48 protein-coding genes and 1 riboswitch (2 of these 49 cut by a window edge) are annotated in these 57,671 nt (G+C 70.5%); of the genes, 27 read left to right on the top strand and 21 right to left on the bottom strand.

The genetic code is table 11. The features are described 5' to 3' along the window. The 3 genes from H9658_RS19175 to H9658_RS19165 all read left to right on the top strand — a co-directional run. Positions 1 to 377 carry the 3' portion of a DNA-3-methyladenine glycosylase I gene (locus H9658_RS19175; RefSeq protein WP_179566270.1) on the top strand. Its footprint begins 163 nt before the window's first position, so only the last 377 of its 540 coding nucleotides appear in the window; its start codon lies beyond the left edge, outside the window; it ends in the stop codon at positions 375 to 377. Next, entirely contained in the window at positions 359 to 1,597 is a 1,239-nt protein-coding gene (locus H9658_RS19170; RefSeq protein ID WP_406848146.1) for a hypothetical protein, read from the top strand. Before H9658_RS19175 ends, H9658_RS19170 begins: the two co-directional genes overlap by 19 nt. A 104-nt stretch (positions 1,598 to 1,701) precedes the next feature. Then, entirely contained in the window at positions 1,702 to 2,604 is a 903-nt protein-coding gene (locus H9658_RS19165) for a DUF72 domain-containing protein (RefSeq protein WP_191826577.1), read from the top strand. 79 nt (positions 2,605 to 2,683) lie between these two features. On the opposite strand, the gene H9658_RS19160 is transcribed toward H9658_RS19165, so the two are convergent. The 9 genes from H9658_RS19160 to H9658_RS19120 form a co-directional block, all read right to left on the bottom strand. Next, positions 2,684 to 3,799 carry an FAD-dependent oxidoreductase gene (locus H9658_RS19160; protein WP_225210114.1) on the bottom strand — a complete coding sequence of 372 codons (1,116 nt, stop codon included), beginning with the start codon at positions 3,797 to 3,799 and terminating at the stop codon, positions 2,684 to 2,686. A 13-nt stretch (positions 3,800 to 3,812) separates the two neighbouring features. Continuing rightward, a complete protein-coding gene (locus H9658_RS19155; RefSeq protein WP_191826576.1) occupies positions 3,813 to 5,921 on the bottom strand; it encodes a LodA/GoxA family CTQ-dependent oxidase in 2,109 nt (702 codons plus the stop codon). Positions 5,922 to 5,957: 36 nt separating this feature from the next. Continuing rightward, a complete protein-coding gene (locus tag H9658_RS19150) occupies positions 5,958 to 7,331 on the bottom strand; it encodes a hypothetical protein (RefSeq protein WP_318241440.1) in 1,374 nt (457 codons plus the stop codon). Between the two features lie 588 nt (positions 7,332 to 7,919). Beyond that, positions 7,920 to 8,594 carry a YitT family protein gene (locus tag H9658_RS19145; RefSeq protein ID WP_218848197.1) on the bottom strand — a complete coding sequence of 225 codons (675 nt, stop codon included), beginning with the start codon at positions 8,592 to 8,594 and terminating at the stop codon, positions 7,920 to 7,922. A gap of 170 nt (positions 8,595 to 8,764) precedes the next feature. Then, positions 8,765 to 9,364, bottom strand: a complete 600-nt coding sequence (locus H9658_RS19140; RefSeq protein WP_191826575.1) for an MFS transporter permease — start codon at positions 9,362 to 9,364, stop codon at positions 8,765 to 8,767. Positions 9,365 to 9,414: 50 nt separating this feature from the next. Further along, complete coding sequence (locus H9658_RS19135) at positions 9,415 to 10,911, bottom strand: GGDEF domain-containing protein (protein WP_191826574.1); 1,497 nt, start codon at positions 10,909 to 10,911, stop codon at positions 9,415 to 9,417. Then, positions 10,908 to 12,173: a WD40 repeat domain-containing protein gene (locus tag H9658_RS23215; protein WP_191826573.1), complete on the bottom strand. Its 1,266-nt coding sequence runs from the start codon at positions 12,171 to 12,173 to the stop codon at positions 10,908 to 10,910. Before H9658_RS23215 ends, H9658_RS19135 begins: the two co-directional genes overlap by 4 nt. A gap of 161 nt (positions 12,174 to 12,334) precedes the next feature. Further along, a complete protein-coding gene (locus H9658_RS19125) occupies positions 12,335 to 13,465 on the bottom strand; it encodes a PilT/PilU family type 4a pilus ATPase (protein WP_179566286.1) in 1,131 nt (376 codons plus the stop codon). Between the two features lie 99 nt (positions 13,466 to 13,564). After that, entirely contained in the window at positions 13,565 to 14,602 is a 1,038-nt protein-coding gene (locus H9658_RS19120) for a type IV pilus twitching motility protein PilT (protein WP_104557606.1), read from the bottom strand. An 88-nt stretch (positions 14,603 to 14,690) separates the two neighbouring features. Between H9658_RS19120 and H9658_RS19115 the strand changes: the two genes are divergently transcribed. The 4 genes from H9658_RS19115 (at position 14,691) to H9658_RS19100 (ending at position 18,154) form a co-directional block, all read left to right on the top strand. After that, on the top strand, positions 14,691 to 15,377 hold the full coding sequence (locus tag H9658_RS19115) for a YggS family pyridoxal phosphate-dependent enzyme (protein WP_191826572.1): 687 nt from the start codon (positions 14,691 to 14,693) through the stop codon (positions 15,375 to 15,377). A 278-nt stretch (positions 15,378 to 15,655) separates the two neighbouring features. Further along, positions 15,656 to 16,702: a hypothetical protein gene (locus tag H9658_RS19110; protein ID WP_191826571.1), complete on the top strand. Its 1,047-nt coding sequence runs from the start codon at positions 15,656 to 15,658 to the stop codon at positions 16,700 to 16,702. A 150-nt stretch (positions 16,703 to 16,852) separates the two neighbouring features. Next, positions 16,853 to 17,686 (top strand): pyrroline-5-carboxylate reductase, encoded by an 834-nt coding sequence (proC, locus tag H9658_RS19105; protein ID WP_179566292.1) that lies wholly within the window; start codon positions 16,853 to 16,855, stop codon positions 17,684 to 17,686. Between the two features lie 12 nt (positions 17,687 to 17,698). Then, positions 17,699 to 18,154, top strand: coding sequence for a DUF4426 domain-containing protein (locus H9658_RS19100; RefSeq protein ID WP_191826570.1), 456 nt, complete (start codon positions 17,699 to 17,701; stop codon positions 18,152 to 18,154). A gap of 12 nt (positions 18,155 to 18,166) precedes the next feature. Here H9658_RS19100 and H9658_RS19095 read toward each other — a convergent pair whose 3' ends face one another. Together H9658_RS19095 and soxR are read right to left on the bottom strand one after the other, a co-directional pair. Continuing rightward, a complete protein-coding gene (locus H9658_RS19095) occupies positions 18,167 to 19,192 on the bottom strand; it encodes a 2-hydroxyacid dehydrogenase (protein WP_191826569.1) in 1,026 nt (341 codons plus the stop codon). 43 nt (positions 19,193 to 19,235) lie between these two features. Continuing rightward, entirely contained in the window at positions 19,236 to 19,673 is a 438-nt protein-coding gene (gene soxR / locus H9658_RS19090) for a redox-sensitive transcriptional activator SoxR (RefSeq protein WP_179566298.1), read from the bottom strand. A gap of 99 nt (positions 19,674 to 19,772) precedes the next feature. Between soxR and H9658_RS19085 the strand changes: the two genes are divergently transcribed. Next, positions 19,773 to 21,197, top strand: coding sequence for an MFS transporter (locus H9658_RS19085; RefSeq protein WP_191826568.1), 1,425 nt, complete (start codon positions 19,773 to 19,775; stop codon positions 21,195 to 21,197). A gap of 16 nt (positions 21,198 to 21,213) precedes the next feature. Here the strand turns inward: H9658_RS19085 and H9658_RS19080 are convergent, their stop codons facing one another. The 3 genes from H9658_RS19080 to pdxH are packed head-to-tail and all read right to left on the bottom strand — an operon-like array spanning position 21,214 to position 23,055. After that, the gene (locus H9658_RS19080) at positions 21,214 to 22,005 is read right to left on the bottom strand and encodes a cobalamin-binding protein (protein WP_191826567.1); all 792 of its coding nucleotides are present in this window, start codon (positions 22,003 to 22,005) and stop codon (positions 21,214 to 21,216) included. Position 22,006: 1 nt separating this feature from the next. Further along, positions 22,007 to 22,459, bottom strand: a complete 453-nt coding sequence (gene aac(6') / locus H9658_RS19075; protein WP_179566304.1) for an aminoglycoside 6'-N-acetyltransferase — start codon at positions 22,457 to 22,459, stop codon at positions 22,007 to 22,009. Then, on the bottom strand, positions 22,456 to 23,055 hold the full coding sequence (pdxH, locus tag H9658_RS19070; protein ID WP_179566305.1) for a pyridoxamine 5'-phosphate oxidase: 600 nt from the start codon (positions 23,053 to 23,055) through the stop codon (positions 22,456 to 22,458). The genes aac(6') and pdxH overlap by 4 nt, the downstream gene beginning before the upstream one ends. Before the next feature lie 374 nt (positions 23,056 to 23,429). Between pdxH and H9658_RS19065 the strand changes: the two genes are divergently transcribed. The 5 genes from H9658_RS19065 to mdtD all read left to right on the top strand — a co-directional run bounded on the left by H9658_RS19065 (position 23,430) and on the right by mdtD (position 28,725). Then, positions 23,430 to 23,972: a shikimate kinase gene (locus H9658_RS19065; RefSeq protein ID WP_179566306.1), complete on the top strand. Its 543-nt coding sequence runs from the start codon at positions 23,430 to 23,432 to the stop codon at positions 23,970 to 23,972. Then, entirely contained in the window at positions 23,969 to 25,093 is a 1,125-nt protein-coding gene (gene aroB, locus H9658_RS19060; protein WP_191826566.1) for a 3-dehydroquinate synthase, read from the top strand. The genes H9658_RS19065 and aroB overlap by 4 nt, the downstream gene beginning before the upstream one ends. A 392-nt stretch (positions 25,094 to 25,485) precedes the next feature. Further along, positions 25,486 to 25,740 (top strand): WGR domain-containing protein, encoded by a 255-nt coding sequence (locus H9658_RS19055; protein ID WP_179566308.1) that lies wholly within the window; start codon positions 25,486 to 25,488, stop codon positions 25,738 to 25,740. Positions 25,741 to 25,750: 10 nt separating this feature from the next. Further along, complete coding sequence (gene hemE / locus H9658_RS19050; RefSeq protein WP_191826565.1) at positions 25,751 to 26,821, top strand: uroporphyrinogen decarboxylase; 1,071 nt, start codon at positions 25,751 to 25,753, stop codon at positions 26,819 to 26,821. Between the two features lie 473 nt (positions 26,822 to 27,294). After that, complete coding sequence (mdtD, locus tag H9658_RS19045; protein ID WP_191826564.1) at positions 27,295 to 28,725, top strand: multidrug transporter subunit MdtD; 1,431 nt, start codon at positions 27,295 to 27,297, stop codon at positions 28,723 to 28,725. A 91-nt stretch (positions 28,726 to 28,816) separates the two neighbouring features. Here the strand turns inward: mdtD and H9658_RS19040 are convergent, their stop codons facing one another. Then, the gene (locus tag H9658_RS19040) at positions 28,817 to 32,350 is read right to left on the bottom strand and encodes a hybrid sensor histidine kinase/response regulator (RefSeq protein ID WP_406848145.1); all 3,534 of its coding nucleotides are present in this window, start codon (positions 32,348 to 32,350) and stop codon (positions 28,817 to 28,819) included. 190 nt (positions 32,351 to 32,540) lie between these two features. After that, a complete protein-coding gene (locus tag H9658_RS19035; protein ID WP_191826562.1) occupies positions 32,541 to 36,143 on the bottom strand; it encodes an ATP-binding protein in 3,603 nt (1,200 codons plus the stop codon). Between the two features lie 238 nt (positions 36,144 to 36,381). On the opposite strand from H9658_RS19035, the gene H9658_RS19030 reads away from it, so the two are divergent. The 4 genes from H9658_RS19030 (at position 36,382) to H9658_RS19015 (ending at position 38,962) form a co-directional block, all read left to right on the top strand. Further along, on the top strand, positions 36,382 to 37,041 hold the full coding sequence (locus tag H9658_RS19030; RefSeq protein ID WP_191826561.1) for a YceI family protein: 660 nt from the start codon (positions 36,382 to 36,384) through the stop codon (positions 37,039 to 37,041). Beyond that, a complete protein-coding gene (locus H9658_RS19025) occupies positions 37,038 to 37,604 on the top strand; it encodes a cytochrome b (RefSeq protein ID WP_179566315.1) in 567 nt (188 codons plus the stop codon). Before H9658_RS19030 ends, H9658_RS19025 begins: the two co-directional genes overlap by 4 nt. Positions 37,605 to 37,615: 11 nt before the next feature. Further along, positions 37,616 to 38,182 carry a YceI family protein gene (locus H9658_RS19020; protein WP_191826560.1) on the top strand — a complete coding sequence of 189 codons (567 nt, stop codon included), beginning with the start codon at positions 37,616 to 37,618 and terminating at the stop codon, positions 38,180 to 38,182. 207 nt (positions 38,183 to 38,389) lie between these two features. Beyond that, entirely contained in the window at positions 38,390 to 38,962 is a 573-nt protein-coding gene (locus H9658_RS19015) for a GNAT family N-acetyltransferase (protein WP_191826559.1), read from the top strand. A gap of 75 nt (positions 38,963 to 39,037) precedes the next feature. On the opposite strand, the gene H9658_RS19010 is transcribed toward H9658_RS19015, so the two are convergent. Further along, a complete protein-coding gene (locus tag H9658_RS19010) occupies positions 39,038 to 40,642 on the bottom strand; it encodes an amidase (protein WP_191826558.1) in 1,605 nt (534 codons plus the stop codon). 82 nt (positions 40,643 to 40,724) lie between these two features. Continuing rightward, positions 40,725 to 40,955 carry a glutaredoxin family protein gene (locus H9658_RS19005; RefSeq protein ID WP_191826557.1) on the bottom strand — a complete coding sequence of 77 codons (231 nt, stop codon included), beginning with the start codon at positions 40,953 to 40,955 and terminating at the stop codon, positions 40,725 to 40,727. A 90-nt stretch (positions 40,956 to 41,045) separates the two neighbouring features. Here H9658_RS19005 and H9658_RS19000 point away from each other — a divergent pair, with 90 nt between their 5' ends. The 3 genes from H9658_RS19000 (at position 41,046) to H9658_RS18990 (ending at position 46,880) form a co-directional block, all read left to right on the top strand. Next, positions 41,046 to 42,428 carry an L-serine ammonia-lyase gene (locus H9658_RS19000; RefSeq protein ID WP_179566321.1) on the top strand — a complete coding sequence of 461 codons (1,383 nt, stop codon included), beginning with the start codon at positions 41,046 to 41,048 and terminating at the stop codon, positions 42,426 to 42,428. 360 nt (positions 42,429 to 42,788) lie between these two features. Further along, positions 42,789 to 45,776 carry a ligand-binding sensor domain-containing diguanylate cyclase gene (locus tag H9658_RS18995; protein ID WP_318241435.1) on the top strand — a complete coding sequence of 996 codons (2,988 nt, stop codon included), beginning with the start codon at positions 42,789 to 42,791 and terminating at the stop codon, positions 45,774 to 45,776. Positions 45,777 to 45,845: 69 nt separating this feature from the next. Continuing rightward, positions 45,846 to 46,880 (top strand): alpha/beta fold hydrolase, encoded by a 1,035-nt coding sequence (locus H9658_RS18990; RefSeq protein ID WP_191826555.1) that lies wholly within the window; start codon positions 45,846 to 45,848, stop codon positions 46,878 to 46,880. Between the two features lie 22 nt (positions 46,881 to 46,902). On the opposite strand, the gene H9658_RS18985 is transcribed toward H9658_RS18990, so the two are convergent. From H9658_RS18985 to metX, 3 genes are read right to left on the bottom strand one after another with little or no spacing between them, the layout of a single operon-like run. Next, entirely contained in the window at positions 46,903 to 47,967 is a 1,065-nt protein-coding gene (locus tag H9658_RS18985) for a homoserine dehydrogenase (protein ID WP_191826586.1), read from the bottom strand. Between the two features lie 20 nt (positions 47,968 to 47,987). Then, the gene (locus tag H9658_RS18980; RefSeq protein ID WP_191826554.1) at positions 47,988 to 49,205 is read right to left on the bottom strand and encodes an O-succinylhomoserine (thiol)-lyase; all 1,218 of its coding nucleotides are present in this window, start codon (positions 49,203 to 49,205) and stop codon (positions 47,988 to 47,990) included. Further along, positions 49,202 to 50,251 carry a homoserine O-succinyltransferase MetX gene (metX, locus tag H9658_RS18975; RefSeq protein ID WP_191826553.1) on the bottom strand — a complete coding sequence of 350 codons (1,050 nt, stop codon included), beginning with the start codon at positions 50,249 to 50,251 and terminating at the stop codon, positions 49,202 to 49,204. The genes H9658_RS18980 and metX overlap by 4 nt, the downstream gene beginning before the upstream one ends. 70 nt (positions 50,252 to 50,321) lie before the next feature. Then, positions 50,322 to 50,440: riboswitch (SAM riboswitch) on the bottom strand. Between the two features lie 173 nt (positions 50,441 to 50,613). Here metX and H9658_RS18970 point away from each other — a divergent pair. From H9658_RS18970 to H9658_RS18940, 7 genes are all read left to right on the top strand, one after another. Further along, a complete protein-coding gene (locus tag H9658_RS18970; RefSeq protein WP_191826585.1) occupies positions 50,614 to 51,408 on the top strand; it encodes a M23 family metallopeptidase in 795 nt (264 codons plus the stop codon). Positions 51,409 to 51,477: 69 nt separating this feature from the next. Beyond that, entirely contained in the window at positions 51,478 to 51,867 is a 390-nt protein-coding gene (locus H9658_RS18965; protein WP_191826552.1) for a GntR family transcriptional regulator, read from the top strand. A 7-nt stretch (positions 51,868 to 51,874) separates the two neighbouring features. Then, complete coding sequence (locus H9658_RS18960; protein ID WP_406848147.1) at positions 51,875 to 52,771, top strand: ABC transporter ATP-binding protein; 897 nt, start codon at positions 51,875 to 51,877, stop codon at positions 52,769 to 52,771. Next, the gene (locus H9658_RS18955) at positions 52,768 to 54,156 is read left to right on the top strand and encodes a hypothetical protein (RefSeq protein ID WP_191826551.1); all 1,389 of its coding nucleotides are present in this window, start codon (positions 52,768 to 52,770) and stop codon (positions 54,154 to 54,156) included. Before H9658_RS18960 ends, H9658_RS18955 begins: the two co-directional genes overlap by 4 nt. Positions 54,157 to 54,231: 75 nt before the next feature. Continuing rightward, positions 54,232 to 55,836 (top strand): peptide chain release factor 3, encoded by a 1,605-nt coding sequence (locus H9658_RS18950; protein WP_191826550.1) that lies wholly within the window; start codon positions 54,232 to 54,234, stop codon positions 55,834 to 55,836. Between the two features lie 127 nt (positions 55,837 to 55,963). Further along, positions 55,964 to 56,608, top strand: coding sequence for a PAQR family membrane homeostasis protein TrhA (gene trhA, locus H9658_RS18945; RefSeq protein ID WP_179566327.1), 645 nt, complete (start codon positions 55,964 to 55,966; stop codon positions 56,606 to 56,608). A 61-nt stretch (positions 56,609 to 56,669) separates the two neighbouring features. Then, positions 56,670 to 57,671, top strand: partial view of an AsmA family protein gene (locus H9658_RS18940; protein WP_191826549.1) — the 5' portion only. The gene runs 978 nt beyond the window's last position; the window shows 1,002 of its 1,980 coding nt (coding positions 1-1,002); the start codon lies at positions 56,670 to 56,672; the stop codon falls past the right edge of the window.

The raw sequence follows: 57,671 nt of genomic DNA, 5'->3' as shown, positions 1-57,671 counted from the left end.
CCGGCTTCCGTGCCGCCTATGCCGGGTTCGATGTGGACACGGTCGCCGGCTACGGTGAGGCCGACGTACTGCGCCTGCTCGCCGACCCCGGCATCGTCCGCAACCGGCTCAAGGTGCACGCGGCGATCCACAACGCGCAGGTGATCCAGGGCCTGCGCGCCTCGCACGGCGGTTTCGCCGCCTGGCTGGACGCGCACCATCCGCGCGCCAAGGCCGAGTGGATCAAGCTGTTCAAGCGCACCTTCCGCTTCACCGGCGGCGAGATCACCGGCGAGTTCCTGATGAGCCTCGGCTACCTGCGCGGCGCGCACCGCGAAGACTGCCCAGCCTTCGCGCGCATCGCGCGGCTGGATCCGGCGTGGATGCGCAGCGCGTGAACCGTGCCGCGCCTGCGTGCGTCGCCGGCGCCGCCTCGCAGCGGATACCACGGACACGGCCGACATCGTGGATTGCGGCAACGTTGCTTGCGCTGGCCGCGTTCGGCGCGGCGCAAGCGCATGCGGCCGATGGCGGGACGACGACGCTGCCGCAGGTGTTGGAACAGCTGCGCCGCGAGATCGAGGCCGAACCGGCCACCGACCCCACCCCGATCGACACGGTGCTGCAGCGCCATGCGGACACCACCGGGCTGAGTTTCGACATCGCCACGGCGGACGCGGACGGCGCCGCGGCGCCGCCGCCCAAGCAACCGGCCGGCGCCAGCGCCGCCGAATGGCAGGCGTTGCGTACATACCTGGGTCCCGCGAGCACCGTGCAGGACGACGTCTCCGAAAACGGCAACCACCACTACACCCTGCTCGACCTGGACGAAGACGGGCAACGCGACCTGCTGGACAGCGCCTACGTCGGCGGCACCGGCCTGTTCACCGAAATCGCGGTGCTGCGCCGCGACGCCGCGCACGGCTTCCTCGCCCCGCCCAACGCCGCATCCGAAGCGGAACCGGCGACGGGGGTATTCAGCATCAATGGCCGCGGCGGCGACCAGGCCCTGTACTGGCTGCGCATCGACGGCCGCAGCTATGCGGCGTATCGCGACGGCGATTACTTCCAGGACATGCTGACCCTGTCGCGCCCGCTGTCGCCGCTGCCCGGCGAGCGCAGCAGCCCGCGCGTGCTGCAGGTGCGCTACCGCTACCGGCACACGCTGGCGCCGCCGCAGGATCCGGCGCAGGCCACGCCCGAGGACCAGGACGCAGCGCGCTGGCTGGCACAGCACCCGCAGTGGCGCGCGGTCGCGGACAAGGAACTGCAGCGCCTCGGCTTCGATGCGCAGGGTCGTCAGCGCAGCCCGGACCCGAACGCGCGCTGCCCGGTTCCGCCCGGGATCGGCGACCCCGAGGAACGCGCGCAATGGCCGTGGCGCGATGCCGGCCACTACACCTTCGACTACGTCGCCGACCTGCGCCTGCGGCACGGATCGGACTGCTACAGCGCCAGCATCGTCGCGTTTCGCAGCAGCTACCTGACCTCCTACGCCGCCTGCTGCGCGCTGTGGCTGTACGCCGCGCCCGGCCAGCAGGCGGTGGCGTTGCCGTTGCGGTCCATTCGCGCGCGCGCCGGCGTCGCAGTGATCGCGGCCACGCCGGCTGGGCAATGAACGCCGCCGGCTGACCGTCTGCGCCACGCCGGCCACGCCACGGCCGACGCGGTCTTGCCATGGCATGCACGGCGCTTGAACGCCGCCGCCGGCATGGTCGGCGCATGAGCCTGCGTATCGGCATCTCCGGCTGGCGCTACCCCCGGTGGCGTGGCGTGTTCTATCCGCCCGACCTGGTGCAGCGGCGCGAACTGGAATACGCCTCGCGCTGCTTCCGCTCGGTCGAGCTCAACGGCTCGTTCTATTCGCTGCAGACACCGAAGAGCTACGCCGCCTGGCACGCGGCGACGCCGCGCGGCTTCGTGTTCGCGGTCAAGGGTCCGCGTTTCGTCACCCACCTGAAACGGCTGCGCGATTGCGAGCAGCTGCTGGCCAACTTCTTCGCTTCCGGCCTGCTCGGGCTGGGGCCGAAGCTGGGACCGTTGCTGTGGCAACTGCCGCCGTCGCTGGCCTTCGACCCTGCATTGCTGGACGAGTTCCTGTCGCTGTTGCCGCGCAGCCACGCAGCGGCGCTGACCCTGGCCAGCAAGCGCGACGCCGCACGCATGCGCGAGCGCAGCCTGCTGCATATCGACCGCAACCGGCGCCTGCGCCACGCGCTGGAGGTGCGCCATCCCAGCTTCGCCACGCCCGCGGCGATCGCGCTGCTGCGCAGGCACCGCGTCGCCCTGGTGCAGGCCGACACCGCCGGCAAATGGCCGTACCTGGAAGACGTGACCGCCGATTTCCTGTACCTGCGCCTGCACGGCGACGCGCAGCTGTATGCCAGCGGCTACAGCGACCAGGCGCTGGACGCCTGGGCCGCACGGATCGACGCCTGGCACCGCGGCGGCGAGCCGGCCGCGGCGCAACGCGCGGGTCCTGCCGCCGCGCGGCGCACGCGCCGCGACGTGTATTGCTACTTCGACAACGACATGAAGGTGCATGCGCCGTTCGACGCGCGGCGCCTGGCGCAACGGCTCGGCATCGCGACGCCGTGCCCGGATCGCGACGAACGCGACGGCTGACGCCGGCACCAGCAGGCGACGGCATGCCCCGACACGGTCGTTGCGCCGCAGCGCACATGCAGCGCCACCGTGCGGCGGATCAAGCCGCCAGCCGCGCCTGCCAGAACGGCGCTTGCGCCCAGCGCCGCGCGCGCGCGTACAACGCCCCGCGCTCGCGCAGATAGGCGCGGAAGCGTGCGAACACCCCGTCCTGGTAGGCCGCCAGCGGTGCCGCGCCGCCGCCCTGCAGCCGCGCCGCCAGAGCGTGCGCCGCCGCCTCGCCGTCCTCCAGAGCCTTGACGATGCCGTGCGCGGTCAGCGGATCGTAGGCGCTGGCCGCGTCGCCCACCGCCAGCCAATCCTCGCCGACCACGCGGCTGAGGATCGCCGACGGCCCGAGTGCGGCGATCAGGGCGTCGGCATCGGGCAACGTCGCACCGCCCTGCGCCAGCCAGCGCGCGACGTGCTGGGTCTGCTGCGCCGCCGCCAGCCAAGCCGCCGTATCCAGGAACTGCCGCTGCCGGCGCGGCTCCAGCGCCAGGGCCAGCATCATGCGCCCACCCGGCAACTTCGCCGCGTACCACCAGCCATCGCGCCAGGCCTCCAGCAAGGCCTGCGACGGAATCGCATCCGCGCGCTCCAGCGCGAAGACGCCGGCGACGAACGCCAGGCAGTCCACTTCGTTGCGCGCCACGCCCAGCCGCCGCACCGCGGCGGCGGCGATGCCGCTGGCATCCACCAGGAATCCGGCACGCACGCGCTGCGCACCGCCGTGCTGGCCATGCAGTTCCAGGACATGGCCGCCTTCCGCATCGCGGCCGATCGCGCCCAGGCGCAGTCCGCGCAACAGCGTGCCGCCCCGCGCCGGAACCGCCGCCGCCAGCATCGCGTCGAAGGCGGCGCGATCCACGTGCCAGCCCTTGCCCTGGCCGGCGACGATGAAGTCGTTGTAGCCCAGATCCGGCGCGCCCCAACTGGCGCAACTGCCGGTCGACGCCAGCGGCCGCTGCGCCAGGAACGCGTCCCACACGCCCAGGCGCTGCAGCGCCGCGCTGGCCGTCGGTGCCAGCGCCTCGCCCAGCCGCCAGCCCGGCGCGCGGTCCATGTCGACCACGACGACATCCTCGATACCGCGCGCGGCCAGCGCCAGTGCGGTGGCGCATCCGGCCGCGCCGCCGCCGACGATCGCCACGGCATGGCGTGCATTCGCGGCCATCGCGTCGATCGGCTCAGCCGAGACCATCGGCGTCGGCGGTCACCGCTGCCGACGGCGGCGGATAGGCCGGAATGTTGGCCATCGGCCAGGGCGCGACGAATTCCTGGCCCACGTCGAACTGGCTCGCGACCTCCAGGAACATGTCCGCCGGATACGGCGGCTGCCCCGCCGGCGGCGCGATCTGCGCACCGCTGACGACGAAGCCGACCTTGGCCCAGTTGGCGACGAAATCCGCGTAGTTCTGGAAGCGCCCGACCTGCGCCGGATAATCGCTGTCGGTGCCGCTGCCGCGCACGGAATACACCTGCGGGCCCGGATACCATGTCTCGTCGTCCGGATCGACCTGGCACAACGCCACCGGATAGACCGCGAAGGGCCGTTCCGCCGGCCACGACCAGAACAAGGTGTTGTTCGGGGTGATGTTCGGGTTGCTGCTGCCGGCTCCCGGATTGGGATCGGGCAGATGGGTGGCGCAGGAGTTGTAGTCGGTATGCCACGGCACCGACATGAACTTGGACAGATCGCCTGGTTCCACCGGGTACGACTGCAGCGGCACGTAGCCGAAGCTCAGGAACGGCTTGCCCTTCTGCGCGGCGCCGTAGTCCAGCGACGCCTGGTTGATGCGGAACGGCCCGCAATCCTGTTGCTGCCATTGCGTCACATACAGGTTGGTGTCGCGGATCGGGAACGACACCTCGATGCCCGGGCTGTAGCGGCCGCCCAGGCAGTTCTGCAGCGTGACCCGGTCCAGCAGCTCGCCGGGCCCCAGCGTCGGTGCGCCGCCTTGCACGTAGTTGTTGCCATGCCACTGGTTGAGCAGGAAGTACTGGGTCGCGCTGACGCTGAGGAAGCTCTTCTGCGCATCGCCGAGCGAGAGCGGCATCATCGGCGAGCCGGTCTGGGTGTCGGCCGCGGAGGCGGGATCGCGGATCAGGGTCTTCAGGTTGGGGATCTTGGCGGTCGGGTCGTCGGTCGGCTGGATCTGCCCGATCATGTCGTGGCCCCTGATCGCGCCCGACGGCAGGTTGGTGTTCCAGCGCTGCAGCATGGCCGCGTGGAAGATCGGCTGGATGTCGTCGCTGAAGGACGGCTGGTAGGTGCCGACGAAGGCGTTGTTGGCGTACAGCGACGGCACCAGCCCCAGTTCGCGCACCCACACGTCGTAGACGTCGTCCCAGGTGGAGACCACATTGCGGGTCTGCGGCGCGTAGCCCGGATCGCCGGTGACGTACCAGGCGCCCTGCACGCTGGCGCTGGAGCCGTCGCTGAAGATCAGCACCGCATTGACCGGGCCGTCGGCGGCATCGTCGTACCACAGGCCGTTCTCGGTCGCATCCGTCAACGGCGGATAGCTTCCGTCGGCCTGCGCGACCGCCGAGGTCCGCGCAAAGCCGCCGGCCACGATCAACGCGCCGTTGGCTTCCACGCGCATGTCGCCCAACGAGTCGAGCGTGCCCAGCGGCTCGTGAAGCGTATGGAACATCGACGGGAAGCTGACCGGATAGTCCGGCGCCGGCTGTATGGTGCCGGCGGCATCGGCGTAGCTGGGAGTGGTCTGCATATCGAAACCGAGCGCCGCCGCACTGCCGGCAGCGACGCTGATCGCGCGCGGACCGGGGTCGATGACCAACTGCTGCAGGCGCACCGGATCGTCGGGATCGCCCGAACTGGTGTAGTCCGGATTGCGCAGTTGCAACAGGCCCGGCGACTCGTACGCGGCGATGCCACGAAACTGCTCGCCCTTGCTCACCGTCGAATAGTTGTTGAGCTTCTTGTTGGCCACATGCACGGTCCAGACGATGTCCTGCACCGTCTTGCCGTCGATCGTGCTGCCCACGTCCACGCGCGTGCCGCCGCCGTTGGGATACGTGCCGGAACTGCCGCTGGGATAGGCGTAGATGTGGAAACGCGCGGCCTGGCGCTTGACGTTGCCGTCGGCATCGCGGAACTGCTCGGCGGTGATCGGCGTGGACTCGGTACCGGGCTGCACCGGCAACCCGCCCATCAGACCGTCGGCGCCGCGCACGCCGGCCGCGGTCACCGGCGCCAGATAGAACGCCTGGCTATCGCCGACGCGGCCGATGCCGATCGCCGGATGCACTCGAAACACGTTGCTGGACATGATGATCTGCTCCTGATCCGGATGAAGGGGCGCGCATCAGCGCTGCGCGGCCGGCCGCGGCGCCGGCGGCGCCTTCTGCGGCAGCTGCGCCTGGAAGTAATCGTTGATCACCACATGGCTGAGATTGACGTTCAGCCCCGGCAACGACTGCGCGCGCGGATCGGGCGAAATCACCTGGGTGGTGTTGTGGCAGGCGAAGCAGTTGTCCTGCGTGCTCTGCACCTGGGTGAAGGTCTCGATGGTGGAATTGGACAGGCGCATCGAGCCGGTGAGCAGCGGCGATTTGTCCGGCGGCACGCACTCCAGCGACGAGCCGGGCTGGAAGGTGCAATTGGGCTGCAGCGCGTCCATCTGGTTGAACCAGATCGCGCCGACCTCGAAGTAGTTCTTCCACACATCGTTCAACTGGCCATCCACCGAGGCGTTCATCGACTTGATGTTGTCGATGTTGCAGTCCTGTCCGCTCGGGCACGGCTTTTCTCCGCCGTAAGGCACCATGCGGCACACCTGGGTGACCGGGCTCAGGGTCTGCGTCTGCGCGTTCAGGGTCAGCGCACCGGAACCGGCCGCGTTGACGTTGCACTGCTTCAGCGGGGTATTGGCCTGATAGAACGTCCAATCCCTGGCGGAGACGATGTCGTTCGGCTGCATCTTCTCCATCGGCTGCGGCAGGTCCGGCGCATTGTCCTGGTGCTCGAAGGTGGCCCAGATCATTTCCGGATGCCCGTTGACCGTGCCGCCGATATGGAAGCCGACCAGCGCCACGGTCTGGGTTTCGGTGTCGGCGGTGGCGACGATCTTGCCCTTGCGCATGCCCAGCTTCGCGATCTGCGCCTGGCGGGTATAGAACGTCGAGACGTCCTCGCCCGGCTGCACCACCTTCCACGCCGCCTTCAGGGTCATGCTGCCCACCGGAAAGGCCGTGTCGGGATTGAATGCGCGCAGTCGCTTGGGGTCCTGCAGGCCGTTGCTGGCGATGAACTGGCCGAAGACGTCGTTGGAGTGGATCGAGTAGTAGACCGCGCGTCCGTTGCGATCCACCAACACCCCGTCCGGCCCGGCCTGATCGATCAGTTCCACGGTGCGCGCCTGCTGCGCGCGGCCGATCAACGGGTCCAGCACGCCGTCGGCGACACCGCCGATGCCGTCGGTGGTCATGGTCAGGAAGCGCGGCTGGCCGCCCACGTCCTGGGTCAGCCACAGGAACGCATTCCACGACCAGATGTGGAAGTCGCAATTGGTGCTGTCGGAACCGAAATCCGTCGAATCCGGCGCCGGGGTGTTTGCGTGCGGAAACCAGTTCGAATTCGGCGACGCGGGCGGCACGCAGGCGCCGGCCACGGATCCCGGCTTGGTCGGCAGCACGCCGCCACTGCCCAGCTGCGGTCCCGGACCGGGACCGGGATTCACGGCCGAACACGCCGCGATCAAGACACAGACAAACGCCGCGAACCCTATCGCACGCTTCATCGCATTCTCCTTCGGTACGCGAAAGACAGCTGAAAACGCCACATTCCATGACGGCGCGCGGCCATGCGGCAGCTCACGATGCCAACCGGCAAGCGCTGGAAAATCTAGTTCGGTTCCCCCATCGCAGGCACGATGACTCCCGTGGATCGCGTCACGTCATTCGCGCGTATTGCCCCTCGCCTGCGCAACCAGCATGCGCCGCCGGCGAACGCGCCGACAAGGCCATTTCGTAGACACGCGGGATCTCCCGTAGACAGTTGCGAACGGGCCATGCCTTCACCCGAGGCATGGCGTCCTGACTCCAACTGTTGCTGCGGTCACGCGCCCGCAGCGCATGGAATGCGCATCATGAAAGTGCGAAAGGTGTATCGGACGCCCACTACCGCAAAGGCGGTTGCACGCACATGGGATCGGCACGGCATCGAGCGCCGCCTGGCGATGGTGTCGGCATTCGCCGCCTGCGTCCAACGCAGACCGACGTGCCGCGCATTGCGCGCGTCGCGCAACGCAGGCGCAGCGGCGTGCCGCTCACACGCCCATGTAGCGCCCGGAGCGGTGATTGAACATCAGCACCAGGCTCAGCACCACCGCGCCGATCGCCGAGTACAGCACCTGCTGCGGCGCCAGCACGAAGAACGCGATCAGCATCAGCGCCCCGTCGAAACTCATCTGCACCTTGCCCGCGCTCCAGCCGCGGCTGCGCTGCAGGTAGACCGCCAGGATGCCGACGCCGCCGAGGCTGGCGCGATGGCGGATGAAGAACAGGATCGCCAGCCCGACCAGCGCGCCGCCGACCAGCGCCGAATAAAGCGGCGTCATCGCCGAGTACTGCGCCCAGCGCGGCAGCAGATCGGTCAGCACCCCACAGGCGGCGACCGCGACGAAGGTCTTCAGGGTGAACTCCCAGCCCATGCGCCGCACCGACAGCCAATAGAACGGCAGGTTCACCAGCACGAACATCAGGCCGAAGTTCCAGCCCAGCGCGTAGTGCAGCAGGAACGCCACCCCGGCCATGCCGCCGATCATCAGTCCGCCCTGGGCGAACACCGCCAGGCCCAGCGAGGCCACCAGCGTCGCCAGCAGCATGCCCTGGATGTCTTCGGCCACGCTGTGCCGCAGCGCCTGCGCATCGCGCGCGGTGCCGGCCGAATCCGCTGGCGGCGTCAGCGGCCCGGAAGTGACGACGGTGCCGTCGTCGGGCAAAGGGTCCAGGTCCGGACGCAGATCGGAATCGGGGAGGCTCACGGGAATAGGCAAGACGCGGGGGTGCGGTATTAGACACCAAGCGTGGCGGTGGTTGCAGATGAAACTTCATCCACGGATCGCGACCGCATGCCGGACCGGCGATGCGTCGGCCCCCCCGCGACGCCGGCTCAGCGGGGTGCGGGCAAGTTCACCTGGATCGGTTGCTGCAGCAGCACGTTCACCACCAGCATGAAGATCGCCAGCGAAAAGAACGGTGCGACGATCGCCAGCCACACCCACGTCCACGCGCTGAATCGCTCCTGCGGGCGTTCGCGCAAGCCGCGCGCCCGCTTGAAGCGGACCAGGCGCCGGTTGATCGCGAGCAGCGGCGTCCAGGACAGCAGCGCCAGGAACGACAGTCGGGTCGGCCACGCCGCCAGCAGGCTCAATCCGACATAGGCCAGGGCCGGTCCCCACCAGCCCAGTACGCTGCGGCGGTGCGCGCCGATCAAGCGATCCAGGGCGCGCAAGCAGGCGAAGATCCAGATCAGCGAGAACACCGAGCGCCACACCGGCGAGATGCGCCGGCGCCCGGAGATCAGACGGATCGCCTGCCAGTTGCGATAGAACCAGTACAGCGCATACCAGCCGAACGTGGTCGTGCACAACAGGGCCAGCTTGATGCCCGACGGCGCGAACAGCGTGGCCAGCGGATCGGTCGGGGCGGCATCGGGGGCGGCGTCCGGCAGCGCGGCGGCAGGGACGGCGTAGGGGTTGTCCATTTGCATGCGTGGCACTCGGCCGATGCGTTTGTCGAATCGCGCCGCGTCGACCGCGGTCAGCGAGCGAAGGCGCGGCGCTGCCGCTTGTCCGCGTACATCTCCGCATCGGCGCGTTCGAGAAGTTCCTCCAGCGCCTCCGCGTCCAGATCCCGCCGGTCGCACAGGGCCAGGCCGAAGCTGGCCGACAGCCCGGTCGCGAAGCCGTCGTCCTCGCCGGGATTGGCAAGCGCCCCGCGCAGCGCATCGGTGAGCCCGCGCGCCTTGTCCGGCGTGGTCAGCGGCAGGTACAGCGCGAACTCGTCGCCCCCGCGGCGCCCGAGCAACTGGCCCGGCCGCAGACAGCTCCGGCAGCGCTTGACGAAGGCGCGCAAGGCCGCATCGCCGGCGGCGTGTCCGAACTGGTCGTTGATCGCCTTGAGGTTGTCCATGTCGGCGACGATCACCGCCAACGGACGCGGCTCCTGCGCGGCCAGTTGCAGATCGTTGAGCACCTGTTCCAGGAATCCGGTCCGCGACAGCGCCCCGGTCACGGGATCGCGCACCAGCGCATGGCGCAGCCGCGTGTTGTCGGCGTAGAGCCCGGGGACGGCCAAACCGAAGTAGCTGTTCGCCGCCAGGCTGATCATGGCGAACTGCAGCGCGAGCGCCTGCGCCTCGAGCCGCAGCAGCGGCGTGGCCAGTGCGATCATCAGGCTGAAGGCGGCGATCGCCACCAGCGCCTGCAGCATTCCGTGGGTATGCACGATCCACAACTGGATCACCACCACCACGAACAACGCGAAGACCACCGCCGGCTGTCGCGGCAACGCGGCGGCGAGCCACATCACCACCAGGGTGATGCCGAGCAGCAGCGCGAGCTTGACCAGATAGCCCGCGGCGCTTCCGCTCGGCGCGATCATCCCCGACAAGCGCGGGATGCCGGGCCGCGGTGCGATCCCCAGGGACTCGGCCAGACGCAGCACCGCGAGGATCGCCAGCGGGCCGAGCGCCAGCAGACCGGCGTAGTCGCCGATCGCCCACGGGATCGACTGGGCGAACATGGCCGGCAGATCGATGGCGCCGGTGACGACCAGTCCCGCGCCGCCCAGGCAGGCGGACAGCAGCGAGGCCACCCCGCCGCCCAGGATGAAGTAGGTGACCGCGCGCGGCAGGCTGGTCGAGGACATCCCCTGCCCGACCCGCCGCAGCAGCCAGGCCAGTCCGCCCCAGATGCAGAACTGTTGCGCGGTGAACAGCAGCGCGTACCACAGGACCGCCCGGCCGGGGACGGCCGGATGCTCGGTCGTGCGATAGAAGCTGAGCAGCGTGGCCAGCACGCAGGCGATGGCGATCGCCGGCGCGCCGCGCCAGCCCAGCACCATGAAGGCGGCCAGCGTCACCGCCACCGGCGGGAACCACAGGCTCGCATGCGTCTGATAGCCCAGCACCCGCGCCAACTCGAAGCCCGCCAACCACGCCACCACCAGCACCACCGACAGCATCAGCAGCGCGCCGGGACGGCGCGGCGCCGCGGCGCGCGTGCGGAACGGCGCCTCGGCGTCCCAGCCTGTCATCCATCCGCCTCCGGCCGGCTCCGGACGGTGGCCGAACCGGGGCCGACGAACGCGGTGACCGAACTGTCGTCGCTGCCGCCCACCACCACCGACGCATCGCCGCTCAGCCGGATCGGCCAGCTCATGTTGCCCGCGGCCCAGTTCCATTGCAGCGCGCCATCGCTCGCATCCCACAGGGTGAACCCGCCAGGCGTACCGTCGGGGTGGCCATCGGCCAGCCCCAACCAGCGCCCGCCAGGATCGAACGCCAGGCAGTTGGGCGAGTACTGGCTGGACGCCGTCCACTGCGGCTGGGCCGCGCTGCCGGTATCGGCGAACACGGCGACGATGCCGCCTTGCGGGACGTTGCCGGCGATCGCGACCTTGTCCCCGGCGGCATCGCAGGCCAGCCCGTAGATGGTCTTCGCGCCACCCGGTGCTGCCACGCTCCAGGCCGGCGCGGGCGTGCGCTGGAACGCGGCCACGTCGAAGGCGTACAGCGTGCCGTCGCCGGCGCCGGCATAGGCCCTGCGCCCATCGCCGGACAGCGCCGCGGTATGGGTGTAGGCGCCATTGGGCAACTGCCAGCGCGCCAGCGCCGTCGGTTGTCCGGAGGCGATCGAGAACAGGATGATCTCGCCGTGATAGCTGGCCACCAGCCCGGTGCTGCCGTCGATGGAGAGGCCCGTGGCGACGACGGTGTCGCCGGCAGCGCTCAGCGCGATGTACACAGGCGCGGGGAAGGCTGCGGCGGCGCCGCGGCAGAACAGATAGCCCTGATCGGCACCGGCCAGCAAGGTCAGCCCGCGCCCATCCAGCGACACCATGTTGCCGCGGCCCCCAGTCAGCGGATACGACAGCAGTTCCTCGCCGCCGGGCACCGACCAGGCCCCGATGAAGCCCGCGTACGGATTCTGGCTCCTCCAGCCGCAGCTGGCGACGGTGCTCCCGTTCGCCGCGACATCGACCCAGTACACGCCCTGCCAGCCGTCGAATTCCTTCGCCAGCAGCGGCTTGCCGGTGCGATCCCAGGCGTAGGTGCCGAAGGTCCCGTCCTGGTTGCCGCGCACATCGCTGCGCGTGGCGGCAGGGTCGATGCGTTCGAAGATCTTGCGCTGGGCGACGGGCACCGCGTCCAGCCCGGCGCTCTGCGACGCGCTGCCGTATTCGTGGAAGAAGGTACCGGCGGCGATGACATTGCCATCGCCGGACACCGCCACCGAATTGATGTAGTAGCCGGCATGCGGCTGTGTCGACCAGAGCACCTCAGGCACGTCGTTCACGCGGATCCCCTCCCTTGGGTTGAAGAGTCCTCAACGGACTCCTGCGAGCATTTGGCTGAAAACACGACACCAGCGGAGGACCTGCATATAACCGGTGTCGTGTCGATTCCCTGTCATCTTGCCTGCGCCTGCCCTCCCGACCGCCTGTCGGACGGACCGGCTCAGCGCACCTCGGCGATCTCCACCCCGTCCATGCCCTGCGCCAGGGTCTTGGCGTCGCCGCCCTGGGCGAGCTTGATGCGCAGGCGCACTTCGTTCTGCGAGTCGGCGTGGCGCAGCGCGTCCTCGTAGCTGATCTCGCCGGCCTGGTACAGCTCGAACAGGCTCTGGTCGAAGGTCTTCATGCCCAGGTTGGTGGATTCCTTCATCACGTCCTTGAGCTTGTGGATCTCGCCCTCGCGGATGTAGTCCTGCACCAGCGGGGTGCCGAGCATGATCTCCATCGCCACGCGCCGGCCCTTGCCGTCGGGGGTCGGGATCAACTGCTGCGCGACCACGCCGCGCAGGTTCAGCGACAGGTCCATCAGCAGCTGGCTGCGGCGGTCCTCGGGGAAGAAGTTGATGATGCGGTCCATCGCCTGGTTGGCGTTGTTGGCATGCAGCGTGCACAGCACCAGGTGGCCGGTTTCGGCGAAGGAAATGGCGTGGTCCATGCCTTCGCGGGTGCGCACCTCGCCGATCATGATCACGTCCGGCGCCTGGCGCAGGGTGTTCTTCAGCGCGTTCTCCCAACTGTCGGTGTCGATGCCGACCTCGCGCTGGGTGATGATGCAGCCTTCGTGCTTGTGCACGAACTCGATCGGGTCTTCGATGGTGATGATGTGCCCGGTGGAATTCTGGTTGCGGTAGCCGATCATCGCCGCCAGCGAGGTCGACTTGCCGGTGCCGGTGGCGCCGACGAAGATGATGATGCCGCGCTTGGTCATCGCCAGGGTCTTGATCACCGGCGGCAGATTCAGTTCGTCGACGGTGGGGATGCGCGTCTCGATCCGGCGCAGCACCATGCCCACCTGGTTGCGCTGGTAGAAGCAGCTGACGCGGAAGCGCCCGACCCCGGCCACGCCGATGGCGAAGTTGCACTCGTGGGTCTTCTCGAACTCCTCGCGCTGCGCCGGGGTCATCACGTTCAGCACCAGGTCGCGGCTCTGCTGCGAGGTCAGCGGCGTCTGCGTGATCGGGGTGATCTTGCCGTGCACCTTGATCGCCGGCGGCATGCCCGAGGTGATGAACAGGTCCGACGCCTTCTGGTGCGCCATCAGTTTCAGGAACGAGGTGAAGTCGATGGTGCTCATGGCTTGAACTCCGGGATTTGGGATTGGGGATTAGGGATTCGCAAGAACCGGGCTGGCGAGTTGCCCTGCCAATCCCGAATCCCGAATTACCAATCCCGGCTACTCGAACACACGCTTGTCCTTGGCGTACTCGCGCGCCTGGTTGCGGGTGATCAGACTGCGCTTGACCAGGTCCTGCAGGTGCTGGTCCAGGGTCTGCATGCCGTTCTGCTGGCCGGTCTGGATCGCCGAGTACATCTGCGCCACCTTGTCCTCGCGGATCAGGTTGCGGATCGCCGGGGTGCCGACCATGATCTCCCACGCCGCGGTGCGGCCGCCGCCGACCTTCTTCAGCAGCGCCTGCGAGATCACCGCGCGCAGCGATTCGGACAGCATCGAACGCACCATCGGCTTCTCGCCGGCGGGGAACACGTCGATGATGCGGTCGATGGTTTTGGCCGCCGAGCTGGTGTGCAGGGTGCCGAACACCAGGTGCCCGGTTTCCGCGGCGGTCAGCGCCAGGCGGATGGTTTCCAGGTCGCGCAACTCGCCGACCAGGATGATGTCCGGGTCTTCGCGCAGCGCCGAGCGCAGCGCCTCGTTGAAGCCGTGCGTGTCGCGGTGCACCTCGCGCTGGTTGATCAGGCACTTCTGCGAGGTGTGCACGAATTCGATCGGATCCTCGACGGTGAGGATGTGGCCGTATTCGTTCTTGTTGATGTAGTCGATCATGCCGGCGAGCGTGGTCGACTTGCCCGAGCCGGTCGGGCCGGTGACCAGGATCAGGCCCTGCGGCTGGTCGATCAGCTGGCGGAAGATCGGCGGGCAGCCCAGGTCTTCCAGGGTCAGCACTTCCGAGGGAATGGTGCGGAACACCGCGCCCGCGCCGCGGTTCTGGTTGAACGCGTTGACGCGGAAGCGCGCCAGGCTGGGAATCTCGAACGAGAAGTCGACTTCGAGGAACTCTTCGTAGTCGCGGCGCTGCTTGTCCGACATGATGTCGTACACCAGCGCGTGCACCTGCTTGTGGTCCAGCGCCGGGATGTTGATGCGGCGCACGTCGCCATCGACCCGGATCATCGGCGGCAGGCCGGCGGACAGGTGCAGGTCGGATGCCTTGTTCTTGACCGAGAACGCCAATAGTTCAGCGATATCCATACGCTGCTTTTCCCCTTGGGCTGCGACTGGAAGGATGATTCCCCGGGCGGCAGTATAGCGCCCTTCCCCATTGCCAGAAGCGCCGCCCGTGCCCCTCTCCCCCTTGCAGCAGATCCGCCTGGACATGGACCGCGCCGCGGCCTGCGCACAGCGCCCGCCGGCGTGCCTGCTGGCCGTGTCCAAGACCCAGCCGGCCGCGGCGATCGCGGCCCTGGCCGCGCAGGGACAACGCGCGTTCGGCGAAAACTACGTGCAGGAAGCGGCCGGCAAGATCGCCGAGCTGGCGGGGCTGGAGCTGGAATGGCATCTGATCGGGCACCTGCAGTCGAACAAGGCCGAACAGGCCGCCGTGCTGTTCGACTGGGTGCAGAGCGTGGACCGGATCAAGCTGGTCGCCGCCCTGGCCAACGGCCGCCCGGCGCAGCGGCCGCCGCTGAACGTGTTGATCCAGGTCAACATCGACGACGAGACCAGCAAGCACGGCTGCGCCCCCGGCGTGGTGGACGCGCTGGCCGCGGCGATCGCCGCGCAACCGAGGCTGCGCCTGCGCGGGCTGATGGCGATCCCGGCGCCGTTCCCGGAGGAGGCGCTGCGGCGCGCGGCGTTCCAACGCATGCGCGCCCTTCTCGACGGCCTGCAAGCGCGGTACCCCGGCGCCGACACGCTGTCGATGGGCATGAGCGGCGACTTCGCCGCGGCGATCGCCGACGGCGCGACCATGGTGCGCATCGGCACCGCGCTGTTCGGCAGCCGCGCGCCACGCGCGGCGCCCTGAAACCGCGCAGCGCGGCCAACGCTGTTGCGATGGCAAGCGCGGACGCGCGCTTGTCTACGAAATATTCAAACGCGATTAAGCGACGTCGGAAAGATGTCGTAGGTCAAACAGTTGAAAAACATCGCGTTTCTTCGTGCGCGAACGTCCGCCCGCAGAGCGGGTCAATAACCGTTAAGTCGGTCAAAGTCCTGCCTCGAAAACCTCCGCTTCCATGGCGCCGGCCGCGGGCTTTCCGCGGCCCATCGCCGAATGAGATCGGCTCGTACGAGGTCAACCAAATGGATGCATCGACCAGATTTCTGCTTGCTTCGTGTGTCATCGGCTTGCTGCAGGTCCCCGCCGCCATGGCCGCGCCAATGGCGACTGCGGCGTCGGCAACCGACGAATCGCTGATGACGCCCGCCGAGGTGCGCGCGCACGGCGCCTGGCGCGACACCATGGCGCACCTGCCGGCGCCGGCCGAAGGCTGCTTCCACGCCACCTACCCCAGCACCGACTGGCAAGCGGACACCTGCAAGACCCTGACCCGGCATGTCCATCCCATCCCGCACCGCGTGCACTGGGGCGCCACCGAAACCACCGGCAACGGCTACGACTACGCGTTGCAGTCCAGCACCCTGATCAGCAAGACCGTGGGCAGCTTTCCGCAGGTCAGCGGGGTCACCTCGGAAACCGGCGTCGGCGTCTCCGCCTTCGGCGGCGGCGGCATTCTCGGCCCCAACGAATACTCGCTGCAGATCAACTCCAACTACGACGGCACCACCAGCGTGTGCAACGGACACTCCGGCTGCACCGTGTGGCAGCAGTTCGTCTACGCCACCGACTACGAGACCCAGGGCGAGGCGGCGGTGTTCATCCAGTACTGGCTGATCGGCTACGGCTCCAGCTGCCCCAGCGGCTGGCTCAGCGACGGCGGCACCGACTGCTACCGCAACAGCAATGCGGTCAGCGCCCCCGACGTGCCGGCGACGCAGCTGGCCAACGTCAAGCTGACCGGCTCGGCGACCGCCAACGGCAACGACAGCATCACCTTCACCAACGGCAGCACCGCCTACAGCATCAGCGCCAAGGACAGCGTGGTGAAACTGGCGACGGTGTGGAAGTCGTCCGAGTTCAATGTGGTGGGCAATGCCGGCGGTTCGCGCGCGAACTTCAATTCCGGTTCGTCGATCACGGTCAAGGTGGCGGCGACCAACGGCTCCACCGCCGCGCCGACCTGCGCCGCCAATGCCGGCACCACCGGCGAGACCAACAATCTGAACCTGGGCAGCTGCACCGCGTCGGGCGGCACCACGCCCTCGATCGCCTTCACCGAGGCCAACTGAGCCACCCCGCGCTGGCGATGCGGCCTGTCGCCAGCGCGGGCCACCGGAACGGCAGCAGCGGCCGCTCGCCGCGCCGGCCAGCGGCCGACAGGCTGTCCGCCGGCATTGCAGCCGCTACCATAGGCGCACTCGCGTCCTCGGTGCCTCGCCATGCCTCCTGCCCATTCCAGCGCCGACATCGCCTTCATCGGCGGCGGCAACATGGCCCGCAGCCTGATCGCCGGACTGGTCCGGCAGGGCATCGCGCCGGACACCATCCGCGTCGCCGAGCCGGTGCCGGCGCTGCGCGAGGCGCTGGCCGCCGACTACGCCGTGCACGCGGTCGCCGAGGCGGCCGAAGCGGCCGACGGCGCGCCGCTGTGGGTGTTCGCAGTCAAGCCGCAGGTGCTGCGCAGCGTCTGCAACGAACTGGCCACGCTGGCCCAGGCGCAGCGGCCGCTGCTGCTGTCCATCGCCGCCGGGATCACCGCACGGCAGATCGACCGCTGGCTGGGCGGCGCGCACGCGGTGGTGCGGGCGATGCCGAACACGCCGGCGCTGCTCGGCGCCGGCGTCACCGGGCTGTTCGCCAACGCGCAGGCCAGCGCCGCGCACAAGCGCCAGGCCGAACAGTTGCTGGCCGCCGCCGGCGTCACCGTCTGGGTCGAGGACGAGGCGCTGATCGATGCGGTCACCGCGGTCTCCGGCAGCGGCCCGGCCTATGTGTTCCTGCTCGCCGAAGCGATGGAAGCGGCCGCCATCGCGCAAGGCCTGCCGGCCGCGGCGGCGCGCACGCTGGTGCTGCAGACCGTGCTCGGCGCGGCGCGCATGCTCACCGAATCCGGCGAGGCGCCGAGCGAACTGCGGCGCCGGGTGACCTCGCCCAACGGCACCACCCAGGCCGCGATCGAGACCTTCCAGGCCGGCGGCTTCGAGGCGCTGACCGCCACCGCCATCGCCGCCGCCGCCGCCCGCGGCCGCGCCTTGTCCGCCGCCAACGACTGACCCGGAGCCGCCATGCGCCGCCTGCCTGCCACCGCGCTGTTGTGCCTGACCCTGGCCGCCTGCTCGGCGCAGGACGCGCCGCGCCCCGCCACGCTGGTCGCGGCCACGCCCGCACAGGCCGACCTGGGTGCGCTGCGGGTGCACTACAACGCGCTGCCGACGCTGGCGATGAGCGACAGCGTGGCGCGCCGCTACGGCATCGTGCGCGCCGCCGACACCGCCCTGGTGATGATCGCGCTGCGCCGCGTGCACGGCAGCGAAGAACTGCCGGCCACGGGCGAGGTGCGTGCCGTGGCCGCCGACCTGAGCGGCCGCCGGCAACCCATCGCCTTGCGCGAAGCGGTCACCGACGCCTACACCGACTATGTCGGCACGGTGCGCACCAGCGAGCACGACCAGCTGAATTTCGTGGTGGACGTGCGCAGCGCCGACGGCGCCGGCACGGTGCGCTTCAGCCGCAGCTTCTAGCGCGTTTTCGGGTCAGGCGCCGCCGCTCGCAGCGCCGGGCGGGAGCGGCAACGGAATCGGGTTCGGCACCGGCGCGCCGCGTTCGAAGGCGCTGATGTTGTCCAGCGTCGCGGCCATGATCTGGCCGATCGCCTCTTCGGTGAAGAACGCCTGGTGGCCGGTGACGATGACGTTCGGGAACGACACCAGGCGCTGGATCACGTCGTCGGTGATGACCGTGGCCGACAGGTCGTGGAAGAACAGGTCCGCTTCCTGCTCGTAGACATCGATCGCCAGGCCGCTCAGCCGTGCCGATTTCAGTGCGGCGATGACCGCTTCGGTATCGACCAGGCCGCCGCGGCTGGTGTTGACCAGCAGCGCGCCGCGCTTGATCCGCTGCAGCGCGGCCGCGTCGATCAGGTGCTGGGTCTGCGGCGTCAGCGGGCAGTGCAGCGAGACCACGTCGCTCTGCGCCAGCAGGGTCGGCAGGTCCGCATAGGTGCCGCCCTGGGCCAGGAACTCGGCATGCGGGAACGGATCGAAGCCGAGGATGCGGCAGCCGAAGCCGGCCATGATGCGGCCGAAGATGCGGCCGATCTTGCCGGTGCCGACCACGCCGACGGTGCGCCCGTGCAGGTCGAAGCCCATCAGCCCGTCCAGCTCGAAGTTGCCGTCGCGGGTGCGCTGGCTGGCGCGGGCGATGCGCCGGTTGACCGCGATCAGCAGCCCCACCGCGAACTCGGCCACCGAGTACGGCGAATAGTCGCTGACCCGCGCGGTGGCGATGCCGTGGCGCTGCGCGGCCAGCGCGTCGACATGGTTGAAGCCGGTGGAGCGGGTGGTGACCAGGCCCACGCCCAGCGTGGCCAGCAGCGCGAGCACGGCATCGTCGACCCGGTCGTTGACGAACACGCAGACCGCGCCGCAGCCGGCCGCCAACGGCACCGTCGCCGAGCTCAGCGCGTCCTGCACGAACACCAGGTCGTGGCCATGCGCGGCATTGGCCTGCGCCAGCAACTTCATGTCGTAGCGTCGCGCGCTGTAGACCACCACTTTCATCGCACCGCTCCGCTGGTTACGCAGCGCCCAGCATCGGCGTGGCTCACGGCGCTGTCCAGCGCTGCGCGCCTTCGCCCTGCGCGCCCAATGCATCGGCGGGGTTGCTCAAGCGGCAGCGGCGCAGCGACAGGCAGCCGCAGCCGATGCAATCGGTGAGCTGGTGGCGCAGTTGGGTCAGCTGCAGGATGCGTGCGTCCAGCTCCTGGCGCCAGGCCGCCGACATCCGCGCCCACTCCGCGCGCGTGGGCGTGCGCGCATCGGGCAGCTGCGCGAACGCGGCCTTGATGCTGTCCAGCGGCACGCCGACGCGCTGCGCGACGCGGATCACCGCCAGCCGGCGCAGCACGTCGCGCGCATAGCGGCGCTGGTTGCCGGCGGTGCGCAGGCTATGGATCAGGCCCTTCTTCTCGTAGAAATGCAGCGCGGACACCGCCACGCCGCTGCGTTCGGCCACCTGCCCCACGCTCAGCTCCTCATGCATCGCTTGACCTCGAGTCCGGTTGAGGTTGCATGCTGCGCGTCCGCTCCCCGCCGCGCAAGCGGCCGCTGCCGGCCCGCTTGCCCCGCACAAGGCTTTTCGATGAACCACGCCACGTCTTCCAGCAACGAATCCCAAGGCGCCGCGCCGGCGCTGCCGGACGTCACCGCACCCGCAGCGCCTGCCGCCGATTCGGTGCTGGCACCGCGCTATCGCGCGACCACGCTGGGCATGGTCGCGCTGGTCTCGCTGATCGCCTTCGAAGCGCTGGCGGTGGCCACCGCGATGCCGACCGTGGCGCGCGAGCTGGACGGCCTGCGGCTGTATGCGCTGGCGTTCGGCGGCACCCTGGCCACCAGCGCGATCGGCATGACCGTGGCCGGGCGCTGGAGCGATCTGCGCGGTCCGGCGGCACCGCTGTGGGCCGGCCTGCTGTGCTTCGTGTGCGGCCTGCTGCTGGCCGGCTTCGCGCTGTCGATGCCGATGCTGCTGGCCGGGCGGCTGGTGCAGGGCGTGGGCGCCGGCGCGATCTCGGTGGCGCTGTACGTCCTGGTCGCACGGCTGTATCCGCAGGCGCTGCGGCCGCGCATCTTCGCCGCGTTCTCCGCCGGCTGGGTGGTGCCGTCGCTGATCGGGCCGAGCATCAGCGGGCTGATCGTCGAACACGTCGGCTGGCGCTGGGTGTTCCTGGCGGTGCCGCTGCTGGCATTGCCCTCGGCGGCGCTGCTGCAGCCGGCATTGCGCAGCCTGCCGCGCGTGGCCGCAACGGCGCGTTCCAGTGCGGCGCCGTTGCTGTGGTCGATCGGCGCTGCGGCCGGGATCTGCCTGCTGTATCTGGGCGGCCAGCAGCGCGGCGCCTGGGCGGCGGCCACGGTGCTGCCGGCGCTGGCGCTGCTGCTGGCCTGCGCGTGGCGGCTGCTGCCGCGCGGCACCCTGCGCGCGGCACGCGGGCTGCCCAGCGTGATCGCGCTGCGCGGCATCGCCGGATCGGCGTTCTTCGGCTGCGAGGCGTTCCTGCCGCTGTTGCTGTCGCGCGAACGCGGCCTGTCGCCGACCTGGGCCGGGGTGGCCTTGAGCGTGGGCGCGCTGGGCTGGTTCGCCGGCTCCTGGTACCAGGGCCACTACGGCCGCGACGGCACCCGCCTGCGCCGGCTGCGCGTGGGCTGCGCACTGATGACGCTGGGCGTGGCGATCACCGCGCTGGCGCTGTGGCCGGCGCTGCCCGCGGCGGTCGCGATCGGCGGCTGGGCCGCCACCGGCCTGGGCATGGGCCTGATCTATCCGACCCTGTCGGTGCTGACCCTCACCCTGTCGCCGCCGGCGCAGCAGGGCGCGAACAGTTCGGCGCTGCAGTTGAGCGAGGCGATCGCGGTGGCGACCACGCTGGCGGTAGGCGGCTCGCTGTTCGCGGCGCTGCTGACCCGGTCGGTGGCCGCCGCGTACCTGTCCACCTTCGCGGTGGCCGCGCTGCTGGCGCTGCTCGGCGTGGGCATCGCCGGCCGCACCCAGGCGGTGCCGGCGCGCTGAGCCCGCGTGGGCGCGGCTACTGGCGCTGCGCCCAGGCCTGCACGATCGCCGCGATCGCGCGCACGCCGTCGGTCAATGCCGCCGGTCCCGGCTGCAGGATCAGCGGCGACTTGATCTCGAACAGCTGGCCGTCGCGCACCGCCGGGATCGCCGCCCAGCCCGGCCGTGCGGCCACGCGCTCGGGGCGGAAGCGCTTGCCACACCACGAGCCGAGGATGATGTCCGGCGCGCGCCACACCACTTCGTCGCCGTTGGCCAGAATCCTCGCCTTGGCCAGCGGTTCCACCGACAGCTCCGGAAACACGTCGTCGCCGCCGGCGATGCGCACCAGTTCGGCGACCCAGCGGATGCCGGTGATGATCGGCTCGTCCCATTCCTCGAAATACACTTTCGGCCGCCGCGGCAGCGCCGCCGCCTGTGCCGCGACCGTGTCCAGCCCGCGCTGCAGCTCGTTGGCGTAGGCCGCGGCACGCGCGCCGACGCCGACCAGCGCGCCGAGCCGGCGGATGTAGTCGAGGATGCCGTCAACGCTGCGGTGGTTGGCGATCCACACCTCCACCCCGTTGCGCACCAGTTCGGCGGCGATCTCGGCCTGGATGTCGGAAAAGCCGATCGCCAGATCCGGCTGCAGCTTGAGGATCTCGCCGATCTTGGCGCTGGTGAAGGCGCTGACCTTGGGCTTGTCGCGGCGCGCCTGCGGCGGACGCACGGTGAAACCGCTGATGCCGACGATGCGCGCCTGTTCGCCGAGCGCGTACAGCGTCTCGGTGGGTTCCTCGGTCAGGCAGACGATGCGCTGCGGACCCACGTCAGTCCTCGACCGGCATGCGGAAATACACCACGCGCTCGGTTTCCTCGAACCCGCAGGCACGGTGCGCGGCCTGCGCCGCGGCGTCGTCGATCAGCGCATCGGAGGCCAGCTCGCTGCAACCCTGCGCGCGGGTCCACTCGCGCACCTCGCGCAGCAGCGCGCGGCCAATGCCGTGGCCGCGCCACGCCGGCGCCACGTACCAGCCTTCCAGAAACCCCACCGGCGAACTGTCGGTGCCATTGACGTAGTCCTGGCGCAGGGTGACGTCGGCGAAGCCGATCGCCTGGCCATCGCCGGCGAAGGCCAGGAAATTGGCCGCGTCCTCGCGCTGCAGCGCTTCGGCCACGCCGCCGAAGGCATCGCGCTCGTCCGGCCACAGCGCCATCCGCAGCGCCGCCCAGGCGCGCAGGTCGGCGGCAGCGGCGGCGCGGATCGAGAACCGCTCGGTCACGGGAACAGCATCCGCTTGGACCAGTGGCCGGCGGCGTCGGCGGCGTAGTGCCAGCGCTCGTGCAGGCGGTACTTGCCGCCGTACCAGAACTCGAAGCTGCGCGGCACCACGCGGAACCCGCCCCACCCGTCCGGGCGCGGCACCTCGCGGCCTTCGAAGCTGGCCTCGGCCTTGGCCACGCGCTGCTCGAACTCCTCGCGCGACTGCAAGGTGCGCGACTGCGCCGACGCCCACGCGCCGATCTGGCTCATGCGCGGACGCGAGGCGAAATACGCATCGGCCTCGGCCGCGGCGACCAGTTGCACCTCGCCATCGATGCGCACCTGCACACCGTCCTCGCGCATGCGCCGCCACAGGAACAGCAGCGAGGCCTGCGGGTTGGCCTGCAGCTCGCGGCCCTTCTGGCTGTCCAGATGGGTGTAGAACACGAAACCGCGCGCGTCGTAGGACTTCAACAGCACCACCCGCGAGGACGGACGCGCCTCCAGCGTGGCCGAGGCGACGACCATGGCGTTGTATTCGGCCTCGTCGCTGGTCCGCGCCTCCGCGAACAGGTCGGCGAACGTGGACAGGGCTTCGGCGTAGAGATCGGGCATGGCGGCAAGGCACTCGGCGGACGATGCCCCATTGTCGCGCCATGCACGGCGCGACGCACGCGGCAGCGCGGGGCTGCCATGGCGCCGGTCCTACCGGCCCGGACCGCGTGCCGCGATCGGCTGCGCGCTCGCCAGCCTTTGCTGCGGCCCGCAGTACCGTGCGCGCCGTGCGCAGGGCCGCGTGGGCACGAGGCACCGCGACCGGCGCGCTGGCCGTCCCAGCTGACTGGCCGCCAACGCCGCGCAACGCGCAGAGGCGCCGGCCAGCGCCGCGCGACGCGCTCGTGCCGCAAGCGCACCGGCACGCGCTCGGCGCAACGCATGCAAGCAGCGCGACCGGCCTGCGCACGCGGCGCGTCTGCTAGCATCGGCGGATGAATCCCGCCCCCAATCTCGTGCTGGTCGGCCCGATGGGAGCCGGCAAGAGCGTCATCGGCCGCCGCCTGGCCGAGCGCTTCAGCCTTGCCTTCGTCGATAGCGACCAGGCCATCGTCGAACGCACCGGCGCGAGCATCGCCTCGCTGTTCGAGCATGCCGGCGAAGCCGGTTTCCGCGAGCACGAGCGCACCGTGTTGGAAAGCGTGCTCAGCACCCCCGGCCACCTCATTTCCACCGGCGGCGGCGCCGTGCTCGACGCCGACAGCCGCCGCGAGATGCGCGAGCACGGCTTCGTGGTCTACCTGCGGGTCAGCGTGGCCTCGCAGCTGCAGCGACTGCAACGCGACCGCAGCCGCCCGCTGCTGCAGCGCGGCGACCGCGAACGGGTGCTGCACGAGCTGCACGCGGTGCGCGAGCCGCTGTACCGCGAAGTCGCCGACCTGATCCTGGACACCGACCACCTCAATCCCGCCGAAGCCACCGCGCAGCTGGTCGTGCGCCTGGCCGCGTCGTGGAAACTTCCGGACCCCATTGCATGACTGTCTCCCAACGCAGCGTCGCGGTCGAAGGCGACCCGGCCTACACCATCCGCATCGGCCCCGGCCTGCTCGACGACGGCGCGCTTGTGGCCGAGCACGTGCGCGGCCGCCATGTGCTGCTGCTCAGCGACAGCAACGTCGCCCCGCTGTACGCGGCGCAGGTCCGCCAGGCCTTGCTGGCCGCGCGCCCGCAGTTGCAGATCGGCGCCTTCACGATCCCCGCCGGCGAGGCCTCCAAGACCCTGGACAATTTCGGCGCGGCGATCGCCGCGCTGGCCGAGCTCGGCGCCACCCGCGACGCCTGCGTGCTGGCGCTGGGCGGCGGCGTAGTCGGCGATCTGGCCGGCTTCGCCGCCGCGTGCTGGATGCGCGGGGTCGACTGCGTGCAGCTGCCGACCACGCTGCTGGCGATGGTCGATTCGTCGGTCGGCGGCAAGACCGCGGTGGACATCGCCCAGGGCAAGAACCTGGTCGGCGCTTTCCATCCGCCGCGCGCGGTGCTGGCCGACACCGCCACCCTGCGCAGCCTGCCGCCGCGCGAACTGCGCGCCGGCCTGGCCGAGGTGATCAAGTACGGCGCGATCCGCGACCCGCTGTTCTTCGAATGGCTGCATGCCGAACGCCACGCGCTGCTGGGCGCCGAGCCCGCCGCGCTGGCGCAGGCGATCGCGCGCAGCTGCGAGCACAAGGCCGAGATCGTGGCCCGCGACCCGCTGGAGAAGGGCGAGCGCGCCCTGCTCAACCTCGGCCACACCTTCGGCCACGCGATCGAGACCGAACAGGGCTACGGCGCGCCCGGCAACGCCAACCTCAACCACGGCGAAGCGGTGGCGGTGGGCATGGTGCTGGCGGCCGAACTGTCGGCGCAGCTGGGCATGGCCACGCCGCAGGACACCGAACGGCTGCGCGCGCTGCTGGCCGACTACGGCCTGCCCACCGCGCTGCCGGCCGGACTGGCGCCGCAGGCGCTGCTGGCGCGGATGCGGCTGGACAAGAAGAACATCGCCGGGCGCCTGCGGCTGGTGCTGTGGCGCGGCATCGGCCGGGCCGAGGTGGTGCCGGACGTGGACGAGGCGGCGGTGCTGGCGGTGCTGGACGCCGCCGTGCGCGCCGCGGCATAGCGCACCCCGCCGCGCCGCGGCATCCATCCGCCCTCGGCGGCGGGCGCGCCGCAAGTCCCTGTGGGAGCGATGTCAGTCGCGACGAGCGAAGTGGTGGGTCTCAGTCTCACCACATCGGACCTCCCACAGCGCCCCCAGCCGGAACCAGCATGCGCGCGTCCCCTGCACGGCGCCCGGGCGCAGGCCCGCGCCAAGACGCGCGCGCCCCGGACGTCGCGCGTCGTCCATGGTTCAGCGCGCCGGCAAATGCGCATATCGCGCCGGCCGCCTGCCGCCGCGGCCGCCCGCCGACCGCGGACCGCGGACCGGACGCCCTGCCGGCTTCCCCACCCGTCCCATAACGCGCGGCCGGCGCCGACGCCGCGGCGACCCGCGATGGGTACAATCGGCCCATGCGCGTCTTCCTACAGCAACGCCCCGGCGGCAACGAGCCGCCCCGCTACATCCAGCTGACCCTGCAACCGGACCTGTTCGGCAGTTGGGAGCTGTTGCGCGAGAGCGGCCAGATCGGCGGCCGCGCGCAGCTCAAGCGCGAGCAATACCTGCTGCAGGACGAGGCCCACGCCGCCTTCGAGAAAGCCCGCGATGCGCAAATCAAGCGCGGCTTCCAGGTCATGTTCACTCGCGGCGCCGACGCCCCGCGCTAAGGAAACCCCCATGCTCAAGAACGACCGTCTGCTGCGCGCCCTGCGCCGCGAGCCCGTGGACCAGACCCCCGTGTGGCTGATGCGCCAGGCCGGGCGCTACCTGCCCGAGTACCGCGCCACCCGTGCCCGCGCCGGCAGCTTCCTGGCGATGGCCAAGACCCCGGAACTGGCCTGCGAAGTGACCCTGCAGCCGCTGGCGCGGTTCCCGCTGGACGCGGCGATCCTGTTCTCCGACATCCTCACCATCCCCGATGCGATGGGCCTGGAGCTGTATTTCGTCGAGGGCGAAGGCCCGAAGTTCAAGCACCCGGTGCGCGACGCGGCGGCGATCGCCCGGCTCGGCGTGCCGGACATGGAGACCGAACTGCGCTACGTGATGGACGCGGTGCGGGTGATCCGCCGCGAGCTGGACGGCAGCGTGCCGCTGATCGGCTTCTCCGGCAGCCCATGGACGCTGGCCTGCTACATGGTCGAGGGCGGCGGCAGCGACAACTACGCGCGGATCAAGGCGCTGGCCTTGAACGAACCAGCGGCGCTGCACCAGTTGCTGTCGGTCAACACCGACGCGGTGATCGCCTACCTGGCGGCGCAGCGCGCGGCCGGCGCGCAGGCGCTGCAGGTATTCGACACCTGGGGCGGCGTGCTCAGCCCGGCGATGTACCGCGAGTTCTCGCTGCCCTACCTGCAGCGCATCGCCCGCGAACTGCCGCGCGGCGACGGCGCCGAGCGCACCCCGCTGATCCTGTTCGGCAAGGGCAACGCGCCGTATCTGGAAGAGCTGGCCGCGTCCGGCGCCGAAGGCCTGGGCGTGGACTGGACCATCGATATGGCCGATGCCGCGCGCCGCACCGGCGGCCGCGTCGCGTTGCAGGGCAACCTGGATCCGGCGACGCTGTACGGCTCGCCGGCGGCGATCGAACGCGAGGTGCAGCGCGTGCTGCGCAGCTATGCCGACGGCAACGGCTCGGCGGAAGGCCATGTGTTCAACCTCGGCCACGGGCTGTCGCCGGACATGCAGCCCGAGCACGTCGGCGCGCTGGTCGCCGCGGTGCAGCGGCACAGCCGCCGCGGAGAGGCATAGCGCCGCGCGCCGAGCCGTCGCATCCGCTGGGCGCCTTGCGTCCCTCGGATGCGGGGAGCGGCGCAACACGCACTTCCAACATCTTGCAGTCGGGACTGAAGTCCCTCCCACAGAACCCAGCCGGCCCGCCGCAAGCTCCCTGTAGGAGCGGCTTCAGCCGCGACGAACGAAGTGGTGAAGCCGACGACTGCGAGCATCTGTCGGGGCTGAAGCCCCTCCTACAGTGCACCCAGCCAACTTGCCGCAAGCTCACTGTAGGAGCGACTCCAGCCGCGACGAACGAAGCGGCGGACCCAACGGCTGCGAACAGCTTCGGCACCGAAGCCCCGCACAGACACGCCGCGCGACGCGCCTCGCTCCGCCGTCGCAGCAGGGCCGCCGTGCTCGCCATGCGCCACAACCGCCCGCTGCTGCACGACGCCGCGACGCGATCTGCGCGATCCTATGCATCCCTCGCGTTGCCGTGCGTGCCGATGTCCGCGCCCTCCCCCGATCCGATCTCCGTTCCGAACTACCGCAGTTTCCGGCCGCTGCTGTGGCTGGTGTCGCTGGCCATCTTCATGCAGATGCTGGACGCGACCATCGTCAACACCGCGCTGCCGGCGATGGCGCGCAGCCTGGGCGAGAGCCCGCTGCAGATGCAGTCGGTGGTGTTCAGCTATGCGCTGGCGGTGGCGATGTTCATCCCCGCCTCGGGCTGGATCGCCGACCGCTACGGCACGCGCCGCACCTTCCTTGCCGCGATCGTGCTGTTCACCCTCGGCTCGCTGCTGTGCGCGGCGGCGCCGCGCCTGCCCTACCTGGTCGCCGCGCGCGTGCTGCAAGGCATCGGCGGGGCGATGCTGCTGCCGGTCGGGCGCCTGGCGGTGATGCGCTCGGTGTCGCGCGAGCAGTTCCTGAGCGCGATGAGCTTCATCGCGATCCCGGCGCTGATCGGGCCGCTGGTCGGGCCGACCCTCGGCGGCTGGCTGGTGCAGGTGGCGTCGTGGCATTGGGTGTTCCTGATCAACCTGCCGATCGGCGCGATCGGCTTCGCCGCGGCGCTGAAGGTGATGCCCGATTTCCACGGCGAGCAGCGCACCCGCTTCGACCTGATCGGCTACGCGATGCTGGCCTTCGGCATGATCGCGCTGTCGCTGGCGCTGGACGGGATTTCCGAACTGGGCCTGCGCCATGCGTTCGTGATGTTGCTGGCCATCGCCGGCCTGGCCGCGCTGATCGGCTACTGGCTGCATGCGGTCAACGCGCCGGCGGCGCTGTTCCCGCTGCACCTGTTCAAGGTGGTCAGCTTCCGCATCGGCATCCTCGGCAATCTGTTCGCGCGCGTGGGCAGCGGCAGCATGCCGTTCCTGATCCCGCTGCTGCTGCAGGTCGGCCTGGGCATGAGTCCGATGCGCGCGGGCCTGATGATGATCCCGGTGGCGCTGGCCGGCATGGCCGCCAAGCGCGCGGCGGTGAAACTGGTGGAGAACTACGGCTATCGCCGGGTGCTGATGAGCAACACGGTGCTGGTCGGCGTCGCGATGGCCAGCTTCATGCTGTTCGACGCCGGCCAGCCGCTGGGCTGGCGGCTGCTGCAGCTGGCGCTGTTCGGCGCGGTCAATTCGTTGCAGTTCACGGTCATGAACACGGTCACGCTGCGCGACCTGGACCGCGACCAGGCCAGCGCCGGCAACAGCCTGCTGTCGATGGTGATGATGCTGGCCACCGGCTTCGGCGCCGCCGCCGCCGGCAGCCTGCTGGCCGCCTTCAACGACCACCTCGGCGACAGCCACGGCGCCACCACCGCGCTGCACGCGACCTTCGTCTGCGTCGGCGCGATCACCCTGACCTCGACCCTGATCTTCTGGCAGCTGCCGGATACGCGGCCGCATCCGGACAAGGTGGAAGAAGTGGCTGAGTAGCTGAGTGGCCGGGATTGGGGATTCGGGATTGGGGATTCGCAAAAGCGAATTGCCACCACTGCCGCTCTTGCGAATCCCCAATCCCGAATCCCTAATCCCGGCCTCCGAGCACTGCCTCGATCGCCTCGGCCAGCATGTCTCCCGTCACCGGCTTGCGCAGGAAGCCGTCGAAGCCGGCCGCGCGGGCCTGTGGTTCGGCGTCGGCGTCGGCGCGGGCGGTGACCGCGATCAGCGGCATCTCGTAACCGAACACGCGCAGTTGCCGCGCCAGCGCCAGGCCGTCCAGGCCGGGCAGGTCCAGGTCCAGCAAGGCCACGTCGAAGCGGTTGCCGGCCGCTTCGGTCAGCGCTGCCAGGGCATGCGCGGCATGGGTGATGTGGTGCCCGCGCGCGCTGAGCAGGCCGCTGACAACTTCGGCGACGGTAGGGTCGTCCTCGACCAGCAGGATGCGCAGCGGCTGCGTCGCCGCCAGGGCCTCGCGCTCGCCGCGCGTCGCGGGATGCAGCGCGTCCGGGGTCCACGGCAACGGCAGGTCGACGATGAAACGGGTGCCGACGCCGAGCTTGCTGTGCAGCTCCACGCGGCCGCCCATCGCCACCGCCAGTTCCTGGCAGATCGCCAGGCCCAGGCCGCTGCCGCCGTAACGGGCGGCGGTGCGCGGGCCGTCGGCCTGTTCGAAGCGCTGGAACAGCCGCGCCTGCTGCTCGGCGTTGATGCCAGGACCGGTGTCGGCGACCTCGAAACGCACGCCTTGGCGCTCGTGCAGCGGCGCCACGCGCAGGGTCACGCCGCCGTGGTCGGTGAACTTGATCGCGTTGTTGAGCAGGTTCAGCAGGATCTGCCGCACCCGGGTCGCATCGCCGCTGGCGGTCACCGCCGCGGGCATCGCGTTGTCCAGGGCGAAGGCCAGGCCGCGGCTGTGCGCCATCGGCGCCATCATCGCCTCCAGTTCGGCGATCAGCTGGATCAGGTCGAACGGCTGCTGGTCCAGCTCCAGGCGGCCGGCCTCGATCCGCGCCAGGTCCAGCGCATCGTTGACCAGACGCAACAGGTGCGCGCCGGCACGGCGGATCGAGTCGGTATAGCCGCGCTGTTTGGGATCCAGGGGCGTGGCCAGCAACAGTTCGCTCATGCCGAGCACGCCGGTCATCGGCGTGCGCACCTCGTGGCCGAGCGTGGCCAGGAAGCGGGTCTTGGCCAGCGAGGCCTGCTCGGCCAGCTCCTGCTTGTGCAGGGCCAGTTGCCAGGCGTTGCGCCGGCGCAGGCGCCGCCGGTACAGGTAGGACGCCAGCCACAGCGCCAGCAGCGCCAGCAAGGCCAGCCCGGCCATGCCCCAGGGGCTGCGCCACCACGGCGGCAGCACGCGGAAGCGCAGCGTGGTGACCTTCGACCACACTTTGTCAGCGGTGCGCGCCTGCATTTCCAGGGTGTAGTGGCCCGACGGCAGGCGCGAGAACAGGCGCTCGCCGCTGGCGCCGACGTCGACCCAGTCCGGGTCGTAGCCGCTGAGCCGGAACCGGTAGGTGTTGGCGTCGGTGTCGGAGAACGACAGCAGGCGCGCGACCACATGCAGGTCGCGGTCGCCTTCCTGCAGCGCGATGCTGCCGGCATGCAGCAGATCCAGCGCGCGCTCGCCGCGGCGCACGCCGATGCGTTCGATCACCAGCGGCGGCTGCCGCCGCGACGGCACCACCTGCGCCGGCTCGAACAGCACCACCCCGTCCGGGGTGCCGCCGAGGATCTGCCCGCTGCGCGCCTGGATCAGGGTCTGGGCGCGGAATTCCTGGTTGGGCAGGCCGTCGTGCACGCTGTAGGAGCGGATCGCCTTGCTCGCCGGGTCGACCCGGATCAGGCCGCGCACGCTGCTCAGCCAGGCCACGCCGCTGGCGTCGACCACGATGCCGTTCGGCGCCAGCGACGGAAACTCTTGCTCGGCGTCGATGCGGTCGAGCAGACTCAGCCGCTCGCCGTCCCACAGATAGCGTTCCAGGCGCCCGAGGCTGGCCAGCCACACCACGTTGCCGTCGGTGAGGGTGAAGGCGCTCAGCGGCCGCGTCGGCGCACCCGGCACCGGCGCGAAGCGCTCGCTGGTCGCATCCCAGGCCAGCACGCCGTGCTGGCCGAGCACCCAGGGTTGGCCCAGCGGGCCGGGCCGGGCATCGTCCACGGTCAGCTCCGCCGGCAGCCCGTCGGCGCCTGGGGCGATGTTGCGCAGCACGTGTCCGTCCAGATCGCGGACCTGCGCACCGCCGACCTCGCCGAACAGCCACAGGCGGCCGTCGCCGCTGAGCATCGCCCGATCGACGTCACCGGGCATCGGCGCATCGGCGCCGTCCTGCTTGCCCCAGCGCCGCACCTCGCCGCTGACCGGGTCGTAGCGCAGCACTCCGGCCAACGCCGACGCCCATACCCGACCCTGGCCGTCCTCGACCAGCGTGCGCGACCAATCGCGCCCGAACAGCGCCATGATGTGGTGGCGCACCGTACCGGTAGCCGGATCCAGCTTGTCCAGCACGCCGCGCGTCCCTGCCAGCCACACCCCGCCATCGCGCGAGGCGGCGGTCGCGATGACGTAGGGATTGCCCATCGAGTCCGGATCGTCCACCCGGTACGACAGCACCGAGAACTGCCGCCAATTGGCCGGCAGGTACCACAGGCCGGCGTTGAAGCTGGCGAACCACAAATCGCCTTCGCGGTCTTCGAACGCCAGCGACCAATTGGGCTTGACCAAGCCGTGCGCGGAGTTGCTGTACAGCGGCACGTTGTGGATCTGCCCGGCTTCGCTCTCGCGGCCCAGGCCGTCCAAGGTGTCGAACCAGCGATTGCCGTGGCGGTCGTGGACCAGCATCCCCAGCACGCTCTCGCTCGGCATGTTGCTCCAGTACGGGGCCACCACGCTGCCGTCGGCGCGCAGCAGGCGCGCACCGCCCTGGCTGGCCACCCACAGCGTGCCGTCGCGCTCGGGGGTCAGGCCCAGCACCTCGGGCCGCGGCAGCGCCGAGGCCGGCAGCCGTTCGAAGTCGTGTCCGGTCCAGCGCGCCACGCCGCCGCGCGTCCCCACCCACAGCGTGCCGTCGGGCGTGGTCGCCAGGGAGATCACCGCCGGCGACGGCAGGCTGCGCTCGTCGCCCGGCATCGGCATGTAGCGATTCAGCGTGCCATCCGCCCGCAGCCGGTCCAGGCCGCCGTTGGCGGTGCCGAACCAGATGCTGCCGTCGGGCGTGGAGGCGATCGCCCAGACCGTGCCGCCGCCGATCTGCGGATAGTTGCTGCGGTCGTAGTAGCGGAACGTGCGCCGGTCCGCCGAGAGCATGCCCATGCCGGCGTTCTGGGTGCCGAACCAGACCCGGTTCTGCGCATCGACGTGCACGGTCCAGATCTTGTTGTCGCGCAGCCCGTCCTCGACCCGCCAGATGCGGTAGCCGCGCCCGTCGAACCGGGCCAGGCCGTCGCTGCTGGCCAGCCACAAATAGCCGAGCTGGTCTTCGGCGAAGCCGTTGATGCTGTTGGACGGCAAACCGTCGGCCACGGTCAGCTGGCGCGGCTGCGGCGTCGGCGGCACCGCCGCGGCGACCGCCGTCGACCACAGCAGCAGTAGCCATCCCAAGATCCGTCTCGACCGCATCCTCGTCCCCTTGTGCATGGGCGCCGTGTCCCCCGATGCCCGCTGCCATCGTCGGCGATAAGCGCCGCCGCTGGCAACAGACGGACGCTGGGCGCGGGACCCGGGACTCGAAGCGTCATGGGCGCGGGACCCGGGACTCGAAGCGTCACAGGCCCCGGCTTGCGACCCCGCGGCGTAATCGAGCGAGACCTTACGCTTTCCGGGTCCCGGGTCCCGCGTCCCGAGTCCCGGCTTCAACCTCCATCACTCCCCCGATCGCCTCGGCCAACATGTCGCCGGTGACTGGCTTACGCACGAAAGAGGCGAAACCGGCCGCCTTGGCTGCGGCCTCGGCCTCGCCGTCGGAACGCGCGGTCACCGCGATCAGCGGGAAGTCGTAGCCGAGCGCGCGCAGTTGCCGCGCCAGCGCCAGGCCGTCGAGCGCCGGCAGGTCCAGGTCCAGCAGGCCCAGGTCGAACGTGCCCTGGGTCACTTCGGTCAACGCTTCCAGGCCATGCGCGGCGCAGGCCACATGATGGCCGCGGCTGCGCAGCAGTTCGGCCATCACCTGGGCCACGGTCGGTTCGTCCTCGACCAGCAGGATCCGCAGCGGCGCCTGTGCCCGCGCCGGCAGCGGCACCACCGTCGCCGTTTCGGCAGGCCGCGCCTGCCAGCGCAGCGGCAGCGTCACCCGGAAGCGCGCGCCGTGCCCGAGCCGGCTGTCGACCTGGATGCGCCCGCCCATCGCCATCGCCAGTTCCTGGCTGATCGCCAGGCCCAGCCCGCTGCCGCCGTAGCGGGCGGCGGTGCGCGGGCCTTCGCCCTGCTCGAAACGCTGGAACAGCCGCGCCTGCTGCTCGGCGCTGATGCCCGGGCCGGTGTCGGCGACCTCCACGCACAGCCCGTGCCCGCTGTGCAGCGGCGACACGTGCAAGGTCACCGAGCCGCTGGCGGTGAACTTGATCGCATTGCCGATCAGATTGAGCAGGATCTGCCGCACCCGCACCGCATCGCCGTTGACGGTCACCGCGCCCGGCAAGGTGTCGTGGCATTCGAAGCGCAAGCCGCGCGCCTGCGCCAGCGGCGCCATCAGGTTCACCACGTCGGCGATCAGCGCCTGCAACGCGAACGGTTGCAGGTCGAGCTGCAGCCGCCCGGCCTCGATCCGCGCCAGGTCCAGCGCATCGTTGACCAGGTGCAGCAGGTGCGTACCGGCGCGGCGGATCGATTCGGTATAGCCGCGCTGCTTGGGATCCAGCGGCGTGGCCAGCAGCAGTTCGCTCATGCCGAGCACGCCGGTCATCGGCGTGCGCACCTCGTGTCCGAGCGTGGCCAGGAAACGGGTCTTGGCCAGCGACGCCTGCTCGGCCACTTCCTGCTTGTGCAGCGCCAGCTGCCAGGCATGCTGGCGGCGCAGGCGGCGGCGGTAGGCGCGCAGCGAGGCCAGCACCAGCAGCGCGGCCGCGGCGAGCAGCCCGGCGATGCCCCAGACGCTGCGCCACCACGGCGGATACACCCGGAACGGCAGCCGCAGCGTCGGCGACCAGGCGCCGTTGCGGGTGCGCGCCTGCACCTCGAGCGCGTGCGCGCCGGCCGGCAACTGCGGCAGCGTGCGCTCGCCGGTGGCGCCGACCGCGACCCAGTCGCGGTCGTAGCCGGCCAGGCGGAAGCGGTAGACGATGCCCTCCGGATCGACGAACGACAGCAGCCGCGCCACCACGCGCAGATCGCGATCGTCCGGCTGCAGGGCGAAGCCGCCGCTCACCGGCAGCGCCAGCAGCCGCTCGCCGCGGCGCACCTGCACGCTCTCCACGCTCAGCGTCAGCGGCACCGGCGGCGGATCCGGCAACCGCGTATCCAGCAGCGCCACGCTGCCATCGGCGGCGGCCGCCACCAGCACCCCGTCGGCCGCCATCAACAGCCCGCGCTTGACCACTTCCTGGCTGCTCAATCCGTTGCGGGTGCCGAACGCGCGCACCGCGGGCGTGTGCCGCGGATCGATCCGGAACAGGCCGCGGCGCGTGCCCAGCCAGGCGCGTCCCTGCTGATCGACGACCAGGCCCTGCGACTCGGTCGCCGGCACGCCCTCGGCCGCCGCATAGCGATGCGCCTGCCGCCAGTGCCCGCCCTCGCGGCGCCACAGCTCGAGCCCGGACAGGCGATGCAGCCACAGGGTCTGCGCATCGGCGAAGGCGAACGACTGCACCCGTTCGCCGGCGAATTCCGGCGGGGCGCGGAACTGGCCGGCGGCGGTGTCCCAATAGTGCAAGCGCTCGGCGGCCAGCCACGGCGTGCCGTCCGGCGCCAGGTCGAACGCGGCGATATCGGCAGCGGCGGCCAGGCCGCGTTGCGGACCGTGGATGTTGTCCAGCACATGGCCGTCGGCGAGCGCGCGCACCTGCACGCCGAACCCGGGCGCGGCCACCCACAAGGTGCCGTCGGCGCGCTGGCGCAACCAGCTGTTGACGCCGATGTCGGGGGTCGCGTCGGCCGCCGACGCACGTCCCCACCCCTTCAGCGCGCCGCCGTGGGCAGGACCGCGCAGCAGCTGGGCGCTGCTGCCCAGCCACAGATCGCCGGCCGTATCTTCCAGCACCGACAGCACGCGCACGCCGGGCAGGCTGGGCGTCCAGCGCGGCTTGCTCAGCTCGCCGCTGGACGGTTGCAGCCGGTACACATTGCCGCCGGTCCCGGCCAGCCATACCCCGCCGTCGCGGGCCGGCGCCAGGCTGGCATACAGGTCCGGCGCCAGGCCGTGCGCCGGCCCCAGCACCGCCAGCCGCCGCCAGCCCGGGCGCAGATAGCCCAGGCCGCGGGTCGGCAACGACACCCAGAGTCCGCCCTCCTTGTCGCGCAGCATGCTCACCACCACGTTGGCGCCGGCCACCGCCGCCTCGCCCTCGGCGATGCGGCGCAACGCGCCGTCGACCGGCTTGTGCCACAGCCCCTGGCCGTTGCCGAGCCAATAGCCGCCGTTGCCGTCCTCGGCCATGCACAGCACCCCGCGCTGCAACGCGCCGGTCCAGTCGGCGCGCTGCCAGCGGCCATCGTGGCCGAGCCGGTACAGCTCGCCGTTGGTGCTGACCCACAGGCCATCGGACAGGGCGATCACCGCCGCGACCTTCTGCGGCGCATCCGTGGGACCGGGCAGGCGGTAGGCGCTGGCGCGCGTGCCGTCGTAGCGCACCATGCCCTTGAAGGTACCGATCCACAGCACCCCGGCCGCGTCGAAGCCCAGGCCGACGATCGCGCCGTCGAGCATCGCGTCGACCTCGCCGTCGCCGGCCTGGATGCGCTGCACGCGTCCATCCGCGGGCACCCGGTACAGGCCGCCGGCATAGGTGCCGAACACCACCTCGTCGCCGCGGCTGGCGATCGCGAACACCTCGTCGCTGCGCATCGCCGGTTGCGTGGCCATGTTGAAGTGGCGGAACCCGCGGCGCGCGGCATCGAGCATGCTCAGGCCGCCGCCTTCGCAGGCGACCCAGACCCGGTTGCGCGCATCGATGTGCAGTTCCTGCACGTAGTTGCAGCGCAGGGATTGCGGATCGTCCGGGTCGTGGCGCCAGATGCGGAACTCGCGCCCGTCGTAGCGGGCCAGGCCGTCGCCGCTGGCGATCCACAGGTAGCCGTCGCGGTCCAGCGCCAGCCGCGAGATCTCGCTGGACGGCAGCCCGTGCTCGGCGCCCAGCACGCGGAACCGCGGCAGCTCCGGCACCGACGCCAGCGCACCGGTGCAGCAACCGGCCAGCAACAGCAGCAGCCAGGCGAGCGTCCAGCCGCGGCGCAGGCGTCGAGGACATGGGATTTGCATCGACATCGGCTCCAGCGGCAGTGAACGATCGGCGGCGGATGAACACCGGCGCACTGCCGGGGCCGGCCGCAGACAGCGCGACCGCTCCGTGCCGCCTTGATGCGGCAGCGTTCTTATACCGCGGAGGGCCGCAAAATCCCACCCGCCGCGCAACGCAACGAACCATTGCGCCACGCGCTGGCGCAAGCGCCGCGGACTGCGCCTAGAATCCCGCCTACCCCTCCTGCCTGGCCCACCCATGCTCCAGCGCTGCCTGATCGCCCTGCTGCTGACCTTGCCGACCGCCGCGCTGGCCGCCCCGGCGCAGTACGCGCTGGATCCGGTGCACACCCGCGTGCTGTTCGCGATCGAGCACGCCGGCTTCTCCAAGGCGCTGGGCACCGTGTCCGGCAGCACCGGCACGCTGTCGTTCGACCCCGACGACTGGCGCAGCGCGCGGCTGGACGCGCGGGTGCCGCTGCAGCGCCTGGACCTGGGCGACGACAAATGGAACCGCGCCGCACTGGCGCACAACCTGGTCGATGGCGAACATTTCCCCGAGGCGCGCTTCGTCTCCACCCGGATCGAACCGGTCGACGCCACCCACGCCAAGGTGTTCGGCACGCTGACCCTGCACGGGGTCAGCCGCGAGATCGCGCTGGACGTGACCCTCAATGCGCTGAAGCGGCATCCGCTGCCGCCGTTCCGCCGCACCGTGGGCTTTTCCGCCACCACCACGTTGCAGCGCGCCGACTTCGGCATCGCCGCCTGGCCGTCGGTGATCGGCGCCACGGTCGAGCTGCGCATCGAGGCCGAGGCCACCCGCGACGGCCGCGCCGACCCCGACCCGCCGCCGGCGGACGCACCCGCCGACACCCCCACTCCCTCGCCCAGCGCCAGCCAGGAATCCACGCCATGACCGCCAAGAACACCGCCGAGCGTTGGGGTGGCGTCAGCCAGACCCTGCATTGGCTCATCGCCGCCTTGATCCTGTTGCTGGGCGTGGTCGGCCTGACCATGGGCGAGCTGCCGAAGACGCCCAAGTACTTCTGGGTCTACACCGCGCACAAGTCGCTCGGCCTGACCGTGCTGGCGCTGGTGATCGCGCGCCTGGGCTGGCGTCTGTACGCCGGCGCGCCAAAGCCGGTGCCGGGCACGCCGAGCTGGCAGGAACGCATCGCCAGCGCCACCCACGCGCTGCTGTACGTGCTGATCTTCGCCATGCCGCTGTCCGGCTGGCTGTACGACTCCAGCAGCGGCCTGCGCCCGTTCCGCTGGTTCGGCCTGGTCGCCGTGCCCAAGCTCAGCGCGCCCGACGCGCACCTGCGCGACCTGTCGCATGCGGTGCACGAATGGGGCTTCTGGATCCTGATCGCGGTGGTGCTGGCGCATGCCGGCGCCGCCTTCTACCACCACCTGTTCCAACGCGATGCCACCCTGGCGCGGATGTTGCCGCGCGGCTGGCTGACCCCCAAGTCCTGAGGAGTTCCATCATGTCGTCCCGTTTCGCCTCCCCCGCCGCCGTTGCCGCCAGCCTGGTGGCGATGCTCGCCGCCGCCCCCGCGTTCGCCGCCGATTACGTGCAGGCGCCGGGCTCGAGCCTGGTGTTCGCCAGCAAGTACGACGGCGAAGTGTTCACCGGCCAGTTCCCCAGCTTCGACACCAAGCTCAGCTTCGACCCGGCCAACCTGGCCAGCGCCAAGCTCGACGTGGCGATCCCGCTGGCCGGCGCCAAGAGCGGCAATGGCGACCGCGACTCCACCTTGCAGGGTCCGGACTTCTTCAACGTGGCCAAGTTCGCCACCGCCCACTACCGCGCCGACAAGTTCCGTTCGCTGGGCAACAACCAGTACGCCGCCGACGGCACCCTGGAACTGCGCGGCGTGTCCAAGCCGGTGACCCTGACCTTCACCTGGACCCCCGGCGCGCAGCCGGTGCTGGCCGGCAAGGCCACCGTCAAGCGCCTGGACTTCGGCGTCGGCGGCGGCGATTGGGCCGACACCAAGACCATCCCCAACGAAACCGCGATCAGCACCAAGGTGGTGTTCAAGGCGAAGTGATTCGCCACAGGCCGCAGCGGCATGCGGCCACTGGGCGGCGGATTCCCTCGTCGGGTCCGCCGCTTTTTTGTGTCTGGACGGGCACGGCAAGGGCATGGCCTGCCGTCTTGGCCAGCGATGCCTGGCTCGCTGGCAGGCCACGCGCTAAGCGCTCGCGTGCCGAGGCCGGCCAACGGCGCGCTTCGCCACGCATGCCACACTTGCGGCATGGAAAAGGACATCTTCAAGACCGCGCGCCTGATCGGCCGCCACCTGCGCCCATCCGACGTCGATGGCTTGTTCGCGGTCTATGGCGATGCCGAGGCCATGCGCTGGGTCGGCGACGGCGAGCCGCTGGATCGCGCGCAGTGCAGGGAATGGGTCGCCGTCTCCGAACGCAACTACCGCACGCGCGGCTACGGCATGTCTGCGTTGGTGGACCGCGCCGATGGCCAGACCATCGGTTTCTGCGGGCTGGTCCACCCGGCCGGCCAGGCGGAGGCCGAACTGAAATACGCGTTCCGGCGCGAACACTGGGGACGCGGACTGGCCACCGAAGCGGCGCAGGCGATGCTGGCGTATGCGCGGGAGGAACTGGGCCTGCAGCACGCGATCGCCACCGCGTATCCGCAGAACCTGGCCTCGCTGCGCGTGCTGCGCAAGGCCGGCATGCATCCGGCGCCGACCCGCACGGACGCCGACGGCACGGTGATCTGCTGTTTTGCATGGCATGCGGACGCGCCGCCGGCGACCGGGCAACCGCACGGCACTGCGCCCGCGGCCGGCCTGGCGGCGGAATAGGCGCACGGCGCTTGCTGTGGCCACACCGGATCGACCTCGCCGCACGAGCGCGATCGCCGCTTGCAGCGCGCCGCTTCAATAGACGAAACGGTCGCCTGCGAGCGGCGGCGTCGCCGCCGGCTGGCGCAGCGCGTGCGTGCGCTGCTCGAAGGCGAAGCCGTAGCCCAACAGCCGCCGCTCGCTGAACTCCGGCCCCAGGAACGACACCCCCACCGGCAGGCCGTCCGCGGTGAAACCCGCCGGTACCGTCAGCTCGGGCCAGCCCGCCACACTCGCCAGACCCGGACCGAAGTTGCCGAACAGACCACGCGCATTGCGCTGCGCGGGTTCTCCGATCCGGTTGATGCGCATGGTCTGGGTCGGATAGACGATCGCATCGAGCCGGTTCCGGGCCAACACCGCTTGCATCGACGCCTTGAGGAACTGGCGGCCCTGTTCGCGGGCCGCGAGATAGACCGCATCGGTCGGCGGCGCCGCCGCGGCCTCCTCGCGGTATCCGTCGCGGCGCCCCGGATTGGGGAAGGCGCCGGCCGGCGTGGCCGCGTTGAGCGCTTCGCTCAGCGCCAGGATGTCGGCGTGGCGCTGCGGATACCGCGGCGGAAAAGCCGCCGGCAGATACGCATCGAGACTGGGGGCGGCTTCGGTGCGCACGAGGATCGCCTGCAGCTCGCCGCTCAGGCGCAGCAGCCACGGCGGCAGTTCGATCTCCACCACCGACGCGCCGCTCGCCCGCAGCGCGTCGAGGGCCGCCTCCATCGCCGCGTCCACCTGCGGATCGTCCCCGGAAAAGTCGCGCCGCGGGAACCCGATGCGCGCCCCGCGCAGCGCATCGGCGCGCAGCCCGAGCATGGAATCGGTGGGAGCGCGGCCGTCCGCGTCGCGCGCCGCCGCTGGCCGCCGGTCCGCATCTTCCAGCACGCTCAGCACCAGCGCCGCATCGGCGACGGAGCGTGCGATCGGGCCCACCGCATCGAGCGTGGGCGCATTCGGCTGGATGCCGGCATAGCCGATCGCGCCGGTGGTCGGACGCAGGCCGACCACGCCGTTGGTTGCCGCGGGCCAGCGCGCCGAGCCGGTGGTGTCGGTGGCGATGCCCACCGGCGCGTAGCCGGCTGCGACGCCCACGGCGGTCCCGCTGGACGAGCCGGCCGGGCTGTAGGCGAGATTGTGCGGATTGCGCGTCTGCCCGCCCAGCGAACTCAGCGCCGGCCCCGACGCCAGCTCGCTCAGGTTGACCTTCGCCAGGATGATGGCGCCCGCCTCGCGCAAGCGCACGACCACCGCGGCGTCCGCATACGGCACCGCGCCGCGGAGGCCGTAGAAGCCGAGCGTGGTGGGGAGATCGCGGGTATCGACGTTGTCCTTCAGCAGCACCGGAATGCCGTGCAGCGGCGAGCGGCGTCCGCTGGCGCGGCGCTCGGCGTCCAGCGCGCGGGCCTGCTCCAGCGCGTGCGGATTGAGACTGATGACCGCATGCAGCTGCGGATCGTAGGCCCGGATCCGGGCCAGCGACAGCGCGACCAGCCGCTCCGAATCCAGGGCGCCGCTGTCGATCGCGCGGTTGATCTCGGCGATGCTCGCGGTCTGCAGATCGAAACGGCGCTGCGCCTGGTCGTGCGCTGCGGCGACGCTCCACAGCAGCGCAAGCACTGCCAGGCCCGCACGATAAGGAACCCTCATGTCGCCGCCTCTGCGTTTGTCGCCATGACTGGGGATGACTTGCATTGTGATGCCGCCGCGCCAGGCGCCGCTACCCGCCAGGCTACTGCGCGGCGGTCAGCCAGCCCGTGACCTGCGCGGAATCGAATGGCCATTGCAGTTCGCGCCCCGCCGCGTCGCGCAGCACCGGCACCCGCTCGCCGTAGCGCGCTTCCAATGCCGGGTCGTCATCGATGAAGATGCTGTCCAGGTCGCCCACGCGCGCCTGCGCCAGGACCAGCAGGGCCTGGTCGCACAGATGGCAGTCGTCGCGCTGGTACAGGGTCAGGGACATGGCCGCGGCTCCGATGCTGCGTTGCGGGCGTGCGCAATGCGCCAGGGGCATAGAATAGACGGTCTTTGGCCTTCCACCTCTCCGGCACGTATGGCTGTCAGCACCTTCGACCTGTTCAAGATCGGCATCGGGCCGAGCTCCTCGCATACCGTGGGGCCGATGCGCGCGGCTGAGCGCTTCGTGCACCGCTGGCTGCTGGATCCGGGCCGGCTCGGCGAGGTGGTGCGGATCCGCGCCGAGGTGTTCGGCTCGCTGGCGCTGACCGGGCGCGGCCACGGCACCGACAAGGCGGTGCTGCTGGGCCTGGAAGGCCAGCGCCCGAACCTGATCGACCCGGACATCATTCCGAGCACGCTGGAGCGCATCCGCAGCAGCAAGCGCATCAACCTGATGGGCCAGCACAGCATCGCCTTCGACGAGAAGCGCGACCTGGCGCTGAACAAGCGCCAGAAGCTGCCCTACCACACCAACGGCATGCGCTTCACCGCCTACGCCGCCGACGAGGAGGTGATCGCCACGCGCGACTACTACTCGGTCGGCGGCGGCTTCGTGGTCAACCAGGACGACGCCGCCGACGACCGCATCGTCGCCGACGAGACGCCGCTGCCCTACCCGTTCAAGAGCGGCGACGAACTGCTGGCGCAGGCCGCGCGCAGCGGCCTGAGCATCGCCGCGCTGATGTTCGAGAACGAGAAGTGCTGGCGCAGCGAGGACGAGATCCGCGACGGCCTGCGCGAGCTGTGGAACGCGATGCAGGCCTGCGTGGCGCGCGGCATCCGCGAGGAAGGCACGCTGCCCGGCGGCCTGCACGTGTCGCGGCGCGCGCCGGCGCTGTACCGCGAACTGTCGTCCAAGCCGGAAGCGGCGATGCGCGATCCGCTGACCACGCTGGACTGGGTCAACCTGTATGCGCTGGCGGTCAACGAAGAGAACGCCGCCGGCGGGCGCGTGGTCACCGCACCGACCAACGGCGCGGCCGGGATCATTCCGGCGGTGCTGCACTACTTCGACCGGTTCTGCCCAGGCAGCGACGAGCAGCGCATCTTCGATTTCCTGCTGACCGCCGCGGCGATCGGCATCCTGTACAAGGAAAACGCGTCCATCTCCGGCGCCGAAGTCGGATGCCAGGGCGAAGTCGGCGTGGCCTGCTCGATGGCCGCCGGCGGCCTGGTCGCCGCGCTCGGCGGCAAGCCGGGGCAGATCGAGAACGCCGCCGAGATCGGCATGGAACACAACCTCGGCCTGACCTGCGACCCGATCGGCGGGCTGGTGCAGATCCCGTGCATCGAGCGCAATGCGATGGGCGCGGTGAAGGCGATCAACGCCAGCCGCATGGCCATGCGCGGCGACGGCAAGCACAAGGTGTCGCTGGACAAGGTGATCCGGACCATGCGCGACACCGGCCGCGACATGCAGGACAAGTACAAGGAAACCAGCCGCGGCGGGCTCGCGGTGAACGTGATCGAGTGCTGAGATGATGGCGCCGGCGCGTCCTCCCTGTCCGAGCGCATCGCGCCGCCGCGGCGGATGCGCGGACCAGGCCGGAGCGCGGTCCTGCGCAGCGCGCAGCGCCCGCACGACGACGCTGCATGGGCGGCGCGCCACCGCGTGCCACGGGTCGGACCTGCCTGGATGACAGGCCTTGCGGCCGTCGCGATCGCCGACGCCGCGCAGGCCTTTGTTGCGCTACGGATAAAGATCGGCGCGCCTGCGCCGATAGCGACATTGACGATCCGCCGAACCGGCACTGGAATGCCCTTGCAGTCCCACCCCGCTTCCTGGTGCACCTGTGCGCTAAAGCTGGCCATGCTCCTGGGAGTGTGGATCTCGCTCGTGCCGACGGCGGCCGCCTTGCAGCCGGACAAGCAGTTCAACCACTACGAACGCCAAGGCTGGGGCCTGGAACAAGGGCTGCCGCAGCTGAGCGTGCAGGCCTTCGCGCAGGACCGGCAGGGCTACCTGTGGATCGGCACGATGGGCGGGCTGGCGCGCTTCGACGGCGTGCGCATGACCACCTTCGGCGAGAAAGCCCCCGCCAACCTGCCCGGCCCGTGGATCAAGGCCTTGCAGGTCGACCCGCGCGGCGACCTGTGGATCGGCACCTACCGCGGCCTGGCGCGCTACCGCGACGGCCGCTTCCGCAATCTGCTGCCGCAGGATCCGCAAGCCCCGCTGCTGAACATCGAAGCGATCGCGGTCGACGCGCAAGGCACGGTGCTAGTCGCCGCGCAGGATGGCGTCTACGCCGTGGTCGGCGACAGCCTGCGCCTGCGTCATCGCATCGCCGACGGCGCCTATGCGCTGCTGCCGCGTGGCGGCGAGCTGTGGGTCGGTACGCGCGGCGCCGTGCTGCGCTTCGCCGAGGGCGACGAGGAGCCGCTGCCGCTGCCGGCGGACGCGCACGCAGCGCCGGTGCGGCAGCTGCTGGACGCGCAGGGACGGCTGTGGGCCGGCAGCCGCGACGGCCTGCTGTTCCGCCGCGACGGCCGCTGGCAGTGGCTGCCCGGCGACCCGGCGGTGACCCGGCGCGCAGTGGAAGCGCTGTTCCAGGACAGCGACGGCAACCTGTGGGTGGGCCTGCCCGGCTATCTGCTGCGCGTGCGCGACGGCGGCATCGTCGAGCAATCCCTCCAGCACGGTCAGAATACCGTCGTCAGCGCGGTCTTCGAGGACCGCGAGCGCAACCTTTGGCTGGGCACCCAACTGAGCGGCGTGACCAGGCTGTGGAACGGCTGGACCCGCCGCTACAGCAGCTACGAAGGGCTGACCGATCCGCTGGTGTGGACGCTGGCGCGCGACCCCGACGGCTCGCTGTGGGTCGGCACCGGCAGCGGCCTGGCGCGGCTGCGCGCCGGCCGCTATCAGCAAGTGCTGAGCCGCGACCAACTGCCCAGCGACGTTCCCTACACCCTGCTCGCCGAACCCGGCCACCTGTGGATCGGCACCCGCCGCGGCGCACTGCTGTACCGCGACGGGCGCGCGGCCGAGCCGCCACTGCTGGCGCCGCTGCACGAACTGCAGGTCAACGGCATCGTCCGCGATCGCGCGCAGCGGCTGTGGTTCGCCACCAGCGACGGCCTGTTCCGCAGCGACGGCGTGCGCCTGCAGCGCTACGGCAACAGCGAGGGCCTGCGCGACCCGCGGGTCCGCCTGATCCACGAAACCCGCGCCGGGCGCCTGCTGATCGGTTCCCAGGCCGGCCTGTACGAAGTGCGCGGCGAGCGCATGCTGGCGCTCGCCGAGGCCGGCTCGGCGCTGGCCGACGCCGACGTCACCGCGATCCACGAACTGCCCGGCGGACAGTGGGTGATCGGCACCCTGTCCGACCAGCTGTGGGTGTTCGACGGCAAGCGCTGGACCATGTTCGACGAACACGACGGGCTGCCCGCCAACGCCGCGTTCTTCATCGCCGACGACGGCCACGGCAGCCTGTGGGTGGCCGGCCTGCGCGGCGTGTACCGGGTACCGCTGGCGAGCCTGCTCAAGCGCATCGCGGTGCCGGGCACGCCGCTGCAGGCCGAACTGCTGCTCAACGAGCGCGGCCAGCGCCACGGCGGCGTGCAGGGCCTGTGCTGCAACGGCGCCGGCAACGGCAAGGGCTTCATCGACAACGGCACGCTGTGGCTGCCCAGCCGCGACGGCGTGGTGACCATGGACACCGCCGGCATCGTCAAGAATCCGGTCGCGCCGCAGCCTGTGGTGGAACGGATCCGCGCGCAGGGCCGCTGGATGGCGCCGCAGGCGCTGCGCGACACGCCGCTGCCGGCGCAGGCGCGCGACCTGGATTTCGAGTTCACCGCGGCCTCGTTCCAGGCCCCGGAGAACGTGGAACTGCGCTACCGCCTGGTCGGCTACGACACCCAGTGGCGCAGCCTGGACGACATCCGCCAGCGCGTGGCCAGCTATACCAACCTGCCCGGCGGCGACTACGTGTTCGAGGTCAGCGGCAGCAACAACGCCGGCGTCTGGGCGCAGGTGCCGGCGCAGTTGCCGCTGCGGATCCGGCTGCGCTTCCAGGAGACGCTGTACTACAAGCTGCTGCTGGTGCTGGGCGTGCTGGCCCTGGCGCTGCTCGGCATCGGCATCGCGCGCGTGGTCAACCAGCGCCAGCGCGAAACCCTGGAACGGCAGGTGCGCCAGCGCACCGAGGCGCTGCAGGCGGCCAACCAGCGCCTGCAGGAAGCCAGCTTCACCGACGACCTGACCCAGCTGCGCAATCGCCGCTACCTGTCGCTGCACATCCCCAGCGACATCGCGCTGTACCGGCGCATGGCGGCCAACGACCAGGACATGCTGTCCTCGGGCATGCTGTTCGCGCTGATCGACATCGACCATTTCAAGTCGATCAACGACAGCGGCGGCCACCACACCGGCGACGCGGTGCTGCAGCAGATGGCGCAGCTGCTGGTCAAGCTGACCCGCGAAAGCGACTACGTGGTGCGCTGGGGCGGCGAGGAATTCCTGCTGGTGCTGCGCTCGGCGCCGCGCGAGAACCTGACCGTGGCCGCCGAGCGCCTGTGCCGCTCGATCGCCGCGCACTCCTTCGCGCTCGATCACGGCCGCCACAGCCAGGTCACCTGCTCGATCGGCCTGGCCGAATTCCCGTTCGTGCACGATCCCGACAACCGCCTGGGCTGGGAGCAGTTGCTGATCCTCGCCGACCGCGCGCTGTACCAGGCCAAGGCCAAGGGCCGCAACGGCTGGGCCGCGTACCGGCCGGTGCTGGGCACGCAGGCCGAGCAGGTGCTGGCGGCGCTGCAGGAGCCGCCCGAGCGCATGCAGCACCACGCCTGCCTGAGCCTGGTGCACTCGCGCTGCTGAAGCGCGTTGACGCGGCCCGTGCATGGCCCGGGCTAGAGTCGCGGCATCCCCGCACTCGCTCCAGCCCGCATGCGCCGACACACGCTCCTCGCCGCGCTCGCCGCCGCGCTCCTGCTGCCGCCCTGCCACGCCGCCACGCCCGCACCGCGCTACGGCGCGCAGCTGGAAGGCTTCGACTATCCGTATCCCGTCGCGCGCTACGACTTCGCCTCGCAGCGCCAGCCGTTGCAGATGGCCTACCTGGACGTGGCCCCGAGCGGCACGCCGAACGGCCGCACGGTCGTGCTGCTGCACGGCAAGAACTTCTGCGCGGCGACCTGGGAGTCGGCGATCGCCGCGCTGGTCGCCGCGGGCTACCGGGTGATCGCGCCGGACCAGATCGGTTTCTGCAAGTCGAGCAAGCCGCAGGCCTACCAGTTCTCCTTCGCGCAACTGGCGGCCAACACCCATGCGCTGCTGCGCCACGCTGGGGTGACCCAGGCGGTGTTCGTCGGCCACTCGATGGGCGGCATGCTCGCCGCGCACTACGCGCTGCAGTATCCGCAGGACGTGAGCCGGCTGCTGCTGGTCAATCCGATCGGGCTGGAGGACTGGAAGGCGGCCGGCGTGCCATGGCGCAGCGTCGACGACTGGTATGCGAAGGAACTCAAGACCGATGCCGCTTCGATCAAGCAGTACCAGCAGAGCGTCTACTACGGCGGGCAATGGAAACCGGAATACGACCGCTGGGTGACGATGCAGGCCGGGCTGTATGCCGGCCCCGGCCACGCGCGCGTGGCCTGGAACCAGGCGCTGACCTCGGACATGGTGTTCAACCAGCCGGTGGTGCAGCAGTTCGCGCAACTGCGCGTACCGACCACGCTGTTCATCGGCCAGCGCGACCGCACCGCGATCGGCAAGGACCTGGCGCCGCCGGCGCTGGCCAGGACCCTGGGCGACTATCCGGCGCTGGGCAAGCGCGCGGCGGCGGCGATTCCCGGCGCGACGCTGGTCGAATTCGCCGACCTGGGCCACTCGCCGCAGGTCGAAGCGCCGCAGCGCTTCAACGCCGCGCTGCTGCAGGCGCTGGCCGCGCCGAGCGCCGCACCGAGCACTGCGCCGTAGCGGCGCAGCGGATGCCGGCGCCTCAGCGCACCGCGATGCGCAGCACGTCGTCGAGCAAGGCCGCCGCGGTCACCTCGGCACCGGCGCCGGGGCCCTGGATCAGCAACGGCTGCTGCAGGTAGCGGTCGCTGTGGATGGCGACGCGGTTGTCGGTACCGGCACCGCTGGCCAGCGGATGCGCCAGCGGCAGCTCGCGCAATCCCACCGACGCGCCGTGCGCATCGAAGCGGCCGACGAAACGCAGGCAGGCGCCGTTCGCGCGCGCCTGCGCCAGGCGCGTCGCCAGCGGCGCATCCAGCGCCGACAACGCGGCATCCACGTCCCGCGGTGCCGCCGCGGCCAGCGCCGCCGGCAGCAGCGATTCGACCTGCACCTGCTCGGCGCGCAACGACAGCCCGGCCGCGCGCGCCAGGATCAGCAGCTTGCGGCGCACGTCCTCGCCGGACAGGTCCTCGCGCGGATCCGGCTCGGTGTAGCCGGCCGCCGCAGCCTCGCGCACGCAGTCGGAGAACGTACGGCTGCCGTCGTAGCGATGCAGCAGCCATGCCATCGAGCCGGACAGCACGCCTTCCACCGCGTGGATATGGTCGCCGCCGGCGGCCAGCGCGCGCAGGCTGCTCAGCAACGGCAGGCCCGCACCGACCGTGGCGCTGTCGCCGTAGTGCGCGCCGGCGGCATGCCGCGCGGCATGGATCTGTTCGGCGCGCGCCAATGCCGCGCCCTGGCCGAGTTTGTTCGCGGTCACCACATGCACCCCGCGCGCCAGCCACTCGGCATGCCGCTGCGCCACCGCCTCGCTGGCGGTGGCGTCGACCACGATGTCGCCGGCGCGCAGGTCGGCGGGCTGCGGCGCGCTGCCGCCATCGCCACGCGCGGCGGCATTGGCCACGGCCAGCGCCTGCGCCGGCGCTTGCCGGCACTCCTGCAGGATCCGCGAATTGGCCAGCCAGGCGAACGCCGGCAAGCCCGGGCGGCGCTGCTGCAGCACCTGGTAGCGCGCGACGAAGGCGCGGCCGACCGTGCCGGTGCCGAGCAGACCGAGTCGCGGCAATGCGGCATCGGCGGCCGGCGCCGGCGCCGGCGCTATTGCATCGGCGACGCTGTCGCTCACGCGTCCACCCGTTTGCGCGCCACCGCCTCGCCCGCCTGCTGCGCACGCAGCAGACCCGCCTGCAGGTCGGCGATCAGGTCCTCGCTGGACTCGATGCCCACCGACAGCCGCAGCAGGCCATCGCTGATGCCGGCATTGGCGCGCGCTTCGGCGGTCATCGCCGCGTGCGTCATCGACGCCGGATGCGCGACCAGGCTCTCGACCCCGCCCAGCGACTCGGCCAGGGTGAAATAGCGCAGCCCATCGACGAAGGCACGTACCTCGGCTTCGCCACCGGCCAGCTCGAAGCTGATCATCGCGCCGAAGCCGGTCTGCTGCCGCGCCGCCACCGCATGCCCCGGATGCGTGGCCAGGCCCGGGTAATAGACCTGGTTGACCGCCGCATGCCCGTCGAGCAGCGCCACCACCGCCTGTGCGTTCTCCTGGTGCACGCGCAGGCGCGCATCCAGCGTGCGCAGGCCGCGCAGGGTCAGGAACGCATCGAACGGCGAACCGGTCAGGCCCAGCGCGTTGGCCCACCACACCAACTGCTGGTGCAGTTCGGCGGTGGCGGCGATCACCGCGCCGCCGACCACGTCGCTGTGGCCGTTGACGTACTTGGTGGTGGAATGGATGACCAGGTCGGCGCCGAAGGCGATGGGCTTCTGCAGCGCCGGCGACAGGAAGGTGTTGTCGACCACCGCCAGCGCGCCGGCCTTGTGCGCGGCATCGATGACGAAGCGCAGGTCGGTGATGCGCAGCAGCGGATTGGACGGGGTCTCGATCAGCACCAGCTGCGGCGACTGCGCCAGCGCCTCGGCCAGCGAGCGCGGGTCGGTCAGGTCGGCGGTGATCAGTTCGAAATGGCCCTTCTTGGCCAGCGCGTTGAACAGGCGCCAGCTGCCGCCGTACGCATCGTGCGGCACCACCAGCTTGTCGCCCGGCTGCAGCAGCGCGTTCAGCACCAGGTTGATCGCGCCCATGCCGGTGGCGGTGATCACGCCGCCGGCGCCGCCTTCCAGCTCCGCCAACGCTTCGCCGAGCAGGTCGCGGGTCGGATTGCCGCTGCGGGTGTAGTCGTACTGGCGCTTGTTGCCGAAGCCGTCGAAGCTGAAGTTCGACGACAGCACGATCGGCGGGGTCACCGCGCCGTAGGCGGTATCGCGATCGATGCCGGCGCGCACCGCGGCGGTGGCGGCGCTGCAGGGCAGTTCGTTGTCGTGGGCAGTGCTCATGCGGTAGCTCCGGTGGGGCGAAGGGCGGTGGCGAGGATCGCGTCGATGCGGTCGGTTTCTTTCAGGAAGGCGTCGTGGCCGTACGGCGAACGCAGCACGCGCAGGCTGCCGCGCGGGCCCAGGCCTTCGACCAGGGTGACCAGGTCGGCCAGCGGCACCAGGCGGTCGCCTTCGACCGCGACCACCACGGTCGGCACGGCGACGGCGGCCGGGTCGATGCGGTGCAGGTCGATGGATTCGGACAGGCGCAGGTAGGCGTTGACCTGGGTGCGCGCCACGTACTGCGCGCCGGCGGCATCCAGGTAGTCCTCGGCGGCGACGCGGACGCGGCCGTTGATCACTTCCGGCGGCGCATCGAAGCGCTCGCCGAATTCTTCCGGGGTGCGGTAGCTGAGCATCGCGAACTGCCGCGCCAGCGACAGCCCGTGGCTCTCGGCGCATTGCAACTGGCCCAGCGCCACCGCGCGGCGCTGCAGCGCGCGCCACGCCGCGGCATACGGATGCGCGCGGTGCGCGCCGCTGACCGCGACCAGTTTCAGCAAGCGCTGCGGATGCCGCACCGCCAGCTGCAGGCCGACCAGCGCGCCGTAGGAATAGCCGACGAAGCCGTGCAGCTGGGCGATGCCCAGCGCATCCAGCAGCGCGGCGATCGCATCGGCCTGGTCAGCGCTGTCGATCGGCGCGTCCAGACTGCCGTCGGCGCCGACGAAATCGAACGCCAGCAGCCGCCGCTGGCTCGGGTCCAGCGCCCGTCCCGGCGCGACCAGGTCTTCGGCCCAGCCCTTCTCGGGAAAGCTCGCGTTGGCGGCGAGATGGCGATGCGCGGAGATGCCGCCGGCGACGAACACCACCGGCGCGTCCGCCGGACCGGTCAGCTCGTAGCGCAGGCGCAGCAACTGCACGCCGGCGTGGCGCAGCGGCAGCGCCACCGCCACTTCGCCGCGCAGCGCGAGCACGCCGTCGGCGGCCGGCGCAACGGCGGCGGCATAGCGGTCGAGCGGGGCATTCACAGCAAGGGGGCGATTTGGCGTATTCACGAGGCTCATGGCGGTATCCGGGGAGGAACGGCCATCGAGCTTCGCGGAGCTCGCGTTCGACGTGCGGAAGGCACGAATCGAACCATCTTTCGGCGGACGCGGTGGTCCCCGCAGGATTTGGCACCTACACGGTCGCTTGCGCGTCCGCTGGCTGCCCCGGCATCAAAGGGCCTGTCCCTCCGCCGGTCTCGATGGTGACGCCACGATGCCAGCGTTTTTCGGCGTTGTCAAATCTCTTTATTCGGATGGAGCGATATAATTTCCCGATTCCCGGCCTCGGTCATACTCGGCCTCCTCCGACGCGTTCGCTGACCGTGCACCGAAGCCACCTCCGCTGCCGGCTCGCCGTGGTCCTGTCGCTGGCCGCCGCGATGTCCGCCACCGCCCAGCCGCTGCTGCGCTGGCGCGCTCCGCCACCCACCCCGGCATGGCTGGAAGTGATCGCGCGCGGCAGTGGCGTGCGCGAAGTCGCGCTGGGCAATCCGCTCGGCGGGCCGGTGCAGGTCCGGCTGCAGGGCGACACGAGCGGCTTCATCGCCGTCCCCGCACTGCCGCTGACCGTGGAACTGGCAGCCGGCGAACGCCGCATCATCGGCCACTTGTACCGGTCAGACGGTCGGGCCGAGGCAGGCAGCGATGGCGCCCTGCTGCGCATCGATGCCGTGCCCGGTTCGCCGCGCGCCCACGCCGACGCGGTGCTGTATGCCCTGCCTTTCGCCGACCGCCCCATCCGCATCGATCAGGGCTTCGGCGGCACATTCAGCCATCGCGATCCAGCCAACGCCTACGCGCTGGATTTCGCCCTGCCCGAAGGCACACCCGTGCTGGCCGCACGCGAGGGGGTGGTGATGGAAGTGCACGACGACTTCCACGAGTCCGGCACCGACCCGCGCCTGGGCCAGGCGGCCAACCTGGTGCGCGTGGCGCATGCCGACGGCAGCATGGCGATCTACGCGCACCTGGCTAACGACGGGGTGCAGGTGCGGGTCGGACAGGCGGTGCGGCGCGGCGAACGCCTCGGCCTGTCCGGCAATACCGGCCTGAGCAGCGGCCCGCACCTGCACTTCGCGATCCAGCTCAACCGCGGCCTGCGTCTGGAATCGGTGCCATTCCGCATGGCCGGCCCCTTGGGCGAGCTGCACTTCCCGCATCCCGACTCGCCCTGAGCGACGCCGAGACGCCGTTGGTCGGCAAACGCCTTGACAAATGCCATGTGTATTGATGTATTAATACACATGGATGCGAGCCACCTGCACGTGCAACCCAGCGCCCCCGAGCCGATCTACCGGCAGATCGTCGAGCAGATCCGCCGTCTGGTCGCCGCCGGGCAACTGCGCCCGGGCGACGGTCTGCCCTCGGTGCGCGAGGTTGCCGCCACCCACGCGGTGAATCCGATGACGGTTTCGCGCGCCTATAGCCAGCTCGAGGCCGAAGGCGTGCTGGAACGTCTGCGCGGCCGTGGCATGGCCGTGGCCGCAACCGCCGCCGCACCGCAGCGGCAACGTTTGGAGCTGATCGAGCCGCGCCTGCAGGAACTGGCCCGGCATTGCCGGGAACTTGGCCTGCCGCCGCATTCCGTGATCGAACGTCTTGAACAATTGCTTGGAGAACCTGGCGATGAGTAGCGTGGTGATGCAGAGCGCAATCCAGACCGACCTGGACATGGACCTGCCGCTGGCGGCGCACGACCTGCACCTGACTTTCGGCGCCAGACAGGTGCTGCAGGGCGTGGACCTGCAGGTGGCGCGCGGCGAGGTGGTCGGGCTGATCGGCCGCAACGGCGCCGGCAAGAGCACCCTGCTGGCCTGTCTGCTCGGCCTGCTGCAGCCGCAGTGCGGCCAGGCGCAGGTGTTCGGCGGCCCGGCGCTGCGCCTGGACGATGCGCGCAAGGCGCAGTTGGGCTTCGTACCGCAGCAGCCGCAGGCCTTCGGCTGGATGCGCGTGCAGGAACTGCTCGCCTTCGCCGCGCAGCTCTACCCGCACTGGGACGCCCAACGCGCGGACGCGCTGCTGCGCCGCTGGGAGCTGGACCGCACCCAGAGCATCGGCAAGCTCTCGCCCGGCCAGGCCCAGCGCCTGGCCCTGGTGCGCGCGCTGGCCGCGCGGCCGGCGTTGCTCGTCCTCGACGAACCGGCCTCGGCACTGGATCCGGTCGCGCGTCGCGACCTGATGCGCGAGATCGTCACCGAAACCTGCGATGCCGGTACCACCGTGCTGTTCTCCAGCCACATCGTCAGCGACCTGGAACGCGTGGCCTCGCGCGTGGCCTTCCTCAACCAGGGCCGGCTGCTGCTGGATCAGCCGCTGGACGAGCTCAAGGACCGGGTGTTGCGCATCGGCATCCCGGCGTCGGCGGCCGTGGCGCTGGAAGCGCCGTTGCGCGGCGAACTGGCGCGCCGCCACGCCGCCGACGGCGGTGTCGTGGTGGTGCTGCATGCCACCGAGCTGCCGTCCGCGCTTTTGACCGTCCCCGGCATCCGCATCGACCGGCTGGGCCTGGAAGACCTGTTCATCGAGGTGGTCGGATGAATCGCCCGTTTGCCGATCTGCGCCTGCTCCACAGTGCACAGGGCGTTGCAGGCTGGCTGTATCCGCCAGCCTTGGCAGCCGCCTTCGCCTGCACCTGGCTACCTGGAAAAGCCGCCAACATCCTGCCGCCGATCCTCATGGCGCTGCTGGTGACGTTCGTGTGGATGCTGCTCGGCGCTCGCCTGCTGAGCCTGCTCGAGCAAGGCCGCCAACTCCGCCTTCCGTCCATGGCAGCGCACTTCGTCAACCTGTTCGGCGCCGCGCTCGCCTTGACGGTGCTGCTGCCGACCCTGCTATTGGCCATGCGCGACGCCGAGCCCGGTCTTTCCCTAGCTGTCCTGCTGCTCAGCGCAAGCTTCGGCATGTTGGTGGCGACCCTGCCGGCATGGTGTACGCCCTTGATCGGCATCTTGCCGGGGACGCTCGGCGGCCTGTTGCCCGAGGCAAGTTTCGCGCCGCTGGCCACGCATCCGCGCGCCAGCATGCTGCTTGCCGCGCTCGCCTGCAGCCTGACCAGCATGTGGGCTTACCGGTACCTGCGTGGTCGCCCGCTCGATGCGCTGTCGGCATGGACGCGCCCGATGTGGATCGGCCTACAGCAGCGCCAGCCCGGCGACGGCACCACCAAGCAGGCCGTCGAGTCGCAGTGCGGGCGCCTGGGCTGGATCCAGGGCATCGCCCGCCCCGCCTTTCCCACCGATCTGCGCCGTCAACCGGAATGCGCCATGCGCTACGCGCTCGGTCCCGGCTTCGCCCCAGGCAACGCCGTCGGCACCGTGCTGGCCGCGGTGGCCATGCCGGCACTGGTCCTGCTGCTGTGGACACCGCTGCTGCTGCGCTCGCAATCGCCAGCGCTGCCACTGATCCTGTCCAACGTCATGGCCAACATGTCCAGCGTGAAGTTTCTGCAACGGTTGTGGCTGTGGCGCAAGCACGGCAACCTGGGATTAATGGAGAGCGCGCTGTTGCCTGGCCTGGGCGCGCCCGGACAGGCCGGCAAACTGTTCAACCAGATCATTCTGAAACGCGCGCTCGCCTCGGTGCTGCCCTGGCTGGGCCTGTGCTGCCTGCTCGGTGCAGTGCAACACGCGCCACCCGCCTACTATCCGCTCGTCGTGTCGATCAGCATGACCGCAAGCCTGACCGCCAGCACGTTGCTCTTGGTCTGCATGCGCTGGCCTCGGGGCGGCTTGGTGCTGAGCGTGGCGCAGTTCGTCCTGACGATGCTGGGCGCAATCAGCATCGGCCAGGTCGGCCAGCCTGGCGCAGTGGCGCCGCACTGGCTGGCATCGGCCTGGAGCCTGCTGCTGCTCGGCATGGTCATCGCCTACAACCTGGTGGCACGCCAGGCCAGCAAGCGCCCGCATCCCTGGCTGCTCAACTGAACGGCGCGTGCGGGAAGCCCGCTATAATCGCCGGCTTCCTCCATTGCCGATGACGCCCTTCCGGGCCTGCCACCCATGTCCGAAGTCGCCACCGAAGCTGCGCGCCGCCGCACCTTCGCCATCATTTCCCACCCCGACGCCGGCAAGACCACGCTGACCGAAAAGCTGCTGCTGTTCGGCGGCGCGATCCAGATGGCCGGCTCGGTCAAGGGCCGCAAGGCCGCGCGCCATGCGACTTCCGACTGGATGGCGCTGGAAAAGGAGCGCGGCATCTCGGTGACTTCGTCGGTGATGCAGTTCCCGTACGAGGGCAAGATCATCAACCTGCTCGACACCCCCGGCCACGCCGACTTCGGCGAGGACACCTACCGCGTGCTCACCGCGGTGGACTCGGCGCTGATGGTGATCGACGTGGCCAAGGGCGTGGAAGAACGCACCATCAAGCTGATGGAAGTGTGCCGGCTGCGCGACACGCCGATCATGACCTTCATCAACAAGCTCGACCGCGAAGGCAAGGAGCCGATCGACCTGCTCGACGAAGTGGAGACCGTGCTCGGCATCCAGTGCGCGCCGGTGACCTGGCCGATCGGCATGGGCCAGCGCCTGAAGGGCGTGGTGCACCTGATCAGCGGCGAAGTGCACCTGTACGAACAGGGCCGCAACTTCACCCGCCAGGACTCGACCATCTTCCCGTCGCTGGACGCGCCCGGCCTGGCCGAGCGGATCGGCGCGCAGATGCTGGCCGAACTGCGCGAGGAACTGGAGCTGGTGCAGGGCGCCAGCCATCCGTTCGACCTGGACGCCTACCGCGCCGGCAAGCAGACCCCGGTGTTCTTCGGCTCCGGCGTCAACAACTTCGGCGTGCAGCCGCTGCTGGACTTCTTCGCCGAGCACGCGCCGCCGCCGCAGGCGCATGCCACCACCGGCCGCCCGGTGCAGCCGACCGAGGAGAAGCTGACCGGCTTCGTGTTCAAGATCCAGGCCAACATGGACCCGCAGCACCGCGACCGGGTCGCATTCATGCGCATCTGTTCCGGCCGCTTCAGCGCCGGCATGAAGACCCTGCACGTGCGCACCGGCAAGGACACCAAGCTGGCCAACGCGCTGACCTTCATGGCCAGCGACCGCGAGATCGCCGCCGAGGCCTACCCCGGCGACGTCATCGGCATCCACAACCACGGCACCATCTCCATCGGCGATACCTTCACCGAGGGCGAGGCGCTGTCGTTCACCGGCATCCCCAACTTCGCCCCGGAACTGTTCCGCCGCGCGCGGCTGCGCGATCCGCTCAAGCTCAAACAGCTGCAGAAGGGCCTGGCGCAGTTGTCCGAGGAAGGCGCCACCCAGTTCTTCCGCCCGCTGATGAGCAACGACCTGATCCTGGGCGCGGTCGGCGTGCTGCAGTTCGAAGTGGTCGCCTACCGGCTCAAGGACGAATACGGCGTGGACGCCAGCTTCGAGCCGGTCGGCGTGGTCACCGCACGCTGGGTGCACTGCGACAACGCCAAGAAGCTGGAGGAATTCCGCGAGAAGAACGCAATGAACCTCGGCATCGACGGCGCCGGCGAACTGGTCTATCTGGCGCCGACCCGGGTCAACCTGCAGCTGGCGCAGGAACGCGCGCCGGACGTGCGCTTCGCCGCGACCCGCGAGCACGCGCACAGCGTCGCGCTGGACTGACGCGAGGAACCGAGGCGGCAGCGCGCGGGCATGAACCGCGCGCCAAGTGCTGCATCGCAACGGATGCGAACCGCTCGCAATTGCGGTACCGTTTCGGGTCATGGAAGCAGACCCGCGGTCCTCGCTCATGAACGCCGACGCGCCGCCTTCTACGGACTGGCGCGACGAACTCGCCAGCGCGCTGACCCACGGCCTGGGCGCGGTCGCCGCACTGGCCGGCAGCTCGGTGCTCATCACCCTGGCCGCGATCTACGGCGACGGCTGGCAACTGGCCGGCGCGATCGTGTTCGGGGTCGCCTTGCTGCTGCTGTACACCGCCTCCACGCTGTACCACGCCATTCCGCATCCCGGCGCCAAGGCGCGGCTGCAGGTGCTGGACCACTGCGCGATCTATGTGCTGATCGCCGGCACCTACACGCCTTTCACCCTGATCGGCCTGCGCGGCCCCTGGGGTTGGGGCCTGTTCGCGGCGATCTGGACCATCGCCCTGGCCGGGGTGATCTTCAAGCTGTTCTTCACCGGCCGTTTCCGGCTGCTGTCGACCATCCTCTACCTCGCCATGGGCTGGCTGATAGTGGTGGCGATCGAACCGCTGCTGCACTCGGTCGATGTCCGCACCCTGTGCTGGCTGCTGGCCGGCGGCCTGTTCTACACGCTGGGCACCTACTTCTACCAGCGCGACACGGTGCGCTACTTCCATGCGATCTGGCACCTGTTCGTGCTCGGCGGCAGCGTCTGCCACTTCGTCGCGGTGACCGGGCAAGTCCTGTAGACCGGTTTGCCGGAGGGCGCGCTTTCGCACCCCGTGCACGCACGCTGCCTAGTATGGCGGAATGGATCGCGAACCCACTTCTGCGTCACGTGGCCGGCGCCGCTCCTGGCCCTGGCGCCGTCCCGACGGCCGCTTGCGGCGTTGGCCGCTGGTCCTCGGCGCACTGGTGCTGGTGCTGTTGGTCGTCATTTTGATCTTCGACTGGAACTGGTTCAAAGGTCCGGTAGAACGCGCGGTGCAGGCCAAGACCGGCCGCGCATTCCACATCGACGGCAATCTCGACGTCGACCTCGGCAGCACCGTCACCATCCGCGGCGATCGCCTGCGCTTCGCCAACGCGGACTGGTCGAAACAAGTGCAGATGGCCAGCGCGCAGCGTGCCGAGATCGACCTGTCGCTGTGGCCGTTGCTGCGCGGCAAGGTACGCATTCCGGAGATCCGCCTGACCCAGCCAACGCTGCTGCTGGAAACCGGACCGAACGGGCAACCCGGCAACTGGAGCTTTGGCAGCAACGACGGCGGCACGCAGGTGGTCCTGGGCCGCATGCTGGTGCAGCAGGGACGGCTGCGTTTCCAGGACATCCCCGGCCGCACCGACATAGACGTCAGCGTGGACAGCCTGACCTCGCAGCGCCGCCGCGGCGACGCCGCGCCGCCGATCGCGGTCGCCGGCGATGGCCGCTGGCGCGGCAACCCGTTCACGCTCAAGGGCAGCACCGCCTCGCCGCTGGAACTGAGCGAGAGCGACCATCCGTTCAAGATCGACCTGCGCGGCAGCGCCGGCAGCACCCGCGCGCACATGCGCGGCACGCTGACCAATCCGTTCCAGCTGCGTGTGTTCGACCTGCAGCTGAGCCTGGCCGGTACCGACATGGAACACCTGTATCCACTGCTCGGCATCGCCATTCCCTCCACCCCGCCCTACCAGCTCGACGGCCGGCTCAAGCGCAATGGCGAAATCTGGCGCTACGAGGAGTTCAGCGGCCGCGCCGGCGACAGCGACCTGGCCGGCACCGTGCAGATCGACACCGCCGGGCAGCGCCCGTTCCTGCGCGCCGACCTG

The organism is Xanthomonas bonasiae (assembly GCF_014836395.1).
Classification (GTDB): Bacteria; Pseudomonadota; Gammaproteobacteria; order Xanthomonadales; family Xanthomonadaceae; genus Xanthomonas_A; species Xanthomonas_A bonasiae.
The sequence above is the reverse complement of the archived record's forward strand: the minus strand, read 5'-3'. Positions and strand labels throughout refer to the sequence as shown.

Bases quoted from the DNA above. Each gene is read 5' to 3' on its own strand.
- H9658_RS19165 (WP_191826577.1), top strand. From the start codon at position 1,702: ATGAGCCTGCGTATCGGCATCTCCGGCTGGCGCTACCCCCGGTGGCGT.
- H9658_RS19160 (WP_225210114.1), bottom strand. From the start codon at position 3,799: ATGGCCGCGAATGCACGCCATGCCGTGGCGATCGTCGGCGGCGGCGCG.
- H9658_RS19155 (WP_191826576.1), bottom strand. From the start codon at position 5,921: ATGTCCAGCAACGTGTTTCGAGTGCATCCGGCGATCGGCATCGGCCGC.
- H9658_RS19140 (WP_191826575.1), bottom strand. From the start codon at position 9,364: ATGCAAATGGACAACCCCTACGCCGTCCCTGCCGCCGCGCTGCCGGAC.
- H9658_RS19135 (WP_191826574.1), bottom strand. From the start codon at position 10,911: ATGACAGGCTGGGACGCCGAGGCGCCGTTCCGCACGCGCGCCGCGGCG.
- H9658_RS19125 (WP_179566286.1), bottom strand. From the start codon at position 13,465: ATGAGCACCATCGACTTCACCTCGTTCCTGAAACTGATGGCGCACCAG.
- H9658_RS19120 (WP_104557606.1), bottom strand. From the start codon at position 14,602: ATGGATATCGCTGAACTATTGGCGTTCTCGGTCAAGAACAAGGCATCC.
- H9658_RS19110 (WP_191826571.1), top strand. From the start codon at position 15,656: ATGGATGCATCGACCAGATTTCTGCTTGCTTCGTGTGTCATCGGCTTG.
- proC (WP_179566292.1), top strand. From the start codon at position 16,853: ATGCCTCCTGCCCATTCCAGCGCCGACATCGCCTTCATCGGCGGCGGC.
- H9658_RS19100 (WP_191826570.1), top strand. From the start codon at position 17,699: ATGCGCCGCCTGCCTGCCACCGCGCTGTTGTGCCTGACCCTGGCCGCC.
- H9658_RS19095 (WP_191826569.1), bottom strand. From the start codon at position 19,192: ATGAAAGTGGTGGTCTACAGCGCGCGACGCTACGACATGAAGTTGCTG.
- soxR (WP_179566298.1), bottom strand. From the start codon at position 19,673: ATGCATGAGGAGCTGAGCGTGGGGCAGGTGGCCGAACGCAGCGGCGTG.
- H9658_RS19085 (WP_191826568.1), top strand. From the start codon at position 19,773: ATGAACCACGCCACGTCTTCCAGCAACGAATCCCAAGGCGCCGCGCCG.
- pdxH (WP_179566305.1), bottom strand. From the start codon at position 23,055: ATGCCCGATCTCTACGCCGAAGCCCTGTCCACGTTCGCCGACCTGTTC.
- H9658_RS19065 (WP_179566306.1), top strand. From the start codon at position 23,430: ATGAATCCCGCCCCCAATCTCGTGCTGGTCGGCCCGATGGGAGCCGGC.
- aroB (WP_191826566.1), top strand. From the start codon at position 23,969: ATGACTGTCTCCCAACGCAGCGTCGCGGTCGAAGGCGACCCGGCCTAC.
- H9658_RS19055 (WP_179566308.1), top strand. From the start codon at position 25,486: ATGCGCGTCTTCCTACAGCAACGCCCCGGCGGCAACGAGCCGCCCCGC.
- hemE (WP_191826565.1), top strand. From the start codon at position 25,751: ATGCTCAAGAACGACCGTCTGCTGCGCGCCCTGCGCCGCGAGCCCGTG.
- mdtD (WP_191826564.1), top strand. From the start codon at position 27,295: ATGTCCGCGCCCTCCCCCGATCCGATCTCCGTTCCGAACTACCGCAGT.
- H9658_RS19040 (WP_406848145.1), bottom strand. From the start codon at position 32,350: ATGCGGTCGAGACGGATCTTGGGATGGCTACTGCTGCTGTGGTCGACG.
- H9658_RS19035 (WP_191826562.1), bottom strand. From the start codon at position 36,143: ATGCAAATCCCATGTCCTCGACGCCTGCGCCGCGGCTGGACGCTCGCC.
- H9658_RS19030 (WP_191826561.1), top strand. From the start codon at position 36,382: ATGCTCCAGCGCTGCCTGATCGCCCTGCTGCTGACCTTGCCGACCGCC.
- H9658_RS19025 (WP_179566315.1), top strand. From the start codon at position 37,038: ATGACCGCCAAGAACACCGCCGAGCGTTGGGGTGGCGTCAGCCAGACC.
- H9658_RS19020 (WP_191826560.1), top strand. From the start codon at position 37,616: ATGTCGTCCCGTTTCGCCTCCCCCGCCGCCGTTGCCGCCAGCCTGGTG.
- H9658_RS19015 (WP_191826559.1), top strand. From the start codon at position 38,390: ATGGAAAAGGACATCTTCAAGACCGCGCGCCTGATCGGCCGCCACCTG.
- H9658_RS19010 (WP_191826558.1), bottom strand. From the start codon at position 40,642: ATGAGGGTTCCTTATCGTGCGGGCCTGGCAGTGCTTGCGCTGCTGTGG.
- H9658_RS19005 (WP_191826557.1), bottom strand. From the start codon at position 40,955: ATGTCCCTGACCCTGTACCAGCGCGACGACTGCCATCTGTGCGACCAG.
- H9658_RS19000 (WP_179566321.1), top strand. From the start codon at position 41,046: ATGGCTGTCAGCACCTTCGACCTGTTCAAGATCGGCATCGGGCCGAGC.
- H9658_RS18990 (WP_191826555.1), top strand. From the start codon at position 45,846: ATGCGCCGACACACGCTCCTCGCCGCGCTCGCCGCCGCGCTCCTGCTG.
- H9658_RS18980 (WP_191826554.1), bottom strand. From the start codon at position 49,205: ATGAGCACTGCCCACGACAACGAACTGCCCTGCAGCGCCGCCACCGCC.
- metX (WP_191826553.1), bottom strand. From the start codon at position 50,251: ATGAGCCTCGTGAATACGCCAAATCGCCCCCTTGCTGTGAATGCCCCG.
- H9658_RS18970 (WP_191826585.1), top strand. From the start codon at position 50,614: ATGTCCGCCACCGCCCAGCCGCTGCTGCGCTGGCGCGCTCCGCCACCC.
- H9658_RS18965 (WP_191826552.1), top strand. From the start codon at position 51,478: ATGGATGCGAGCCACCTGCACGTGCAACCCAGCGCCCCCGAGCCGATC.
- H9658_RS18960 (WP_406848147.1), top strand. From the start codon at position 51,875: ATGCAGAGCGCAATCCAGACCGACCTGGACATGGACCTGCCGCTGGCG.
- H9658_RS18955 (WP_191826551.1), top strand. From the start codon at position 52,768: ATGAATCGCCCGTTTGCCGATCTGCGCCTGCTCCACAGTGCACAGGGC.
- H9658_RS18950 (WP_191826550.1), top strand. From the start codon at position 54,232: ATGTCCGAAGTCGCCACCGAAGCTGCGCGCCGCCGCACCTTCGCCATC.
- trhA (WP_179566327.1), top strand. From the start codon at position 55,964: ATGAACGCCGACGCGCCGCCTTCTACGGACTGGCGCGACGAACTCGCC.